We start from the raw sequence: 46,063 nt of genomic DNA, 5'->3' as shown, positions 1-46,063 counted from the left end.
ATAGATAATTCAATTTTTCCAGATGGTGGACCGTTTAAAACATGACATGCCGGATCTACTGTATTCCAGTCTTGAATTGCGGGTTCTGACAATGTGTATAAATAAGCAAATTCTCCAGGCTGTGAAACTTGTAAGTCACAAAAATCACCCTCTTTTAGAACACGATTATTAAATGAAAAAGGCCGACCATCAATTTCTCCATGGCCTGTAAATGTGTCATCAGGGTCTGCATACTCATCAAACAGAGTTTCATCTGTATTATTTAAGGTGTAATCATTTGTTTCATCAAATACTAGTACTGGAACTGTTACATTGACCCATGGATTTAAGTATTGTTCGGAAACTGAGGGTAAAAAGCTAAATTGACCTTCAATTTCATCATTAATTACAAACTCTAAGCTTCCATCGCCTGCGTCAGGACAGCTTTCGTGTTTAATAATTATTTCTGAATTGATAGGTTCTGGTGGAGAAAAGTAAATTGTAATAGATCCGGCACAATTAAATGGGTTACCTGGGTCGTAGTCTAATACATTATCCGAGTTTAAGAAGTAATTATCAACAGCCCATATTGTGACACTATACTCCTCTTCCTCATATATATTGTTATCGTTAAGGTCAAAAAAATTAATACTTTCTTCAATATTCGGGTCAATTTCGTTTGCAGGGTTAGGGGTTGTTCCCACATACCATGTAAAATCAGTTGAAAATATTGATGCTGGACTCCCTCCACTAACTGCATTGGGCCCCATTTTAAGAGTTCCTCTAGCTCCATCACAGAGAGGGTCAATAATGATTTCCGGATTATCAGTTATAGTAATTTCTTCAAAAACAGGTGGGTTTGTTTGTATGTCAAATGGCATAGTGAACTCCCAATCTCCACCACCTATCATTTCAACCTCAATATTCCATTCTCCAGGAAATGGAATTGAAATAATTGCTGTTCCAGAATTTTGACTACCATTAATTGGATCAGATGTTGAAAAACTCCCAGCCTTAAATTTCATAAAATCATATAAAGTAGGATCCCAGTTACCCGTTATTTCCCAATCAACAAATACCTCCGCTCCAGTGCCTGCGCATTCTGCTTGTTGTATGTTTACACATGATATTGTTACGTCAAATGGGGTTTCATTTTCTGGTATCATATTAATTATACAACCATCAATACATTCAGTAACATAATCACATGATCCATCATCTTCAGTTGCAGCAGAATCAAAGTTACAAGCAATTGTATCTGTGCATCCAGTGTTTTGCCCAACACTGCAAAAGGAAATTAGAAATAATGTATATACTAACCATTTTAAATAAGTGTTAGTGCTAAAATTTAAAGAATATTTTTTAACTAAATTTTTCAAGAAAATCATTTTTAATATAATCTATTAAAAATAACTAAAAATATTTAAATAACAGAGAGCCTTTTTGATATTCTATGTAGGAAAAATGGTTAATCCAGTCGCCAAGATTTATATATTTTGCTGAAGGGGTTAATTCTATCTCTATTGGCTCATGTATGTGTCCAAAAACGAAGTAGTTAATATCTTTGTTGGTAAGTATTTCTTTGGAATATTCAATTAGAGACTCTCTTAAAGCTTCTTTATTAAATTGTCCACCTTTTTTTCTGCTAAGACCTGACCAAGTATGTGCTAATTTAATACCTAAATTAGGATTTAGCTTTGAAAAAAGCCATTGACAAGCTGAACTGGAGAAAATAGATTTTAAAATTTTATACTTTGCACTACTGTTACCCAAACCATCGCCATGGCAGATGTAAAATGTTTTATCTTCAATTTTTGTTACTAATGGTTTATAATGCACTATTAGTCCAAGCTCTTTCTCTAAATATCCAAATGTCCAAAGATCATGGTTACCAGGAAAGAAATGAATTTTTATACCTTGATCCGTGAAATGTGCTAGTTTACCTTTTAGTCTCTCAAAGCCCTTTGGAATCACCCTTTTATATTCAAACCAAAAATCAAAAATGTCTCCAACTAAATAAATTTCTTTTGCATTCTCTGCAATATTATCTAGCCAGTTACATATTTTTTTTTCTCTCTCTTTACTTTCTGCATGATTGGGACTGCCAAGATGGAAGTCAGAAGCAAAATAAACTTTTTCTCTTTTAGCCATCAATTAATTTTTTGATTCTAAGTTCTAGGTCCAACCCTCTTAAATTTTTTGCAACTATTTTACCTTCTTTATCTACCAAAACAGTATATGGGATAGAATTAAAATTATAGAGTTCTCTGACATATGTTTCCCAGCCTTTTAATTCACTTAAATGAATCCATGGAGATAGATTGTCATCTTTGATAGCCTTTAGCCATGCTGATTTGGAGTCTTTTTGTCTTGCAGTTCCATCTAATGAAACACTTATAATCTCAAAGTCCTTTTTGGAGTATTTTGTATATAATTTTACAAGTTTAGGATTTTCCATTCTACAGGGCTTACACCAAGATGCCCAAAAATCAATTAATACAACTTTATTTTTAAAGTCAGAAAGTGATACGGATTTATTATTTTGATCAGGTAGTGTAAAATCTGGTGCTGGTTGTCCGTAGGCTAGGGGTCTAAAAAGTTCTATTTGATCTTCTAAAAGGGTAACGTGATTGGAGTTGGGAAAGTTTGTTTTTAAATTTTCTAGTACCATTTCAAAAACCTCTAGGTGTTCATCTACAGTCATTACAGGGGACGATTGTCCATATTCCTGAAATAGAGCTATCAAACATACCTTGGAATTTTTATTATCATTAATAAAAGTCTTTAAGTATTCTTGATGAATGGCAAGTTTGTCAAAAAAAGCTTCTCTATACATCGCAACTTTTTCTTCATAGTCTTCACTGTCTGAAAGATCTTGTAATTCTTGAGTAATTGAGTCTCTAAAATTTAATAAGTTTAAAAGATTATTGTCTAGCTCCATAATCTTTTTTGTACCACTCGAACCTTTAATACTCAATTGGTCTTCTTGAAAATTAATAACAATATTTTCTCCTAAATCTACAAGTATATCAAATGATGATCCATCATGGAATTTTAATCGATATAATTCTTCTTCCAAAATAGTTTTTTTAAAAGAAAATTTTCCATTTTTAATATTAGTAGTATCAATTAAACTTTCAACAGGATCTATCTTTAGAAGGATAGCATCGCCAACTCTATCAGTATCTGCCGTTATTATAAAACTATTTTTATTTGTATTACAAGCCATNAGAAGGATTATAATTAAAATCTTTAAAGTACTTTTCATCATTTACTTAATTTATTTTTTAATACTTCATTAATCTTTTTGGGNTNTAATTTTCCTTTTGATTCTCGCATAATTTCACCCATAAACATACCAATTAAATTGGNNTTTCCGTTTTGATACGCAACTACNTTATCNGGATATTTTNTNANAGCNTTCTCTANTANCTCTTCGATTAATTNTGTGTTGTCTTCTTGAATCCAACCNTTTTTNTCAGCTANATTAATNGGGGACTCATTNCNNTTAATCATCTCTGGAAATATTTTTTTAGAAACAATAAGATTATTNACTTTATTNTCANTAATCATATCTGCTAGTTCAGCTAAATNTTCTGCAGNGATTTTAAGATCAGAAATTTCAATTGTCCTTTCATTAATGTAAGATTTAATTACTCCCATTAATAAATTTGCTGCAGATTTGTAATTATTAGTGTGTAAAATAATTCTATTGAAAAAATCAGATAGCGACTTGTCTTCAGAAAGTATTTTAGAATCGTATTCGCTTAACTTAAATTCATCTTTATATTTTAGAAATCTTTCTTTGGGTAGAGTAGGCATGTCTTTTTTAACATCTTCAATATACTCATCTGTAATTACGATAGGCGGTATGTCAGGTTCTGTGAAATATCTATAATCATGAGCATCTTCTTTGCTTCTTAGTATTGTTGTAGTATTTGAAACTGCATTATAATTTCTAGTTTCTTGATTTACAACACTATTATTGTTATAGCAGTTAATTTGTCGTTCTGCTTCTAAATTAATTGCTTTCATTACATTTTTAAATGAATTAATATTTTTGACTTCAACCCGGTTGCGTAACTCTTTTGTTCCTTTTGGTCTTACAGAAATGTTTGCATCACACCTAAGACTCCCCTCTTCCATGTTTCCGTTGGATATTTCTAGATATCTTACTAATTTACGTATCTCTTGAAGATATAAGTATGCTTCTTCCGGTGATCTAATTTCTGGTTCTGACACAATTTCCAGTAAAGCTACTCCCGCTCTATTAAAATCGATAAGTGAGTGGTCTGGGTCTAAATCATGTATACTTTTACCAGCATCTTCTTCCATATGAATTCTTGTAAGTTGAATTTTTTTATTGTTATTCAATTCTACATAGCCTCCAGTGCAAATTGGGGTTTTGTCCTGCGTGATTTGGTATCCCTTAGGAAGATCTGGATAGAAGTAATTTTTTCTAGAGTATAAATTGTACTCAGTAATTTTACAATTTAGAGCCAGTCCTAGTTTTACCGCACTCTTAATTACCTCTTTATTCACTTTTGGAAGAGTTCCTGGATAGCCAAGTGATATTGGACTTATACATGAATTTGGGGGCTCTCCAAATTTATTTAAATCACTACAATATGCTTTTGATTTNGTAGANAGTTGAACGTGAACTTCTAGTCCAACNATGGTCTCATATTTTATTGTATTTACATTCATCAATATTTAATGATTCTGTGTTTATCAATATTTATATTATCATTAATTTTCAGAACATAAATGCCTTTAGGAAAAGCATCACTTAATGAAATTGGTATTGTAGTTTTATCACTTTCTTTTGATAAAATTATTTTCCCATACATGTCATATAGTTCTATTGTTTTTAGATTTTGAGATACTGTATTAACAGTTACATGCTTAGTGCATGGGTTAGGGTATACCATAGAATTATTTATTTCATCAAGTTGAGTATTTAAGCTTGGAGGAGCAAATACAAATAATCCATATTGCATGTCTGAAACAAGTATGTTTCCTGAAGGAAGTAGAGGGTAAACTCCCCATGCTCCTTTGTAACTATCTCCATCCTCAAGAGGATATGTGTCATANCTTGCTACATATGTTGGATTTGATGGATCTGAAATATCCCATATCCACAATCCATCATAGTAATGAGATNCAAACAGTAAGTTGTCTTTAATAATTAAATTATGAGCTATGGAAGTAGATGTTACATCACTTAAAATAGTTGTAATGACATTGATGTCAGAAGGGTTAGAAACATCACATATTTTCATTTTATAACCATGATTTTCATCTGCAAAAACATATGTGTTGCCATCTTCTGTTAGCCATCCAGAGTGATTATACCCAGCGTATGGATAATCTGTTAAAGATCCTAGTATTTGAGGGTTGTTAAAATCTGAAAAATCTACTATATGTAGTCCATTGTTTCCTGCATTTAAATATCCTATATGGTCTTTAACATAGATGTCGTGTACATAGCCAACATCATCAAATTTTTTTAAAAAAGTAGGATTTTGAGGTTCTTCTAATGAAAAAAGGGAAAGTTCATTCGATTCCTCCATAACTCTTCCACCACAAACGTACATTATAGCATTTTCTTCATCTATAAAAATATTGTGTGATCGTGTAATTATATCATTTGTATCATAAACTACACTAATTTCACTTGGTAAATTACTTATATCCATAATTTGTAATGTGCTCGAGTTCATTTCATCAGCAACTGCATATAAATAGCCATTATAAGTGTGAAAATCTCTATGAACAACCTGTGAACTTGTTGAGCCACCATTTACAGATGCTACTAGATAACTATTTTCTGGATCTGTAACATCAAAAATATGTGTTCCTTGTGTTGAACCAATTACTGCAAATTCGTGATCATTTTGAACAAATCCCCAGATTTCATTATAAATGTTTCCAACCCAGTTGTCTCCTGGATCATCTTCAACATTCAGAACAGTTCCATCATCAGTCCATTGATATAGTAATTCTAAGCTATTTTGTTGGCCCATGAACACAAGACTGATTAGTAAGAAGGTAAAGAGTAAATAATTTTTTTCCATATTAAATGATTTTAGATTCTACAAAGTTACATAATTGATGATTAAAATTAGATTTATCTACATCAATAAAATCAATTTCTATTTGAATACATATTAATGTAAAGTGTTTTTCTAATTTTTGTTTATCTGTTTTTAATAGACGATAGAAGTCTTTTTCAGTAAATAACAGTTCTTTTGCATATTTTTTTGATTTACCAAGTTGTATGATTTTATTAATATCTGATTGACTAAAATTATGATGATCATTAAATTTTATATGATTATACGAGATTTTCTCCTTTTCAAGGAAACTTAATAATGTCCTTGGGTTTTCTATTCCTGTTACTAATAAATGATTTAGTTTTTTATTTAAGTTACCAATTTTAGAATTTTGCATATTTAAAAAATGATATTTACTTATATAAGAGAAATAAATTTTCTGATTAAAATCTAAATGGATTTTTTCTTTTATATATTTTTGTTGTTGTTTAGAAATATCATGTGGACACTTAGTAACAATAATGATATTTGCTCTTTTCTTTTCAAATATAGGTTCTCTTAATTTCCCTCTAGGTAATAATGAGTCATTGGTAAATAAATCATTAAATTCAGTAAGTAGAATATTCATATCTCTCTTTAATGATCTGTGCTGATATCCATCATCCAATATTATAGTCTCAATTTTCGGATCAATTTTTAATAATTTTTTAACACCTTGAACTCTGTCAGAATCGCAAGCGATTAATATATCATTGAATTTGTTATATAGTTGACAGTTTTCATCTCCAATTTGAAGCGCACTATTTATTTTATTGTTTGCTAATAAAAATCCTTTTGTTTTCCTTTTATATCCTCTACTTAGGACAGCTATCTTATAGTTTTTCAATACTTTTATTAGGTACTCAACATGAGGTGTTTTACCAGTTCCACCCACTTTTAAATTCCCAATTGAAATTACTAACGTAGATGCTTTGTATTCACTGATTACATTTAAATCAAACAATAGATTACGAAATCTCACAATCAAATAATATATCAATTGAATGGGTATTAATAGGAATTTAATCAAAGTCATATTATTATAATCGCTTATTTTTGTGTTAATATAAAACTAAATAAACATGAAATTATTTGAAATATCAAATTATTTAGACACGAGGGTTCCATTAGCACTACAAGAAGAATATGATAATTGTGGTTTGTTAATTGGAGATAAAAATAAAGAAATTAATTCAGTTTTGATTTCTTTGGATTGCACAGAGGAACTAGTCGATGAAGCAATTAATAATAATCACAATTTAATTGTAAGTCACCATCCTTTAATATTTAGTGGTGTGAAAAAAATTATTGGCTCAAATAATGTTGAAAAAATAATTGCAAAGGCCATAAAATATGATATTGCAATTTATGCTATGCATACTAACCTAGATAATATTCATGGAGGTGTTTCTTTTCAAATTGCTGAAAAAATTAATTTAATTAATAGCAAAATACTCAAGCCTAAGTCCAATATTATAACCAAGATAACTGTATATTGCCCAACTACTCATACTGAGCAAGTTAAAAATGCATTATTTGATAGTGGTGCTGGGACAATCAGTGAATTTTACGATAGATGTGCTTTCGTTTCAAATGGTCAAGGTTTTTTTAGACCCTTAGAAGGGGCTAGTCCATTTTCTGGAAATATAGGAAAAGACTCATCATCTAAAGAGGATAAAATAGAAATGATTTTTTATTCTTATTTGAAATCAAAAATTCTATCTGCTTTAAAAGAATCACACCCATACCAAGAAATTGCTTATTTTTTAGATGATATCCAAAACGATTCTCAAGCAGGATCCGGTGTAATAGGTGAGTTGCAAAAGCCAATGTCATTAAATAATTTTCTATCCCATGTTAAACAAAAAATGAATACTTCTGTAATTCGATATAATAATAATAAAAGGTCTGCTCAAAATATTAAAAAAGTTGCTGTTTGCGGAGGTTCTGGTAGATTTTTATTAGAGGATGCAATTAGAAGTGAAGCTGATGTTTTCATTACTTCTGACTTTAAGTATCACGATTTTTTTGATACAAATAATCAAATTATTGTATTTGATATAGGCCATTATGAAAGTGAATTTTACACTCAGCAGTTAATTTTTAGTATAATTAAAGAAAAATTTTCTAAATTAGCGCTCCATTTAACAGACATATGTACTAATCCAATTTTATATTATTAAAAAGATGGCTAAGACAAACATAAAAGAAAGCAGTTATTCAGCTTCAGCAATAAGTGCTAAATTAGAATCTCTTTATCAACTACAAATAATTGATTCAAAAATAGATAAACTAAAAATTTTAAGAGGCGAATTACCACTAGAGGTGTCTGATCTAGAATCAGAAATTGATAAATTAAATGATCGTTTAAATAAACAATTGGAAGTAGAAGAAGAGTTTAATAATGCAATTAGCACACAGGAGCAAAAAATCAAAGATTCTACTGCATTAATTGAAAAGTATGAGTCTCAACAAATGAAAGTTAGGAATAATCGTGAATTTAATGCAATCAATAAAGAGTTAGAATTTCAAGCTTTAGAAATTGAATTAGCAAATAAAAAAATAAAAAGCTCAGATATTTCAATAAATGAAAATGCTGATAAAATTAAATTAATAAAGGCAAAAATCAGAGAAAGAAAAAAGCACTTGAAAAATAAAAAATCACAACTTTCAGAAATAATTAAATCAACTGAGAAGGAAGAAGACCAATTATTATCCAAAAAGAAAAAAGCAGAAAAAAGCATCGATGTATCTTTAGTTGAAGCATATTCTTCTATACGAAATTCTTCTAAAAATGGATTAAGCGTAGTAAAAATTGATCGCGATGCTTGTGGTGGATGTTTTAGTAGCATAACAGCCCAACATTCATTAAATATTAGAATGCGAAAAGAAATTTATTTCTGCGAAAATTGTGGTCGTATATTAGTCCCAGAAGATATTGATGCTTAGCATTAAAACTTGTAATTGCAACTTATAATTAGTGATTTTTTAGATTGGATTATATCAGCACTCTGAACGGAGTTTGTTAAATTCTGGTCATTATAAACAATATACTCTCCCTCAGATAAACGATTAATTAAAGCAATATCGAAAAAATAGGCTCCTTTTTGAAATCCAATACCAGTTGAAATATATTCTTTTTCTAAGTTATTTAAATTATTATTAAAAGGATTTCCAAATATAGCATATCCAGTTCTAAAAGAAATATCTTTTACTTTCCATTCAAAACCAATTTTTTTATTATTAGTTTTTTGGTAGAAGTTAGCTATGTTATTATTAGCTGTTTGAAATCCGCTATGATATACACTTGATATATTAGAGGATGAATAGTCAATCGCTTCATAGTCAAATGTAATCAGCCCTTTTTTAGCAATAATAAGTGCTAGGCTAGCAATTGATTTCGAAGGAGTTTGAACTCTATATGGATCAGTTATATGGAGATTGTCTGCATAATTTTCCCCCCAAGTTTCGGTTATGGTTGACATGCTAGTTTCGTAGGATTCTTCAATCTCAAAATATGTTTTAGAATGGTATGCCCATCCTAATCTTAAGAAATGCCAAGGTTTTGCTACAGCACCAATTTTAAAATTTAAGCCAAAGCCGGTTACATATAAATTCTCATTAAAGTTCCATGCTTGAACTTCATTTGTTTTATTATCAAAGCCATCTTCAAGATAACGACTTTGGTATGTATAGTTTATGCTGCTCATTGTCATACTAGCTCCTAAAAAAAGAAAATCTTTATATGCACCTGATGCAGATATGTCAAAGTCATCAATCGATCCAGACTCACTAATTTCTACATATTGATTTTGTCCAATTTGATTTACATTTGAATAGTAGGTGCTAACATCACCAATTGTATCAATTAAATATGTCCAGTACGCAAGGTAATCATTCGAACTATTCAAATTTTCCCATGGTGTACCTTGAGCATTATCTAAAAAAGTGTTTGCCATTGTACTCTCGTTATTGTAACCTCCAATACTTATTCTTCTATTTAGATCAGTTCTTCGGTTATAGATTAATGCATAATTAAATCTATTCCATCCGTCAGCATTTTCAAGAGGAATTGTTTGAATATATCCAATATTTTGAAAATTCAATTTACGTCTATCGGTGCTATTTTTGTTATCTAAATAATCGCTTTCAACATTTTCATTAGAACTCATGAGACTTGCTGAGAATTCATTTGTTCTATATGTTGCTAAAGTAGCAGGGTTTGATAGAATTGAGCCAGTATTTCCTCCAAGAGCACTAAATGAGCCACCCAATGAGGATACTCTGGCAGTACTATAATTATCAAACAATGAATAACGTAGTACATCAATTTCATTTTGTGCAGAAATATTTAAAAATATAAAGTAAATGAATAGAGATAGTTTAATTTTTGACATAATGTAATTTTTAGTTTCTTTTGCTTCTATTAGAGTTGGATCTGTTTACTCTGTTAGAGTTAGGTCTAGAGTTGTTATTAATAGATCTATTGTTATTAAAATTATTGTTTCTTTTATTTGAATTGTAGCTATTATTTTTGTTTGAGTTATTTTCTCTTTTATTTGAATTGTAGCTATTGTTGTTTTTATCTTGATTGTATTTTTTGGATGGAGAAACTCTATCTTGAAGATTGTTTGTTCTTTTCTTTATTGGATTTCTCTCTTCGTTGTTAATTTTTTTATTTTGCGAATTTTCTTTTTTGATAAGATTTATTGGGCTTCTTGGTTGAGAGCTCAGATTATGATTAACATTTGTATTATTAGTTGATCTTGGTCCATGTGATACATTTTGATAGCCTGATGAAATAACATAATTATTTAATCCACCATAAAAGTAATTATAGTGTCCGGGATAGTAGTAGTTGTGCCAATGATTGTATCCATAATTCCATGGCGAATGCCATCCATAATTCAAATAATTATATGGTGAGTGCCATCCAGAACTGTAATGCAGCCCAAGACCCCAGCCGTAGTTACTATAATTTAAGCTCCAACCCCATGATGGTTGGTGCCAATTGTACCATGAAGGAGAATTCCATCCATAATCCCAATAATAATCGTGGTGATAATAGTTGTTGAATCTACGTATTCTATTTTCATAACTTATATCTTCGTCCCAATCAAGATTATCATCAATACTATCATTTGTTATTCTTTCTAAATTAGTTTCGTTTGATTTATACAAAAAATCATAGTTTACTTCTGAGTCATTGTAATATATGTCATCAAAAAAATTCTGACTATAAGCTAACGGTGTTAGAAGAAACATGATTAAAAGAAGATATTTATTATTAGTATTAATCATATAATTGGTATTTATTATTGTTAAACGTAAAATTACAAGTTTATTTTTTAATTTTAAAAAAAATATTAATCAATGATTGTACAACAATAATTATACCAAAGTTTAAAATTTATGTCAAAAAAATTAACAAAACGATCCGAGGACTTTTCAAAATGGTATAATGATATTGTTTTACATGCTGATTTGGCTGAAAATTCTGGTGTCAGAGGTTGTATGGTTATTAAACCATATGGATTTGCAATTTGGGAAGAAATGAAGGCAATTCTTGATCGTAAGTTTAAAGAAACTGGTCATGTTAATGCCTATTTCCCACTTTTTATTCCTAAATCCTTTTTTACTAAAGAAGCTAGTCATGTTGATGGTTTTGCAAAGGAGTGTGCTGTAGTTACACATTATCGCTTAAAAAGTAGTGATTCTGGTGATATTGTTGTTGATCAGGATGCAAAATTAGAAGAAGAGTTAATTGTTAGGCCCACATCTGAAACTATTATTTGGGATACTTATAAGAGATGGATTAAGTCATATCGAGATTTACCATTATTAATTAACCAATGGGCAAATGTTGTTAGGTGGGAAATGCGTACACGACTTTTTTTAAGGACTTCGGAATTTTTATGGCAAGAGGGACATACTGCTCATTCAACTGAACAAGAAGCTATCGATGAAACAAAGAAGATATTATCAATTTATAAAGAATTTATTGAACAAACTTTATGTATACCTGTTTTAGATGGTTTAAAAACTGATTCAGAAAAATTTGCAGGCGCAGAACAAACTTATTGTGTCGAGGCATTAATGCAAGATGGAAAGGCTCTTCAAGCTGGTACTTCACATTTTTTAGGACAAAATTTCGCAAAAGCTTTCGATGTCAAGTTTGCTAATAAAGAAGGAAAGCTCGAACATGTTTGGGCAAGTTCTTGGGGAGTTTCAACAAGATTGATGGGTGCTTTAGTTATGACTCATTCAGATGATAATGGATTAGTTTTACCACCTAGTTTAGCTCCGTTTCAGGTAGTTTTAATTCCGATATATCACAATAAAGAAGAATATAACGAGGTTACTTCTTGTTTAAAAGATATCAGTCATAGTCTACGACAAAAAAATATTAGAGTTAAGGAAGATTTTAGAGATACTCATAAGCCAGGTTGGAAGTTTTCAGAATATGAACTTAAGGGTGTGCCAATTAGGATCGCTTTAGGCCCAAGAGATTTACAAAATAAAACAGTTGAAGTATGTAGGCGAGATACGCTAAGCAAATACAATGTGTCATTGAATGATATTGTAGATTCTGTTTTAGATACTTTATCCCAAATTCAAGAATCAATATTTGAAAATGCAAAGGAATTTAGAAAAAAAAATACGTTCATCGTAGATAATTTTGATGACTTTGAAGATAAAATTAGTTTAGGGGGGTTTGTATTAGCCCATTGGGATGGATCCTCAGAGACTGAGGACGAAATAAAAAAGAGAACTAAAGCTACTATTAGATGCATACCTACTAATTTAGAAAGTGAAGAAGGCAAATGTGTTTTGACAGGTAATCCATCTCTTAAGAGAGTAGTTTTTGCTAAATCATATTAGATTTTTTTTTTTTTTAAACAGAAAAGTTATTAATTTTGCTCCCTTATATTTTAAATGAGATAAAAATAAGGTCCCTTCGTCTAATGGTTAGGACATCAGGTTTTCATCCTGAAAATAGGGGTTCGATCCCCCTAGGGACTACTAAAAAAAAAATAAGAAAATGGCAAATCATAAATCAACAAAAAAAAGAATTCGTTCAAATCAGACTAAAAATGAAGGTAATAAATATTTTCATAAAACTGTTAGAAATGCATTGAGGTCAGCTTTTTCTGATTCACCTAAGGAGGGTCTTGAAAAAAATAAGATTGTTTCAATGATTGATAAGTTAGAGAAAAAGAATATAATTCATAAAAATAAGGCTGCTCGTTTAAAATCTAAATTAATGAAAAAAAGTAGTTAATAATACTTTTTAATTTATGGTTTTATTAATTTTTGCAGATGCCATAAGTCCAAGAGTAGAGTATGTATTTAATCATGTTTTTGTTAAGCAACTTGGCCTAAAATATAAAATTACCACTCAAATCAATGCTTTTATTGCTTCAGATAAGCCGAAGCTTTTATATTCAAAAAAAAAAATCACAAACGGCATTTTTTTACAAGCCCATACGATATTATTTGAAACAGAGATTGTTGAACAGGATATTAATATATCTGTATATAAAAACAAACCTATTTTTTTTACTTCTACAAACGTCGAATCTATATTACCTTTTGACCCATTTGCGACAATTTTTTATATGCTTAGCAGATATGAGGAGTATCTAGATAATAAACTTGATCGGTTTGGAAGATTCCCTGCTAGTGAAAGTTTAGCTTTTAAAAATCAATTTTTGCAAATACCAGTTGTTGATAAATGGATAATTTTTATCAAAGATTTTTTGCTTTTAGAATATCCATATTTAAAATTTAAAGAACATAATTTTAGTTATTTAAATACAATTGATATAGATAATGCTTTTGCATATTTGGAAAAAGGTTTTTTTAGGACCGTCGGTTCCCTTATGCGGAGCATTATTAAGTTAGGTTTTAATGATTTTTTTTGTAGGTTAAATGTTTTGTTAGGTTATAAAAGAGATCCGTATGATACTTATGATAAATTATTGTCAATACATAATAAATATAATCTTAAAACAATCATTTTCTTTTTATTAGCAAACTATGGTAGATTGGATAGAAATGTATCCTATAAAAGTAAAAAATATCAATCTCTCATTAATTACTTTAAACAGTTTTTTGATATTGGTATACATGCATCATACTCATCTATTTCTAATCCTAAAAATTTACATCTAGAAATAGAAAGGTTAAATAGTATTTCTGGATTAAGTATAACAAAAAACCGTCAACATTATTTAGTTTTGAATTTACCATCTAATTATAAAAATTTGATTAAAAATAATATTTTAGAAGATTATAGTATGGGATTTCCAGATGATATTGGATTCAGAGCAGGAACATCACACAGTTTTAATTTTTTTAATTTAAAAGAAAATACTGCAACAGATTTATTGTTAAGACCGTTTTGTATTATGGATATAACTTTAAAAAATTATTTAAAACTTACCCCCCATGAAGCTGTCTCTAAAATAAAGTTACTTATAGACGAAGTTAAAAATGTACATGGTTGTTTTATTTCTATTTGGCATAATGAGTCTTTTAAAAATTCTCCTCAATTAGATGAATGGTATATCACTTATGAAAATATGATTAGATACTCTTTGCATGAAAAAAATTAGTTTCGTTTCACATAGTCAAATAAATAAGTCTAAGTGGGACTATTGTATGAATAAATCCATAAATAGAAGTGTTTATGGCATCTCGTGGTATTTAGATATTGTCTCTGAAAACTGGGATGCTTTAATATATGGTGATTATGAATTAATAATACCAGTTACTTCCAAAAAATATACATGTTTTTTTCCATTTATAAAACATTTATCTCAACCGCTTTTCTGTCAGCAATTAGGTGCATTTTCTAGCAATGAAAATTTATTAACAGATTCAAAATTAATCATGAGTATTCTATCTTTTTTTAAAAAAAGATATTATAATTTAGGATATTCATTTAATCACCATACTTCTATTGTTTATAAAAATTGCATTATAAATAATCAGCTTACATTTAAATATATTGATCGTATAAATTTAGAGTTAGACCTTCAGTTGGATTATGATAAGATATTTAAAGAATATCATAAAAATACAAAACGAAATATCAATAAAAATTTTAGTCATAAAATTAAGTCAATTAAGAATGTATCTTTTTTTGTTAATTTCTTAAAGAAAAACCTTCCCAAAAATGTTTTATTAAAGACAAAAGATTATAAGACAATTTATAACATAATTAGTATTTCTATTTCAAAATGTTGCGGAAAATGTCTAGGGCTATACAATGATAAAGACGAATTATTAGCTGGTGTTTTTTTTCTCACCTTATATGATAGACATATACTCCTTTTTAATGCATCTTTTAAGGACAACTCCCAGTATAACTACATGGCCTTTTTAATTGATTTTTTCATTAAGCAACATGCTTTTAAAAATGAATTTTTAGATTTCGAAGGTTCAAATATTAAAGGAGTGAAAAGGTTTTATAAGAGTTTTGGAGCAGTTGAGAAGAATTACCTTCATATTAAATGATGAAATTTAAAAAATTATTTTTAGAAATAAAGTCATTTGAAGTTATTTTGATTTATTGTCTTGAAAATCCTCTATTAGTATAACACTAATTTTTTTAATATTTCCTTCAATATTGTCGTTTTTTTCCATTTGTTGACTTTTAATGGTTGTTATAGTTGATGGAAGATTGTCAATATATCTTTTATTAAGTCCTGACATTCCTTCATTTAAACTTTTAACAATTTGTGATGTATAAGCAATAACTATATGCTCCTTAGGGAGATTCTTAATATTATTAGATCCTAATTGCTTTGATGATAACATAATTTTACCATGTTGTGCAATTAGAAATTCACAAGACGAAACTATACCATCACATTGTGTATGGTATTTGTCATTATAATTTATAGAAGATTTATTTAATAGTTCTTTAATAATTGGTTCTATACAATATATAGACTCGATTTCTAGTTTATTAGTTAGTGCTTGAATTGTTGTTACTAAGTCATTTTTTTTATCACAATAAAAAAAATTACCATTGTTTTTTATAAGATTTTTTGCAAAAATGATATCGATTGTATCATCTTTTGAAATTGAATACTGTGTATTTTCAATCTCAGTATTTTTTTTGTCAGATGCAATTCCAGTTACGAGTTTTAATTTATTAAGTAGATTCATTATTTTCTTAACTTATTAATATTGATTTTCTCAACAGCTTGCCATTTTCTTTTGCCAAGGATTTTTTCTAGATCTTCTTTGAAGATGACTTCTTTATTTAAAAGTAATTCTGCTAATTCTGTTAGAGATTTTTTATACTTTTTAAGAATTTTTTTTGCTCGATCATATTCCTTTTCAATAATTTTTTTAATTTCTGCATCAATCTTCTTTGCTGTATCTTCACTGTAGGGTTTGCTAAATGTTTGTTCACCAGTAGAGTCATAATATGTAACGTTCCCAATTGTTTTGTTAAATCCATAAATTAATACCATTGCTTTAGCTTGTTTAGAAACCTTCTCTAAGTCACTTAAGGCACCTGTCGATATTTTATTATATATGATTTCTTCTGCAGCCCTCCCGCCAAGTGTTGCACACATTTCATCTAGTATTTGTTCTGTTCTAGTTATTTGTCTTTCCTCTGGTAAGTACCATGCAGCACCTAAGGATTTTCCTCTTGGTACTATTGTTACTTTTACTAACGGAGCTGCATGTTTTAGCATCCAACTAACAATAGCATGTCCTGATTCATGATATGCAATAATTTCCCTCTCCTCTAATGTCATTAATTTATTTTTTCTTTCTACCCCGCCTACAATTCTATCAACAGCATCAAGAAAATCTTCTTTGGATATTTGCTTTTTATTTTTTCGTGCTGCAATTAATGCAGATTCATTACATAAATTGGCAATATCAGCGCCACTAAATCCTGGAGTTTGTTTTGCAAGAAAATCTAAATCTAAATTTTTGGTGATTTTCAAGTTTTTAGTGTGTACTTTGAAAATCTCCTTTCTTTCAGATATTTCTGGTAGGTCAACATATATTTGACGGTCAAATCTACCAGCACGAACAAGAGCTTTGTCAAGTACATCAGCCCTATTTGTTGCTGCAATTACGATGACATGATGGTTTGTGCCAAAACCATCCATTTCTGTTAAAAGTTGATTTAATGTATTTTCTCTTTCATCATTGGCGCCAGTGATTTGATTTTTTCCTCTGCTTCTTCCAATGGCATCAATTTCATCAATAAATACAATAGAAGGTGATTTACTTTTTGCAGTTTTAAATAGATCTCTTACTCTAGATGCACCGACTCCAACAAACATTTCTACGAAATCAGATCCGCTGAGGGAGAAAAATGGAACCTTTGCTTCTCCTGCAACTGCTTTTGCTAGTAGTGTTTTTCCTGTTCCTGGAGGGCCAACTAATAGGACTCCTTTAGGTATTTTGCCTCCTAATGACGTGTATTTTTTTGGGTTTTTTAAAAAATCAACTACTTCTTTTACTTCTTCTTTTGCACCTTCAAGACCAGCTACATCATTGAAGTTGGTTTTTTCATTTGTATCTTTGTCAAATAATTCAGCTTTTGATTTACCAATGTTAAAAATTGTTCCACCTGTAGAACCTCCTCCACTCATTCTTCTCATAATATATATCCAAATTCCTAGCATGATAATTAAAGGAATTATCCAGCCAATGATATCTCCAAAAATATCTTTTCGAGTATCAACGTCTGGTACGATTTGTTCATTCACAGCAATTTGATTATTTTCTTTGTAAAAATCTTTTAAGTCATCTTCAAATTGTTCACCACTAGTGATATTAAAAAAATAATGAGGTCCATTATTTATTCTGCTTGGATTTTTTATGATTTCCTGGTGTTTGCCTTGATCTAGTTTGTTTTGTTTGATAAATACTTCAACAAATTCATTATTGACAATTGTAACTTTTTCAACTTCACCCTCAATTAAAAACTCTGTTAGAAATTTTTGTTTATTAATTTTTTTTAGAGGAGCAGATATTGTATTAAATAATTGTAATACAATAAATAATAATGCTATAGCTGCATAAATCCAATAGAAATTGAAATTTTGAACGCTTTTCTTTTTTTTACTCACTTTAATTTATTTTTTGAATTAGACCATCTGCCCATAATTCTTCTAATTGGTATTTTTTTCTTGTTTCTTTTTGAAATATATGAATTATTATATCAAAATAATCTAAAATTCTCCAATTAGATTCTCTTCCTTCTTGTCTCCATATTTTTAGATTCAATTTCTTTAGTAATAACTTTTCAATATTGTTTGCTATTGCATTAATTTTTGTAATTGAGTTTGCACTACATATAATAAAATAAGAACAAGGCGCATTATTAATTTCATCTAGACTGATAATAGTGACATCTTCTCCTTTTATTTCTTTGATTCCCTCAACTATCAAAGTTATGTTTTTATTTTTTTGTATTATCTTAATTGTTAATTTATTTTAGTTGTAAAATATTATTTTACTAAAATATATATTTTCCTTTTATTATGTTTAAAAAATATGCATACATGTTTTGATCATATTAGTTATTTTGAAAGTTTAGATTCTTCTAATGATTATTTAATTGAATTATATAAAAGCTCTTCTGTACTTAGCCCTTTGACTATCTATGTTGATCATCAGATAAAAGGCCGTGGAAATATGAGTAAAACATGGTTTTCAGGAAAATTTGGTTTAACCTTTAGTTTTTCAATCAATATTCTAAACCAACAGTTTGCCTTTGATTATAACATGATAACTACTATTGCAATAATTAAATTATTACATAATTTAGATATTCAAGCATACATTAAGTATCCCAATGACATAGTAGTCAGTGGTAGAAAAATAGCGGGTGTATTGACAGAAGTTATTAATGTTGAATCCAAGAAATATGCAATTATAGGCGTTGGATTAAATGTAAATAATAAATTATTTCCTAATTCAATTCAAAATGCTACATCTCTTCATCAGTTATTGTTGCAAACTAGCAATAAGCATGACATATTTAAGTCTTTAATATTTAATATAAAGAATTTAATGATTAGTTATTGTAATCAGGAATTTGACTTAACTAAGTTGTTTTTGTCACATCTTAAAGCAAGTCACACTTATGTAAGTGCTTTCTTAAAGGGTAAAAAGGGGTTTTTTAAGATTTTACATTTGACTAGACAGGGGATATTAACAATTGAGGAGAGTGGTGCTAAATGTAAATATACTGTATCGTCAAATGATATAAGTTTTGTCTTGTCTTAATTGAAATTTTTTTGCCAATTATTAAGAACATGGCTTTCCTTTTCTGTAATTAATTTTTGTTGTTTCGCTACATTTATTAAAGTAGGATAGTTACATAATGAATAATAAGGAATTGTAAGATTTTGAATATCAAAAAAGTCATATGTGAAAATTGACAATAAGCCTTGAACATGAGATTTGTTCTCTTCAATTGTTTGAATCGCATTTAAACTACTTTGGCCAGTGCTTATTAAATCCTCAATCACGATTACATTACTATTGAGCTTTAAATCACCTTCAATTTGATTTTGTCTCCCATGTGATTTAGCTTGCCCTCTTACATAAATAAAAGGAAGGTTCAGTTTGTCAGCAATCATCATACCGTGTGGAATTGCTCCAGTAGCTACCCCTGCGATATAGTCAACTGAGTCAAATTTTTCTTTTATTATGTCACAAAATAAGTTAATTACTATTGTTCTTTCTTTTACATGTGATAATAATATTCTATTATCACAATAAATGGGTGATTTTTTTCCTGATGACCAGGTAAAGAAATCAGAAGGTTGTAACTTTATTGCATTAATGTGTAATAATATGTCGGCAATTTGTTCGGATTTTATTTGATTCGTTATCATGGTGCAAATTTATAAAGTTTTTATTAAAAATTTCTTTATTCTGATTAGGGATTGTCCAAATAAAACTAGTCTTGAGGATTTTTCATTATTGTCATCTAGTTTTTTAGATTCAAAATTTTTTAAGAATCAAAATGACATAAAAAGAATATCTAGTATTGAACTGTTGATGGAGCATTTAAATTACAACTCTTATAGTCTCACACATAATGTATTTTTGAGTTCTAAAAATTCGCACATTAATTTTAATAATTTTAAGAAAAATTTCTCATTTATTATTTCAGCTGGAGGTGTTGTTTTAAATGAAAAGGATGAAATTTTAATGATTTACAAAAATAATATTTGGGACTTACCTAAAGGCAAAAAGGATAATTTTGAATCTGATGTAATAGCAGCTATTAGAGAGGTGCAAGAAGAGACTAATGTAAGGATTCATGATGTTAAAGATGTTTCATTTAGTACCTATCATATTTATTCTTGTGCTAATAAACTCTATAAAAAAAATATGATTTTAAAGGAAACTAGATGGTTTTTGATGTATGCTTCCTCACAAGAAAAACTAATACCTCAATTTGAAGAGTCTATACAAAATGTTGCTTGGTTTAGTAGGAGTCAATTGAAAGGCTTAAATATTTATAGTTCTTTAAAATCAGTTTTTAATCATTTTTTGAATTAAATTGTGTTTTCAATTGATTTAATTGTGCTTTCGTGTAAAAATGGTGCTAAGTTTCCTTTGTTATTAATAATGTCTTTTACTAAACTAGATGAAATCATTATATGTTCTTGATTAGTTAGGAAAAATACAGTTTCAATGGAATCATGTAACTTTTTATTCGTTAATGCAATATCTTTTTCATAATCAAAATCTGAATCATTGCGGAGTCCTCTAATGATGAATTTAATTTTTTGTTCATAACAAAAATTAACTGTTAAACCTTGATACTCTTGGATTATTATTTTTTTTTCTTTTTGAAAGATGGATGAAATAAATTCTTTTCTTTTTTTTAATGAGAATTTATATTTTTTATCATGATTAATTCCTATAGCTATAATAACATTATCAAATAATTTTAATGATCTAATTATAATGTCAATATGTCCTAATGTGATTGGGTCAAAACTACCCGGAAAAACAGCTGTTTTCATAATAAAATTATATATTTTTAAAAAAACTAAAATTCACACTGCCATATTTTTTTGTGTCAAATATATTCGTGTGATTTGCAAATTTAACAAATTTAGAGTGTTCAATAATTAGCGTGCCATTTTCTTTGACACGTTTTTTTTTAAAAATAAGTTCTATTAACTTTTCGTATTGTTTATCGTTGTAACTATAAGGGGGGTCAGCAAATATTACGTCATATTCTTTTTTATTTCTTCCTATGTATTGCATTGAATTAGAAAAGACTATATCTAGCTGACCAATTTTAAGGGATAATTTTATTTTTCTGATAAAATCAATACATTTTTTATTATTATCAACCGCGGTTATATTCGTTACTCCCCTTGAACAGAATTCGTAACTTATATTGCCAGTACCGGCAAATAAATCTAATACAGATATGTTATTAAATTCATCATACATATTATTTAATAAATTAAATAAACTCTCTTTTGCAAAATCAGTTGTTGGTCTGGTTTGAAGATTGTTGAATTTAATTTTTCTATTTTTATATATCCCTGAAATTATTCGCATATTATTTGACTAAAAATGTGATGATTTTGATATTCTTGAAAATCTAGTAATTGTTGGCTATATAAAAAATTATCAGGTTTATTGAGGAAAATAATATTTTGTATATAATCATTCATTAGATCAAAATATGAATGTTTTTTGACTAGGTTGCTAATAATATTGACACTGGTTTTTTGTTGATCAATATTTAACACATGTAAACAATTGCTAAAAAAATACAAAAAGTCATTTTGACACTCAAATAAGAATTGATTGTGAAAAATAAATTGCTTATCCTGTAGGTATACAATATTGAACCTGTCTTTTTCAAGATATATAAATACTTCATTTTTATTTTTTTTACCTCTGTAAATAGAATAGTCTACTAATACTGATGGAAATGATTTTATATTTATTGTTTTAAATTTTTTTTTCAAAAATTTTTCTATTTTTTGATCTATTGATGAAATTGCATAACAATTTGTAAATTTTTGTTTTGTGATGAGATAATTCTCAAAAGATTTATTTAGGTTAATGTAATTGCTGATATTTTTTTCATCATATAATTGTTCAGGAACAAATATAGATTGTGTTTGGTTTATTGCGACTAATGTATTTGAGTATTGATGGCTAATTGTATTTGCAGGTAATAATTGATCAATTAGAGATATTAGTTTTTGTGAATCGTTTTTAAGAGAATGCCTTTCTATACTTTCAAAACATTTTTTAGATAGATTGAAAGTTGAACATGTAAGTGAAAAATTATCAATGTAAAGTATAAACTTTATATGATGATCTTTATTTATTTGACTATTGCCAGTTACCATTTAAATGCGCTTCAAACATAGATCCTATAACTAATGGGTCATTTGGATCATAGGGTTTAGGGTCTTTTGCTTCAAAAACAGGAACAGTTATTTTAGATTTATTGATTGTTCCAGCTGATAATTCAAATGTTACGCCATTGCCAAATGGAACATAAGCAAGTGAATCAATTGCATAATTATCAGAAAATAAAGAGTCGAGTATATTAACTTTGCCTAATGTGTCAATTAGTAAAGTGTCTTTAAATTGATATTCTCTATAAGTATTATTGTAATATTCAATTAATGTATCAGTTTTTTCAACAATGATAAATGAATCCATTTTTACAAATGGAATAAGTTTGTCAAAATCATTAGTGAAAAAGCCATTTTTTTCTTTAAAAGCTAATTCTGCACTTCTAATATCCATTAATTTTTGTTTGATAAAATTATATCTATAATTTTTTTCTTTTTCAAATTTTATCGGATCTAAGATTATTTTAGTTAGAAAACCGCCTAAACAAATAATTAATAAGGGGAGTAGTATCTGAAGAGGTTTTTTATAATTATTATGTAATTTGACAGATGAATTGGCAGACATTGCTAGTAATGCAATAAGTAAAACAATAATAATAATAATAATAATCATGTTATATAAATTTTATTCTTTCAAATCTACAATTTTTTGATAATTCATACACTCTTTAATCATTAAAATATCAAAATCTTTTCATTAGTGAGCATTGTAATTTTTAACATTTAAAATTTTGTTTTAAATTCGCTCAATTAAAATTTAAATTTTTTTTAAAATGGGTAAAGGAAAAATCAAAGTTCAAGCGGAAAATATTTTTCCGATTATAAAAAAATTCTTATACACAGATCAAGAAATTTTTTTAAGAGAGTTAGTTAGTAATGCGGTTGATGCTACTACTAAATTGAAAAAATTATCTTCTCTTGGGAAATTTAAAGGGGACTTAGGAGAATTACAAATTGAAGTGGTTGTCAACAAAAATGATAAAACAATTTCTATTATTGATCGTGGTATTGGTATGAGTACTGATGAAGTGAAACAATATATTAATCAGGTTGCATTTTCAGGTGCTGAAGACTTTTTAAAAAAATATGATGATAAAAATGATAAATCAGGAATTATAGGCCATTTTGGTTTAGGATTCTATTCGGCTTTTATGGTTGCTGACAAAGTTCAGATTAAAACAAAATCCCATATTTCTAAAGAAAAAGCTTGTTTTTGGGAATGTGATGGTAGCCCAGAATACACATTAAAAGAAATTGATAAAAATGACCGTGGTACTGAAATAATATTACATATATCTGATGATGCTAAGGATTATTTAGAAGATTCAAAAATATCCAATTTATTAACTAAATACTGTAAATTTTTACCTGTTGAAATCAAATTTGGTACAAAAACTACAAAAGAAAAAAATGATAAGGGTGATGATGTAGATGTTGTAGAAGATAATATTATTAATAATCCAAATCCAGCGTGGACTAAATCTCCAAAATCATTAAAGTCATCTGATTACAAGAGTTTTTATAAAGAGCTATATCCTTATAATTTCGATGATCCATTGTTTAACATACATCTAAATGTAGATTTTCCATTTGAATTAACTGGCATATTGTATTTTCCTAAAATCAATCCCGGTATGGATTTAAATAGGCAAAAAATTCAATTATACTGTAACCAAGTTTTTGTGACTGATTCATTAGAAGGTGTAGTTCCAGATTTTTTAGCTTTATTACAAGGAGTAATTGATTCACCTGATATCCCCTTAAATGTTTCTAGATCTGCACTCCAAACTGATTCTAATGTTAGAAAGATATCATCTCACATAAGTAAAAAGGTTTCAGATCGATTAAGTACTATGTTTAAAAAAGATAGACCGGATTTTGAGTTGAAGTGGAAGGACATGCAAATTATTGTTGAGTATGGAATGTTGTCTGATGAAAAATTTTATGATAGATCACAAGACTTTGCTCTCTACAGAACAGTTGATGATAAATTTCACACAATTAATGAATTTATTGATTTAATAAAGGATACTCAAAAAGACAAGGATGGAAAAACCATTTGTTTATATACTAATAATTTAGATGCTCAACATATTTATGTATCAAAAGCAACTGATAAAAACTATAATGTGTTAGTTCTAGATAGTCCAATTGTTGCTCATTTAATTCAAAAGCTTGAAACTAAATTAGATAAGGTTTCATTTGTCCGTGTCGATAGTGATAGTATTGATAACCTAATTAAAAAAGATGAAAAAATAGAATCAATACTCTCCGATTCAGATCAGAAAAAATTACAAAAGTCAATCGAAAAGTTACTTCCTGCTGAAGGTTTTTCTGTTTCATTTGATGCTTTAAGTCCCTCTTCGCCTCCCATAGTTATTACTCAGTCAGAATTTATGAGAAGAATGAAGGAAATGAGTATGACTGGTGGAGGACCCATGATGGGAATGGGTAATATGCCAGATTCTTATAATTTAATAGTAAATTCTAATCATAAATTAATTAATAAAATTACTTCACTTAAGGGAAAATCAAAAACAACATTGATTAAACAAATAATTGATTTAGGATTACTTGCAAATAACTTGTTGAAAGGCGAGGGGTTAACAAATTATATTAATAATTCATTTAAAAATTTATAATATCTTTTAGTAAATAGGTCCTGATCCAATTAATTCATTTTTGTGGTACCATGCAGCAAATTGACCTTTGCTAATACCTCTTTGTTCTTTTTGAAAAAAGATATATAAATAGTCATTTTTAAGAACTAGTTCTGCTTTTTGTAATTCTTGTCGATGCCTTATTCTAACTAGGTATTTTTTTTTTGAGTTGTTTTGCATTTTGTTTTTATTTGCAAGCCAGTGAATTTCAGTTAGTTTTATTTTTAAATTTTTTCTAAAGAGACCAGGGTGGTTTTTACCCATCCCAACAAATATGATATTTTCTTTCACATTAGTACTAAGAACAAATAGTGGCTTTTTTCTTCCACCAATTTCTAATCCTTTTCGTTGACCGATTGTATAAAAATGGCATCCATCATGTTCACCTATTTTGGTTCCACAACTCCTTTGGTATAGATATTCAGAGCCTATTAATGGTTCATTTAAATATATTTCAGAGTTTTGATAAACTTCTATAATATCACCTTTTTTCTTTTTTATTTGCTGTTGCAAAAAAACAGGTAGTTTAATTTTACCCACAAAACATAGGCCTTGAGAATCTTTTTTTTCGGCTGTAATTAAATTATTTTTTTTTGCAATCTCTCTTACTTCTTTTTTGTTCAAATGTCCAATTGGAAATAAGATTTTGTGTAATTGATTTTGATTCACTTGACATAAGAAATAGCTTTGGTCTTTGTGAAGGTCTTTTCCTCTTAATAATTTATAATTTTCACCATCATATTCTTTTTGGCAATAATGGCCTGTAGCAATATAATCTGCTTTTAAATTAATTGCATAATTGAGGAAAACATCAAATTTTATTTCTTTGTTGCAGAGAATGTCTGGATTTGGTGTTTTACCATTTTTATATTGACTAATCATATAATCTACAATACGTTCTTTATATTGAGTACTTAGGTCTATAATTTGAAATGGGATATCTAATTGGTGTGCAATTTGAAGTGCATCATTACTATCTTCTATCCAGGGACATTCATTATTTATAGTCAGCGAATTATCGTGCCAATTACGCATATATAATGCAATCAATTCATAGCCCTTTTTTTTTAATAAAAAAGCTGCTACACTTGAGTCTACTCCGCCCGACAGTGCAATTACAATTCTTTTTTTATTTGTCATTTGATTACTGATCTGTAACTAAATTATATATAATTTTAATTTATTCAAGTTTTCTATTGACAATAATAATAATTAAATTTGTCTTTCAATTATAATAATCCTCTAATGAAAAAGGTATCGTTTTTTTTAATTTTTTTACTTATTCTTTCTTGTAAAGAGACTGAGTTTTCTGCCGGTACAGAGAATCGTTTAACTGCTACGATTGACATGTCTCCTGAAACTAATTATAATAATGTTGATTTTACGTCGGATGATGATTTAGGTGGTGTTTGTGATGATCATGACTTGGTGTTTATTGATAAGCACGATGATGGGTCTCTTAATAATCAACATTATACAATTAGAATTGAGGCCAAAGATTATTTTAAATCAGAAAATAATTGCACACAAAATACTTGGTATAGTACAGAACAAGAATATGTAAGACATCAATTAATTATTAATGCATATGCAGAAGAAATAAGTAGCTATATGTATTTAAATAGTAGTAGGTACATTAATCACCCTAATATGTCTACGAGTGGTATTACAGCTTATTATAAATTAGAAACTAGCCTTGATAGTTTAGATAATGATGGTTTAGGTATCGAATATTTTGGTAATGATGTAGAAATAGAAATTGTTGATTTAGATTTAGAAACAGGAGTTATGTCTGGTACATTAAATGCTACACTGTTCCGTGCTACCCCTGTTGTGGATCCTAGTGCTTATTTAGGAGTTGAGAATATTCCTAATTTAGATTTATATAATCCTTTGTTAAATGATTTTATAAGTGATAGTGATGGCGATGGGTATTCTGATTATTATTTAACAGACTCTATTAGAATCGAAAATTGTGTCTTTCAAAGGATAACAATTATCAATAATGTGCCTTAATCATCTTTGTGAAAGACTTTAATTATTCCATTAGAGTCAAAGTCAGATCTCATATTAAATTCTTTTTTAATACCGTTATCATATTCTAGTTGAACAGCTGCAGTATTTGGAGGCTCTTCTCCTAAATTTACTGCATGGAAAATGATTTCATTTTCTTGATTTTTCTTTAATGGTAGTAGAAGGGTCTTTTTATCCTTAGAAAGTAGATGGTTTTTTAAAATCCATTTGCCATTAAAATTAATTGATAAGGTGTCTCCATCTACTCTTTCATCGTCCCAAATATTAATCATTAAGTAGCTTGAAGAAACTTCGATAATCTTCTCGTCTTGAATTTTTCTTTCTTGAATTATCAAGGGAGTAAATTTCACCTCTTTTAATTTCATAAGTCTATGACGTTGATTGATGTCAGCACTTACAAGAAATTTTTGATCTAGGCTGGACATAAATGTGTTGACTACAATCATGTTTTCACTGTATTTTTTTTCAAGTTTGATTTCTTTTAAATTTATTACAAGAGGTCTGTCGTTGTAATACCCTGATAAAATTATTTCAGAAAAATCATTCATTAATAATTGGTTATATGCATTTCGAGCTCTTATTTCAGTAAGTACTTTATTAGTTTTTAAATCCCAGTAACTGATCATGCCATTTTGACTCCATGATATTAATGTGTCACCAGAGAATTGATCAATTTTAAGAAATTGACTGCTATAAGGATTTTTGATTTCACTTAATATTTCACCGGATTTAATAGAGATAGTTTTAATAGATGTATGATCACATGTTATGATATTTTGTTGATTACTTGATAACATAGCATCATAAATATGGTTATTTATATTAGCAATTTTTTCATAATTATTTTTATTGATGTGTTTTAAGATGATTTGTCCATTTTTTGTGCATACGAAGTATTGATTCCCTTTATCATTAAATAATGCTTTAGTAGGTATATCTTCTATTTTTAATGAATCTAATTGTCGATTTGAGTATAGTGACCATAATTTTATAGTTGAGTCCTCTGAGCAGGTTAAAAAATTATTTTTTTTGTTATGAAATGAAATACTAGTAATTATATTGTCATGCGATTGAATTGTTTTAATTAGTTTTTGTTTTTTTAAATCCCATAAATTTAGATTTCCACTATAGTCTCCACTCATGATTAATTGAGAATTGGGTGTAAATGAAATAATTTCAGATTTATTAGTGTAGCCAATGAATGATTCAATTAACTCTATTTTTTGTCCTTTTGAGTAAAGGGAAATGAATAATAACAGAATAATGTATTTTTTCATACTTGTCCAAAAATATATAATTATTTTATGATTAATGTAATAATCTTAATTTAAGATGTTAAAAATTAATACTTTGGTATAATATTTGTATTGATACCTGTAATTAATTTTATTATTTATAATGATTAACAAGTTGTTACTTCTTATTTACTGTTTTTTGTTTGTTATGCCTTTACAAGCTCAGTTAGATGTTAATAATTTTGATACAAATTCTTCTCAAATTCTAGAAGATTTTATTATTTCTGAATTACTGGGTTGTGATGTTCAAATTACAAACGTAGAATACACCGGCAACATTGATGCAATAGGGAGTTTTACTTATACTGAGAATTCGTCACTTTTATGTGAAGGTGATTTTGGTTTAGATAGGGGACTTTTAATGACTACTGGTGGTATTGACCATGCCGTAGGTCCAAATAATAATGGAGATGATGGAGAAGAGTGGAGTCTACAATATAATGATAGTTTTATACAAAATTATTTATTTAATTATGCAGACATTGACACATCTGTAGATTTATATGATGCAAGTGTATTAGAGTTTGATATCACATCCTCTGATGATACATCCCTGGCATTTGATTTAATTTTTGGTTCAGAAGAATATGTGGAGTGGATGAGTCCATTTTACGCAGATGCATTTTGTTTTTTTGTATCTGAAATTGACAATGATATTGATCCTAATTTTAATACAGTTCCACAAAATATTATGGAAACGGGTGATGTTCTTAATGTTAGTCCTAATGATTGTAATTCTCCTATAGAAAATAAGCCAATATCCGTTTGGACGATTAGACCATATTCACAGGTTTTCAATCTTCCAGGATTGAATGAATGTTTGTATCTTGATAATGAGAATGGTCAATTTTGTGATGCAATTGGATATGATGGTTATACAATTCCTATGTTATTTGGTTTAGAACTTTTAGCTAATGCAAAATATCATATTAAAATGATTATTGTTGATGGAGCAGGCCCTGCTTTAGATTCTGGTGTTTTTATCAAAAAGTCTAGTTCTGATGATATTTTAGATATTGATTTTTCTTGGGATAATCCAGAATATAATGAGGAAGGTGCGACTGTCTCATTTAATAATATTTTAGCCACAAATTTAAATGTTACTTATTTTTGGGACTTTAACAATGATGGAATTATAGATTCTAATGATGCTAATCCTACTTATACTTTTAATGAGTCGGGTAGTTATATGGTTACCTTAGAGATTTTAAATGATTGTTTAGGTATTTATGATTCAGTATCATATCCAATTCTCATTGAGCAAGTTAGTTTAAATGAGAACTTTAATAGAGTTACTATTTATCCAAATCCAACAATTGATTATCTAAATATTGAATTTGTAGATTGGACACTTTCATGCTCGTTAGATATAATTGATATGTCAGGTCGCAATATGCTTTCAAAAAAAATCAATATTAATAATTCACAGATAAAGTTAGAATTAGAAAAAGGTGTTTATTATGTTAAAATATATGATGAGTCTGATTTAATTCACGTTGAGAAAATTATTATTTTTTAGTTTTATGGTCCTGAATAGATATAAAGTTATTATTTTTATTAGAATGATTATTCTTAAAATAAGAATTTCTTAACCTTAAATAAATTATTATGCATAAATCATTAATTATTATATTTGTTTTTTGTAGTATGATGTTATCATCTCAAAACAATTTTTTAACAAAAAAAATGACTACAGAAGAAACTAAAAGGATGAATAATTATTTGTCCAGCATTGTGATTGCTGCTGATGTAATCACTACACCACCAAATTTTAATGTTAGGACAATGGCAGAATGGGAAGAAATTCAAGCACTAACAATTGCCTGGGAAGGCTTTGAACCTATATTGACTGAGATTGTTAGAAATTCGGTTGATCAATGTAAAGTTCTTATTGCTTGTGATGATCCAAACGAAGTTGAGAATTACCTTGATTATTATGGTGTTAATACATCCAATGTAGAGTACTTAGATGTTAGTACTAATAGTATATGGATGAGAGATTATGGTCAAAATACTATATATAAGGACGATGTTGATTCAATTTATTTAGTTGATTGGGTTTACAATAGACCGAGACCCCAAGATGATACATTTCCTGAGTTTTTAGCAAATTATATGGAAATTGATGTATATCAAACATCGCAAGACCCCAATTTATTGATTCATACTGGTGGTAATTTTATGAGTGATGGTTTTGGCACTGCATTTTCTTCAAATCTAGTTTTAGATGAGAATGATATTAACGAAAATTCAATTGATCAAATCATGAACAACTTTATGGGTATAGATACATATATCAAAATGGAAACTCTACAATTTGATGGTATCCACCATATAGATATGCATATGAAACTTTTAGATGAAGAAACATTATTAGTAGCAGAGTATCCTGAAGGTATGTCTGATGGACCTCAAATAGAAGAAAACTTACAATATATTTTAGATAATTTCACAACCAAATGGGGTACACCATTTAAAGTCATTCGTATACCTAGTCCACCGAGTACGAGTGGTTACTATCCAGGTGAACAACCAAATTTAAATAATGCAGTAGATGGATACTATCGTACCTATACTAACTCAGTATTTGTTAACAAAACAGTTTTGGTTCCATTTTATAGAGAGGAGTATGATACCATTGCTCAAAGAATATATGAGGAGGCATTGCCAGGTTATAATATCGTAGGTATTGATTGTGATGATAGTGGAAATAATATTATTTCTCAAGGTGGTGCAATTCATTGTATTACTCATTCTGTGGGTGTAAATGATCCTTTATTAATTTCATATAAGAAGTTAGAAGATTATTGTCCTAGTCCAGTTCCATATGTAGGTCTTCAAGCTTTAGTAAAGCATAAATCAGGTATTAGTGAGGTTTTTTTTAATTATAGATTTGCTGGTGATGTTGAATTTACATCTATTGCTATGCAAAATCAAGGTGATGACATTTGGGATATTGTTATTACCTTTGATGAATTAACAGAAGTAGAATATTATGTTCATGCAATCGCGAATAATGGTAAACAGCAGTTTAAACCAATGACTGCGTTAAATGGTGGAGTAAATTCTTTTTCTTATAGTTTTGACGAATGTGAAGGTGATGAATGTATTCCATCACTTATACCAGGTTGTTCTTTTGTAAGTGTATGGGATCCTGTGTGTGGCTGTGATGGAACTACATACAGTAATTCATCAGAAGCTAATTGTTATAATATTTTTGATTGGACTGAAGGACCGTGTGAATCTAGTATTGGTTTAGATAGTTATCTTGACAACCATGATAAAAATATTATAAATATTTTTGATGTTTCAGGTAGAATGATTAATCAGAAAAAGGAAGATAAAATTGTCATTATTTTATATGATGATGGTACTGTTGAAAAAAAATATATTAATTAAAACTGTAGATTATGAAAAAGAGTTTCTGTTTTTTTTGGTTAATATTTTTGTATAGTTTTTCCTTTGGTCAAACAAATTTATTTATAAAGACAGATCTAGAAGTCCCCTTGATTACACAACATGAAAATTTTCAAATCCCATTAATTATTAATAATAATTTTTTTCAAACAGTTAAAGAAAATAAATTGTGTGACTTTGTAGTGAGTATTCCATTTTTTGATCAATCGGAACTTATGTTAAATTTAGAATCATACAATGCTTTTACTAATGATTTTCAGTTACTTAGGAGTACTCAGTCCGGAATAGTTTATGATAATTATCAACCAGACATTCAGTCATATAGAATAATAGGTGATGATATATCCGGTTCTCTTTCATTTATGAAAAACGTTTTAGTTGGTGTAATTAAATTTAATAATAACGTATATGAGATTATTCATATTGAAAATGATTTATATATACTTTATGACGTAAATAAAAGTACTGTTGATTCAAATTTTACGTGTCAAACAGATACTGAGGATGTAAATTTTCAATTTGATAATCAACCTCAATCTATGGGAGGTGGAATGGAATGTGTTGAAATGGGGATTGAGATTGATTTTTATACATATAATGAATTTGGTCAAAATTGTTATGATGCAGTTGAATGGTCTTTAGCGTTGTTGGCAGGTGTTAGTGAAGTATATATGTCAGAATTACAAGATGAAAATGGTGTATCAATGGTTTTTCTGCAAGCAAGATATATTAATGTTTGGGAGATAGTTGATAATTATGAGCCTCTTAATGATTGTGGTGATATGCTTGATGAAATGCCTAATTATTGGACAGTTCCCCCCTTTAATGAGTTTTATGCTCAAACAGACCTAGTACATTTATTTAGCAGAAAAAATGCAAATGGGGGTATTGCTTGGGTAAGTGCCTTATGTCAAGGATCATTTAGTGGTGCTAATGGATTTGGAGTTACTTCTGGTCTCAATACAAACTTGACATATAGTTATCCTAGTAATACACCTTACAGTTATAATTTATCTTATTTAGGTCATGAAATTGGACACAATTTTGGTTCATCACATACCCATAATTGTAATTGGAATGCAGATGTGTCACTGAATTTTCCTGGTGGTGCAATTGATGGTTGTGCAGACGTTGAAGGTAACTGTAATTCTCCATTAAACCCTCCCAATGAAGTTTGGCAACAATCTGTAGGGACAATTATGAGTTATTGTGATTTCAATATAGGAATTTCTTTAGAATTCCATCCTATTGTTGAGAGTCAAGCTCTTATTCCTGGTATTTTAAATGCTAATTGTTTTACTAGTGGTTGTGATCCTTTAGAAACTAGTTGTGAGAGTTCAGTTTATGGTTGCACCGATGAAATTGCCGAAAATTTCAATCCACAAGCTAATATAGATGATAGTTCTTGTGAATATATTTTTGGTTGTACAAGTTTAAATGCTGATAATTTTAATCCAAATGCAACTCAAGATGATGGCTCTTGCATTTGTTCCGGTGAAATTGATTTATTTCTTGAAACAGATTATTATAGTAATGAAATTAATTGGGAATTATTAAATGGTGAGGATCAGGTTCTTTACGGTGGAGGTGATTATACTCAAGGAGGTGAAATTATATCAGAAACCTACTGTTTAGCAGAAGGTTGTTATGATTTTAATATTTATGATTCTTGGGGTGATGGTATTAGTTCTGATACAAATGCAGGGGACTTCGAGCCAAATTTCTACATCTTTTTTGATAATAATTATTTAGTTCAAATGACTGACCTAGATTTTGGTTCAGAGTCTTTAAATGAATTTTGTTTAGTTATTTGTAATGCTGATTTAGATAATGATGGAGTTTGTGATGAAGATGAAATTTTTGGATGTACGGATAATCTATATTTGGAGTTTAATATTAATGCTACTGAAGATGATGGTTCATGTTTAACTTTAATTATTGAAGGTTGTACAGATGTTAATGCTTGTAATTATGACGAAAATGCAAATATTGATAATGATAATTGTGAATACCCTTCTGAAGGTTTGGATTGCAACAATAATTGTTTAAGCGATATTAATAATGATAATATTTGTGACATATTTGGTTGTCTAAATAGCGACGCATGTAATTATAATTCTCTAGCAAATATAGAAGATGACAGCTGTGAATTTTCAGAATTAAATTATGATTGCAATGGAAATTGTATTGTTGAAACTGATTGTAATGGCAATTGTGGGGGTAATGCTGAATTAGATGATTGCGGAATTTGTAATGGTGATAATACTGTTTGTTTAGGTTGTATAGATATATTTGCTTGTAATTATGATTTAGAAGCTATAATTAATGACGATAGTTGTGAATATCCAATTACAAATTTTGATTGTGAAGGCAACTGTATTTTGGCTATTGATTGTTTCGGTGTTTGTGGTGGGATTAGTCTTTTAGATGAATGTGGTGAGTGTGGAGGAAGTGGGCCATTAGAATTCTATGATTGTGATGGCGTGTGTATTTCGGATATTGATAATGATGGAATTTGTGATCAAATTGATAATTGTTTTGAAGATTACAACCCAAATCAAATAGATATTGATAATGACGGATATGGTGATGAGTGTTCTTGTCAAAATGTTAATATTATTGGTGAATCTAATGCAGAATCTGTTGGATATGAAGTTTACACATTATCTAATAGTATTGATAATATGATTGCTTGGGAAGTTATTGGGGGTGATATAGTTTGGAATTCTGCTACTGAAACAAGTATTGGAGTACAATGGTTAGAAATTGGACAAGGTTCAATTATTATAACACAATTTTATGGAATAAATGAAACATGTGAAGTGACATTAGACATCAATGTCTTACCTTCTTCTACTAATTTATTAGAAAACTCTTATTCTGAAAAAAAACTCATTTTAATCACAGATCTTTTGGGACGTTCTATAAATACGAGTGACGAAAAAAAATATATTATCAGAGTATATGACGATGGTAGTGTGGAAAAAATATATAAATTCAATTACTAAAATTTAAAATACTATTTTATGAAAAACATTTTAATTATAACATTTTTATCTCTTGGCTTTATTAATGCTCAAGTACAGGTTGGTTCTACAGTTTTACAAGAGCGTGAAGTTGTTAATGGTCTTGATGTTCCTTGGGAAATTAAATGGGGTCCTGATTCAGGCAACGGAGAAAATTTCTTGTGGGTGACAGAAAGAAATGGAATTGTAAGCAGAATTAATGTTGACACTGGAGAAAAGCATATTATTTTAGATATTCAGGATGTTATTTATGATTCAAATGAAGCCGGACTTTTAGGAATGGAAATTCATCCAGAATTTAATAATGGATATCCCTATGTTTTTTTAGCATATACATATGTTTCACAAGGAGCACGTGAGAAGATTGTTTGTTACGAATATGATGTTAATATCGATCAATTAATTAATGAGATTGTTTTGGTTGATGGGATTGATGGAAATAGTACTCATGTTGGATGTAGAATGTTAGCTATGGATGACTTAACTATGCTTATAACGACAGGTGATGCTCAAGAATGGATGTTGTCAGAGGATGTAAATGAATTAACAGGTAAAACATTAAGAATGAGTATTGATATCGGAGGCGGTACTTTGGGTGATGCTCCTGAAGATAATCCAATTCCAGGAAGTTTAGTTTGGAGTTGGGGACATAGAAATGCCCAAGGCTTAACTATGGGGCCTAATGGAATTATTTATAGTTCTGAACATGGGCCTAGTAATGATGATGAGCTTAATGTTCTTATTTCCGGACAAAATTTTGGTTGGCCTAATGTTCAGGGTTATTGTGATGATTTATGGGTTGATTATGGTTATGCCGAAAGTCTTAGTTCTTCTTATTCAGAAACAGACTATTGTAATGATAATAATATTATTGATGCTATATGGAGTAGTGGTTCAACAACTATTGCTCCCTCAGATATTACCTGGTATGATCATCCTTCTATACCCGAATTTGAAAATACCTTGCTAATGACCGTTTTAAAAAATAAAATGCTAGTTCGATTTGAAATGTCGGAAGATGGTCAAGAAATTACTTCTTATACAGAATTTTTTAATAATGAGTGGGGTAGATTAAGAGATATTTGCGTTAGTCCTGATGGAAAAATTTATCTTGCTACAAATGGATATTCTTGGCCTAGTCAAGGTCCTAATGAAATAATAGAATTATATAATGCAGATTATAATAATACAAATATTTTAGAATTTGATTCGGAATCTTTAATTAAGTATTCATTTGATTTATTTGGAAGAACAGTCAATGATGATGCAAAAGGTATTAGAATTGAATTTGATCAAAATGGAGTGTCTCAAAAATATTTAAAAATCAATTAATAGTTTATTTTAATTGTGGAGATGCAGGGAATCGAACCCTGGTCCAAACAAGAAATAAAATAAATTTCTACATGTTTAGTGTTATTTGATTTTCGTGTACATTCTGCTATAACACAACCAAAATGCACCTTATCCTGTAATTTTTACTTTAAAGTCCAGGTTACTTTAAGGCTAGTTCAACTTTATGATGTTCGTTTTTTAGGTGTTGAACATACCTAAAAAGGAACAAAAGCTATTTAATATATTATTAAGCAGCTAAAGCGTAATTATTTTCGCCATTTAAAAATTTTATATACTTTATTTCGAGCAAGTATATGAAATCTCGACATGCTTAGTATTTTATTGGACTTGCTGTCAAATCCGGTCATCCCCATTTATTCAAAGAACATAAAGTACAAATTTACACACAATACTTCATAATTTTATAATTTTGTATAGATAAAAAAATAAAATGAATATAGGAATTATTAAAGAAGGAAAGAATCCCCCCGATAAGAGAGTGCCTTTATCACCTGAGCAGTGTAAATATATTTCACATAAGTATTCATCTGTTTCTCTTTATGTTCAATCAAGTGAAATAAGATGTTTTTCTGATGAAGAGTATATTAAAAATGGAATTGAAATTGTTAGTGATTTATCATTTTGTGACATTATTTTAGGTGTTAAAGAGGTACCTATTGAAATGTTATTAGACAATAAAGTTTTTTTCTTTTTCTCCCACACAATTAAAAAACAACCATATAATCAGGAGCTGTTAAAGCAAATCATAGCAAAAAATATTCAGCTAATTGATTATGAAACACTAGTGTATAATAATCTTAAGCGAGTAATAGGATTTGGAAGATATGCGGGTATAGTTGGAGCTTATAATACTTTTTTAACTCATGGACGAAAAACAAAAAAATATACATTACCCTATGCACATACATTAGATAGTAAAATTCAATTAGATGCTCAGTTACTTAATGTTAAATTACCATCTAATTTTAAAATTTTATTAACGGGTGACGGTCGTGTCTCACAAGGTGTACAAGAAATTTTAGAAATTTTGAATATTAAAAAAGTCTCTAAAAATGATTTCATTAATATGGACTTCAATTGTCCAGTATATACTCAGTTGTTGCCATCTGACTATTATAAGAAAAAGGGTCAAATGGTATTTGAAAAGAGTAATTTTTATAAATATCCTGATAAATATAAATCCTGTCTTAATGATTTTGCTATTCATTCTAATATGTTAATTACAGGTCATTATCATGCACCTAACAATCCTTTTTTGTTATCTAAAAAAGAATTAGAAGAAAATAAAAAGCTTAGGATAATTGGAGATATTAGTTGTGATATTAGTGGTCCAATTGCTTCTACAATTCGTCCATCTACAATAAATCAACCTGTGTATGGATATAATAGTATTACAGGTCTGGAGGATGATATATATAATAATGATGTAATTGCTGTTATGGCTGTTGATAATTTACCATGTTCTTTGCCGAAAGATGCATCTATTGATTTCGGATCTGTCTTTGTGGAAAAGGTTCTGCCTGATTTACTTTCAAATGGAGAAATAATTTCACGAGGGACGATTGCAAAAGATGGTAATTTATCTGAAAGATTTAATTATTTATCAGATTACATAGTTTGATCTTTCATTAATTGTATTGTATGTTTTGGGTCTTTAGACTTAAAGATACTACTTCCTGCAACTAAAACATCTGCTCCATATTGAGTCAGCTTTTTTGAATTTTCATTGTTTACGCCTCCGTCTATTTCAATTAAAAAATTTGCCTTTTCAGATTGTTTAATATTTACTAGTTGACGAAGTTTTTTGTATGTTCCTTCAATGAATTTTTGCCCGCCAAATCCAGGATTGACACTCATTATACATATTAAATCTACTTCATGAATGATATTTGTTAAAAGGTTAACTGGTGTGTGAGGGTTGATAGCTACTCCAGCTTTCATGTTGTTAGATTTAATTTCTTGTATAGTCCTATGTAAATGATTACATGCTTCATAATGGACTGTCAAAATATTTGCTCCTGCCTTTTGAAAGTCATCTATGTATTTTTCAGGATTTATAATCATGAGGTGAACATCTAGCGGTTTTTGAGCATGTTTAGCAATAGATTTGATTATTGGCAGCCCAAATGATATATTAGGAACAAATACTCCATCCATTACATCAAGATGGAACCAATCAGCAGAACTTTGGTTTACCATCATTACATCTGATTTTAAATTTCCAAAATCAGAGGCAAGCATTGATGGTGCAATCAAATGATTCATAATCTTAGCCAAGATATGTTTTTAAAATTTTACTTCTAGATGTATGTTTTAATCTTCGTATTCCTTTTTCTTTTATTTGTCTAACACGTTCTCTAGTTAAATCAAATTTTTCTCCAATTTCTTCTAGTGTCATTGCGTGTTTACTTCCTAATCCAAAATAAAGTCTAATAACATCAGCCTCTCTGTCTGTAAGAGTAGTTAGTGATCTTTCAATTTCTGTGCGTAATGAATCATTAATCAGACTGTCATCTGGATTTGGACTTTCTCCGCTCATTATTACGTCATATAAGTTACTATCCTCTCCATCAACTAACGGTGCGTCCATAGAGATATGTCTACCTGAGTTTCTTTGTGATTCTCTAACATCATTAGCACTAATTTCTAAAACATTAGCAATTTCATCTGCGGAAGGTTCTCTCTCATATCTTTGTTCTAGTGATGCATATGTTTTATTTATTTTGTTAATAGACCCAATTTTATTTAATGGAAGTCTGACAATTCTTGATTGTTCTGCTAGTGCTTGTAAGATTGATTGTCTTATCCACCAAACAGCATATGAAATGAATTTAAAACCACGTGTTTCATCAAACCTTTTTGCTGCTTTAATTAGACCTAAATTACCTTCATTAATTAAGTCTGGTAGTGATAGTCCTTGATTTTGATATTGTTTAGCAACAGATACAACAAATCTTAAATTAGCTTTTGTTAGTTTTTCAAGGGCTATTTCATCACCCTCTTTTATTTTTTTTGCCAATGTAACTTCTTCATCAGCTGAAATTAAATCTACTTTACCAATTTCTTGTAAATATTTATCCAGTGATGCAGTTTCTCTGTTTGTTACCTGTTTTGTTATTTTTAATTGTCTCATATTTCAAAAAATTATTAAAGTAAGATTTATTCTGGCTTTTCTAATAATACTTTTCTCGATAATTTCATTTTTCCGTTTTTAGGATCGATACTGACCAATTTAACGTCTATCGCATCTCCTTCTTTTAACACCTCTTCAACTTTTTCAAGTCTTTTCCAGGCAATTTCAGATATATGTAATAGACCATCTGTACCCTTTTTAATTTCAACGAATGCGCCATATGGTTGAATAGACTTTACAATTCCTTTATACACAGTACCAACTTCAGGAATAAAACAAATTTCTTTAATTTTTTCTTGTGCATTTTTTATCCCTTCAGAATTAACTCCAAGTATTTCTACGATACCAACATTATCTTCCTCATTTATTGTGATTGTTGTCTCTGTAGTTTCTTGCATCTTTTGTATAACTTTTCCGCCAGGCCCAATTACACCTCCAATCATATCTTTTGGTATTGTCATTGTAACCATTTTTGGAGAATGTTCTTTAGGAGTTTCTCTACTAGTTGAAAGTGTTTTTAACATTTCTTCTAATATATGTAATCTTCCTGCTTTTGATTGATTAAGTGCTTCCTCTAAAATATTATATGGCAGACCTTTTACTTTCATGTCCATTTGACAGGCTGTGATTCCCTCAGTTGTACCCGTAACTTTAAAGTCCATGTCTCCTAAAAAATCTTCATCACCCAATATATCAGAAAGTATTGCATATTTTGAGTTATCCTCATTGGTAATAAGTCCCATCGCAATACCCGAAACCGGTCTAGTAATATTGACACCTGCATCCATTAAAGCCAATGTTCCAGCACAAACAGTTGCCATTGATGAAGATCCGTTAGACTCAAGTATTTCAGAGACGACTCTAATTGTATAAGGGTTTGAATCATTAATCATATCTTTTAATGCTCTTTGTGCTAAATTTCCATGGCCAATCTCTCTTCTACTGACATTGAATTTCATTCTTGCCTCTCCTGTAGAAAATGGTGGAAAATTATAATGTAAATAAAATTTTTCAGCACCTTGCCGGGTAACCGTATCAAGTCTGTTCTCGTCAAGCGATGTTCCTAATGTGACAGTTGTCAGTGATTGTGTCTCTCCTCTTGTAAAAACTGCTGACCCATGAGTTTTTGGTAAATAGTCCACTTCACACCAGATGGGTCTAATTTCATCAGTTTTTCTTCCATCTAACCTGTTGTGTGTATCAAGAATAAAATTTCTTATAGCATCTTTTTGAGTTGTGTAAAATTCTTTTGAAATATCTGAACTGTGTTCTTCAAGTTCTTCTTCAGAAAAATTTGACATTAATTTTTCTTTTAGTTGTTCAATTAAATTTGAACGTTCTTTTTTTGTGGTTTTTTTGCTAGCAATCCCATAGATTTCTTCATAACATAAGTCGCTTACTTTTTTAGCAATTGGAGTTGATTCTACTGTTTCGACTGCTCTTTTTTCATTTGTTCCCAAAAGATTAGAAAGTTCAAGTTGCGAATTACACTGAATTTTGATTGCTTCATGTCCAAATTTTATAGCTTCAATCATTTCATTTTCTGAAATCTCTTTCATTTCTCCTTCTACCATAACAACAGAGTCTACCGATGCTCCTATCATTAAGTCAATATCCGACTCTTCAAGTTGCTCAGGTGATGGGTTGGCAATAAAGTTTCCGTTAATTCTTCCAACACGTGTTTCAGATATAGGCCCTTCAAACGGGATATCCGATAATGTCAATGCAGTTGATGCAGCTAAACCTAATAAGGCATATGGGTCAACATTTTTATCATGAGACATAAGTTGAATCATGATTTGAGTTTCAAAGTGGTAATTTTTAGGAAACAATGGGCGTAGAACTCTATCTACCAATCTCATGCCTAAAATTTCTTGATCTGACGGTCTTGCTTCTCTTTTTAGAAATCCACCGGGAAATCTACCGTCAGCAGCAAATTTTTCTCTATAATCAACACTTAGCGGAAGAAAATCTACATCTTTTTCTTTTTTATCAGATACTACTGTTGCAAGTATCATTGTATCACCCATTCTAACTACACATGATCCATGTGCTTGTTTTGCTAATAAGCCTGTTTCGATAGTAATATCTCGATCATTATCTAGTGAGATAGTTACTTTTTTAAGTTCTGGTTTCATTAATTTTTCAGTATTTATTTATAAGTAGTATATAGCTGAATTATTTTCTTAATTTCAGCATTTTAACGATTGATCGATATCTTTCGATATCTTTTTTCTTTAAATATTCTAGCATTCGTCGTCTTTTTCCTACTAATAATACTAAAGATCTTTTAGTGTTGTTATCTTTTTTGTTGTCTTTTAAATAATCAGTTAGATGATTGATACGTTCAGTAAAAATGGCAATTTGACTCTCAGATTTGCCAGTGTCCTTTTCAGATGAACCATGTTTTTTAAAAATAGCTTGTTTCTTTTTAGAATCTAAATACATATTTATGTTTTCTTTTTTTGAAGTGCAAATATAGTATTTATTTTTCTTGAATAAATGGTTTTCATCAATAATATACTAGATTAATAAAGTTTGAGATTTTATTCTGTAATTCTTTTCGATGAACAATAAAGTCTAAAAATCCTTTTTCTAGTAAAAATTCAGACTTTTGAAAACCATCTGGGAGGTCTTTTCCAATTGTTTCTTTAATTACTCTTGGACCAGCAAAACCAATTAGTGCATTAGGTTCTGCAATATTAATGTCACCTAGCATGGAAAATGATGCAGTTGCTCCTCCAAAAGTAGGATCAGTAAGCAATGATATATAAGGAATTTTTTCTTGACTTAATAAACTTAAATGTCCTGATGTTTTAGCTAATTGCATGAGAGAGAAGGCAGCTTCCATCATTCTTGCTCCACCAGATTTAGAGATGATTAAAAGTGGCATTTTTTTCTTAATAGCTAATTGTATAAGACGACATATTTTTTCCCCAACAGCTGAACTAATAGAGCCTCCAATAAATTCAAAATTCATTGATGCAATTGCAATATTCTTACCCTCTATTTTTCCATATGCAGTACTGATTGCTTCTTTAAAGTTTGTTGTTTCGTATGCTTTATCTAACCTGTCAGTATAGCTTTTAGTATCTTTGAATGCAAGAGGGTCGAGAGCAGTTAGGTTTGTATTGATTTCTTTATATTTTTGATTATCAAAAAGTATTCCGAAATATTGATGGCTATTTATTCTCGAGTGATAATCACAATTAGTACATACCCAGTAATTCTTTTTATGCTCTTCTTTTGGAGTAAGTTTTTTACACTGGGGACATTTATACCATAGACCTTTTGGAATGTCCTTTTTATCTTTACTTTCTGTAAAAATTCCTTGATTTTTTCTTTTAAACCAACCCATATTATTTAATTAAATAATTGCCCTATTGAAGCAAGATGATTCATTTTAGCTCGTTTTAAAAGTGCTTTTTGCAGGCCTAAAACATCACCTTTTGAAAAGCAAAATAATGCATCTTGTTGTAAGGCTCTTCCGTAAGAAAATGTTAAATTCCAGTCTTTATTGGGGTACAGTTGATTTAGTAAATTTAATCTTTCTGCAGCTTTATCACTGTTTTGGCCTCCAGATAGAAAAGCAATACCAGGTACTTCTTTAGGAACATTTTTTTTAAGTGCATCAAATGTCATTTTTACAATTTGACTATCTTCTATCCTTTCATTCGATGAATTACCAGGAAGCACCATGTTTGGTTTAAGTACAATTGCTTCCAAGTCAACATTTAGCAGTTTTAATGCATTAAAAACCTCTTTTAAAGCTTTTTCAGTTGTATGAAAGCATTTTTCTATTCCATGTGCTCCATCCATTAATACTTCAGGTTCAACTATTGGTACAATATCATTTTCTTGGCAAAGCGAAGCATATCTAGCAAGTGCATGAGCATTTGAATGTAGGCATGCTTCAGACGGAATATTTTCACCAATTGTTATTACTGCTCTCCACTTTGCAAAATCAGCACCATTTAACTTATAGTTTGTTAATCTATCTCTTAGGTCATCTAATCCCTCAGTTATTTTTTCAGGGTTATGATTAGATAGTGTTTTTGCACCAGTATCAACTTTTATACCAGTTAAAATATTTTTTTGTTTTAGATACTTAGGAATTGGTGTGTTAGTACCTTGGATATTTTGATGAAATGTTTCATCAAATAGTATTACACCACTTATATAGTTTTCAATGTTTTCTGAAAGTAGTAGTTTACTTCTATATTCATTTCTTGTTAAATCAGTGCTCTCAATGCCTAATGCCTCAAATCTTTTTGAGCATGTTGGTGTACTTTCATCTGCAGCAAGAATACCTTTGCCTCTAGCTGTCATTTGTTGTGCAATTAATTTTAAATCTTTCATAGTTTTCAAATTTAAATTAAAATGGATAACCAATGGCTAAATTATATCTAAAATTTCCATTTAATGGATTTTCTATCCATCTATCATTTATCATTAACATGGGGTCTCTAACAGGTGTTGCAACGTCTAGGCGTATAACAAAAAAATCAAAATCATATCTAAAACCTACACCTATTCCAATTGCAATTTGATTTGGAAATGAATTAAAATAAAATCTACTTCCTTCTCTGGGGTCATTTTTTATTGACCAAATATTTCCACCATCAATAAATACAGCTGATTTTAATGAATTATATAGAGGGAAACGATATTCAATATTAAATTCTAATTTAATATCACCAGTAGAGTAGTTATTTAAATCTGTACTGGAACCCGGTCCAAGGCCAAATGCTTCCCATGCCCTTATACTATTTACTCCGCCTGAAAAAAACTGTTTTTGAATAGGAAGTTCTTCGGAATTTCCATAAGAGTACCCTAGCCCATAGAAACCTCTTAAAACAAGTACATTTTCCTTATTTAGTATAATATATCTTCTAATATCCAGATCCATTCTTGCATACTGAGAAAAAGAGTTGTTAAAAATAATATATTGATTTTTTTCATTTTTTTTAAAATTTACGATTGGTGCAATTGCAGTCAGTAAATTACCACTTAGTTCAGCTTTAGCTTTAATATATGTATGGTTAATAGGTTTGTATATTTTTTGATTATTAAAAGAAAAAATATAGTTTGTAGCTGGAATAAACTTATCTTCAAATTGTTCACTTAAATAAGGGTTTTCTATTAATTCATTTTCAATAAAAGAATTAATTTCACCAATATCAGAAAAACTTAATTCAATTAAATTTAATTGATGTTCAATATTTTTAGAGCTTTTCCAATTGTATCCCAATTTTTGAGTAATTATTTCACTTGAAAAATCTGGGCGTTGTCTTTGTGCTAATGAAAAAACAAAGTTTGTGTTCATTTGGTAGCTAGAAGTTAATTTATCTACTATTATTTTGGGTAAAATTAACTTTGGAACACGTAAACTCATTTCGTAAAATATCTCTCTAGTATTAAATAGTTTTTCGTTTTTATTAATTGTTGATTGACGATTTTCTAGAGATAGTTTTATTTTACCGTTTAAATTTTCAGCCCCTTTTAATAGATTTCTATTCCCAAATTGAAGATAACCTGAAATTCCTAGGTTACCCTCATCAGCAGATCGTTTTGTTTCAGCTTCAACTGAGTAATACATTTTAACAGGGCTTTTGAGTTGAATATTACAATGAAGTTTGTTGTTTTGTTTTTCATTAAATTCGATAACAATTTTCTTAAAAAATAAAAGATTAGATAAGTTGCTATATGTTTTTTCAATTTCCTCTTTGGAGTATTTTTTATTTTTCTTAATATCTATTAATTCACAAATAGTATTTAGTTTTATTTCTGATTTAGTATTTTTTGGTATAATGAAAAAATAATCATCTTTAATTATGGTGTCATTATTTGTGTTTGCACTATTTAGATGAATAAAGATGTTGTCAATATAAAATTTTTCATATGAAGATGAATCTATGTTAATTTCTTTGAGACGAAAATTTAAATTAATTTTTTTATTATCTGTGCTGTCTGCTTCTACATAGATTAGTTCTTTTGAAAACTTATAATAACCGTTATTTTGTAGTAATTTTTCTATTTCAATACGTTCATTGTTAACTTTATTATAAGTGAAAATGTCACCTTTTTGGATAATATATTTTTGGTGTTTTTTTTGAATTAAGCTATATATTTCACTGTCGAAAATTGTATTATATTTTACATTATTGATTGTGTATGAGTCACCGGTATGTATGTTGTAAAAAACATTTACTTTGTTTCCTTTATATTGTAACTCATTATTTATTGATGCAGTAAAATAGCCATTATTTTCTAAATACGATTTAATTTGATTGATGCTCTTTTCTGTTAACGAATTATCAAATAATACAGGATGTTCTCCTATTTTACGTAAATATGAATTAAACCAGTTGTTTTTTTTAGGATTACTGATGTTGTATAAACATAAATGAAAAGGAAGGAAACCAATTATTTTCTTATTTGGCTGTTGTTTTATAATTAAATTAATTTCTTTTTTTGTTATATTTTTAATGCGTGCTTGATCTGCATGATTAATGTTTATTTTATTACTTTTAAGAATATAATCGTCTTGTGTAGCATGCTTTATACTATAGCATGAAGTAATAATTAAGATGGGTAATAATAATAGAATTTTTTTAATCAATGCGAATAAAGTTTTATTTTGTTTGTAAAAATATGTTTTTTCATGATTT

40 protein-coding genes, 1 tRNA gene and 1 other RNA gene are annotated in these 46,063 nt (G+C 29.0%); 16 read left to right on the top strand and 26 right to left on the bottom strand.

Annotated features, from left to right (window positions below; all coding sequences use genetic code 11):
• The 6 genes from CBD51_007085 to lpxK form a co-directional block, all read right to left on the bottom strand.
• A partial coding sequence (locus tag CBD51_007085; protein RPG57692.1) for a hypothetical protein occupies positions 1–1,358 on the bottom strand: 1,358 nt, incomplete at its 3' end.
• A gap of 34 nt (positions 1,359–1,392) precedes the next feature.
• Positions 1,393–2,130 carry a UDP-2,3-diacylglucosamine diphosphatase gene (locus tag CBD51_007080; GenBank protein ID RPG57691.1) on the bottom strand — a complete coding sequence of 246 codons (738 nt, stop codon included), beginning with the start codon at positions 2,128–2,130 and terminating at the stop codon, positions 1,393–1,395.
• Positions 2,123–3,250, bottom strand: a complete 1,128-nt coding sequence (locus tag CBD51_007075; GenBank protein RPG57690.1) for an AhpC/TSA family protein — start codon at positions 3,248–3,250, stop codon at positions 2,123–2,125. Before CBD51_007075 ends, CBD51_007080 begins: the two co-directional genes overlap by 8 nt.
• Positions 3,247–4,686, bottom strand: a complete 1,440-nt coding sequence (gene gatB, locus CBD51_007070) for an Asp-tRNA(Asn)/Glu-tRNA(Gln) amidotransferase subunit GatB (GenBank protein RPG57689.1) — start codon at positions 4,684–4,686, stop codon at positions 3,247–3,249. Before gatB ends, CBD51_007075 begins: the two co-directional genes overlap by 4 nt.
• Entirely contained in the window at positions 4,686–6,056 is a 1,371-nt protein-coding gene (locus CBD51_007065; GenBank protein ID RPG57688.1) for a choice-of-anchor B family protein, read from the bottom strand. The genes gatB and CBD51_007065 overlap by 1 nt, the downstream gene beginning before the upstream one ends.
• A 1-nt stretch (position 6,057) precedes the next feature.
• Positions 6,058–7,110, bottom strand: coding sequence for a tetraacyldisaccharide 4'-kinase (lpxK, locus tag CBD51_007060; protein ID RPG57687.1), 1,053 nt, complete (start codon positions 7,108–7,110; stop codon positions 6,058–6,060).
• Between the two features lie 46 nt (positions 7,111–7,156).
• Between lpxK and CBD51_007055 the strand changes: the two genes are divergently transcribed.
• Complete coding sequence (locus CBD51_007055; GenBank protein RPG57686.1) at positions 7,157–8,257, top strand: Nif3-like dinuclear metal center hexameric protein; 1,101 nt, start codon at positions 7,157–7,159, stop codon at positions 8,255–8,257.
• A 4-nt stretch (positions 8,258–8,261) separates the two neighbouring features.
• Positions 8,262–9,023, top strand: coding sequence for a hypothetical protein (locus CBD51_007050; GenBank protein RPG57685.1), 762 nt, complete (start codon positions 8,262–8,264; stop codon positions 9,021–9,023).
• A gap of 2 nt (positions 9,024–9,025) precedes the next feature.
• Here CBD51_007050 and CBD51_007045 read toward each other — a convergent pair whose 3' ends face one another.
• Together CBD51_007045 and CBD51_007040 are read right to left on the bottom strand one after the other, a co-directional pair.
• Positions 9,026–10,471, bottom strand: a complete 1,446-nt coding sequence (locus tag CBD51_007045; protein ID RPG57684.1) for a hypothetical protein — start codon at positions 10,469–10,471, stop codon at positions 9,026–9,028.
• 10 nt (positions 10,472–10,481) lie between these two features.
• Complete coding sequence (locus CBD51_007040; protein ID RPG57683.1) at positions 10,482–11,375, bottom strand: hypothetical protein; 894 nt, start codon at positions 11,373–11,375, stop codon at positions 10,482–10,484.
• A 111-nt stretch (positions 11,376–11,486) separates the two neighbouring features.
• Here CBD51_007040 and CBD51_007035 point away from each other — a divergent pair, with 111 nt between their 5' ends.
• From CBD51_007035 to CBD51_007015, 5 genes are all read left to right on the top strand, one after another.
• Positions 11,487–12,956 (top strand): proline--tRNA ligase, encoded by a 1,470-nt coding sequence (locus tag CBD51_007035; GenBank protein ID RPG57682.1) that lies wholly within the window; start codon positions 11,487–11,489, stop codon positions 12,954–12,956.
• A gap of 69 nt (positions 12,957–13,025) precedes the next feature.
• Positions 13,026–13,100, top strand: a tRNA-Glu gene (locus tag CBD51_007030).
• 16 nt (positions 13,101–13,116) lie between these two features.
• Positions 13,117–13,356, top strand: coding sequence for a 30S ribosomal protein S20 (locus tag CBD51_007025; GenBank protein RPG57681.1), 240 nt, complete (start codon positions 13,117–13,119; stop codon positions 13,354–13,356).
• Between the two features lie 16 nt (positions 13,357–13,372).
• Entirely contained in the window at positions 13,373–14,692 is a 1,320-nt protein-coding gene (locus CBD51_007020) for a hypothetical protein (GenBank protein ID RPG57680.1), read from the top strand.
• Positions 14,679–15,596, top strand: coding sequence for a hypothetical protein (locus CBD51_007015; protein ID RPG57679.1), 918 nt, complete (start codon positions 14,679–14,681; stop codon positions 15,594–15,596). Before CBD51_007020 ends, CBD51_007015 begins: the two co-directional genes overlap by 14 nt.
• A gap of 42 nt (positions 15,597–15,638) precedes the next feature.
• Here the strand turns inward: CBD51_007015 and CBD51_007010 are convergent, their stop codons facing one another.
• The 3 genes from CBD51_007010 to rsfS are packed head-to-tail and all read right to left on the bottom strand — an operon-like array spanning position 15,639 to position 18,542.
• A complete protein-coding gene (locus CBD51_007010) occupies positions 15,639–16,253 on the bottom strand; it encodes a hypothetical protein (GenBank protein ID RPG57678.1) in 615 nt (204 codons plus the stop codon).
• Positions 16,253–18,187, bottom strand: coding sequence for an ATP-dependent metallopeptidase FtsH/Yme1/Tma family protein (locus CBD51_007005; protein ID RPG57677.1), 1,935 nt, complete (start codon positions 18,185–18,187; stop codon positions 16,253–16,255). Before CBD51_007005 ends, CBD51_007010 begins: the two co-directional genes overlap by 1 nt.
• A gap of 1 nt (position 18,188) precedes the next feature.
• A complete protein-coding gene (rsfS, locus tag CBD51_007000; GenBank protein RPG57676.1) occupies positions 18,189–18,542 on the bottom strand; it encodes a ribosome silencing factor in 354 nt (117 codons plus the stop codon).
• Positions 18,543–18,614: 72 nt separating this feature from the next.
• On the opposite strand from rsfS, the gene CBD51_006995 reads away from it, so the two are divergent.
• Positions 18,615–19,349 (top strand): biotin--[acetyl-CoA-carboxylase] ligase, encoded by a 735-nt coding sequence (locus CBD51_006995; protein RPG57675.1) that lies wholly within the window; start codon positions 18,615–18,617, stop codon positions 19,347–19,349.
• Here CBD51_006995 and CBD51_006990 read toward each other — a convergent pair.
• A complete protein-coding gene (locus tag CBD51_006990) occupies positions 19,346–19,963 on the bottom strand; it encodes an orotate phosphoribosyltransferase (protein RPG57674.1) in 618 nt (205 codons plus the stop codon). The two genes, CBD51_006995 and CBD51_006990, sit on opposite strands and share 4 nt — an antisense overlap.
• On the opposite strand from CBD51_006990, the gene CBD51_006985 reads away from it, so the two are divergent.
• Complete coding sequence (locus tag CBD51_006985) at positions 19,962–20,636, top strand: NUDIX domain-containing protein (protein RPG57673.1); 675 nt, start codon at positions 19,962–19,964, stop codon at positions 20,634–20,636. The genes CBD51_006990 and CBD51_006985 overlap by 2 nt on opposite strands.
• On the opposite strand, the gene CBD51_006980 is transcribed toward CBD51_006985, so the two are convergent.
• From CBD51_006980 to CBD51_006965, 4 genes are read right to left on the bottom strand one after another with little or no spacing between them, the layout of a single operon-like run.
• Positions 20,633–21,106, bottom strand: a complete 474-nt coding sequence (locus tag CBD51_006980) for a pantetheine-phosphate adenylyltransferase (GenBank protein RPG57672.1) — start codon at positions 21,104–21,106, stop codon at positions 20,633–20,635. The genes CBD51_006985 and CBD51_006980 overlap by 4 nt on opposite strands.
• 7 nt (positions 21,107–21,113) lie before the next feature.
• Positions 21,114–21,656 (bottom strand): 16S rRNA (guanine(966)-N(2))-methyltransferase RsmD, encoded by a 543-nt coding sequence (gene rsmD / locus CBD51_006975; protein ID RPG57671.1) that lies wholly within the window; start codon positions 21,654–21,656, stop codon positions 21,114–21,116.
• Complete coding sequence (locus CBD51_006970) at positions 21,647–22,462, bottom strand: DUF3822 family protein (protein ID RPG57670.1); 816 nt, start codon at positions 22,460–22,462, stop codon at positions 21,647–21,649. The genes rsmD and CBD51_006970 overlap by 10 nt, the downstream gene beginning before the upstream one ends.
• Positions 22,446–23,087 (bottom strand): hypothetical protein, encoded by a 642-nt coding sequence (locus CBD51_006965; GenBank protein ID RPG57669.1) that lies wholly within the window; start codon positions 23,085–23,087, stop codon positions 22,446–22,448. Before CBD51_006965 ends, CBD51_006970 begins: the two co-directional genes overlap by 17 nt.
• Positions 23,088–23,247: 160 nt before the next feature.
• Between CBD51_006965 and htpG the strand changes: the two genes are divergently transcribed.
• On the top strand, positions 23,248–25,116 hold the full coding sequence (gene htpG / locus CBD51_006960) for a molecular chaperone HtpG (GenBank protein ID RPG57668.1): 1,869 nt from the start codon (positions 23,248–23,250) through the stop codon (positions 25,114–25,116).
• Positions 25,117–25,122: 6 nt separating this feature from the next.
• Here the strand turns inward: htpG and mnmA are convergent, their stop codons facing one another.
• Positions 25,123–26,274, bottom strand: a complete 1,152-nt coding sequence (gene mnmA, locus CBD51_006955; GenBank protein ID RPG57667.1) for a tRNA 2-thiouridine(34) synthase MnmA — start codon at positions 26,272–26,274, stop codon at positions 25,123–25,125.
• A gap of 105 nt (positions 26,275–26,379) precedes the next feature.
• Here mnmA and CBD51_006950 point away from each other — a divergent pair, with 105 nt between their 5' ends.
• Complete coding sequence (locus CBD51_006950; protein RPG57666.1) at positions 26,380–27,150, top strand: hypothetical protein; 771 nt, start codon at positions 26,380–26,382, stop codon at positions 27,148–27,150.
• Here CBD51_006950 and CBD51_006945 read toward each other — a convergent pair.
• Positions 27,147–28,445, bottom strand: coding sequence for a hypothetical protein (locus CBD51_006945; protein ID RPG57665.1), 1,299 nt, complete (start codon positions 28,443–28,445; stop codon positions 27,147–27,149). The genes CBD51_006950 and CBD51_006945 overlap by 4 nt on opposite strands.
• Before the next feature lie 121 nt (positions 28,446–28,566).
• On the opposite strand from CBD51_006945, the gene CBD51_006940 reads away from it, so the two are divergent.
• From CBD51_006940 to CBD51_006925, 4 genes are all read left to right on the top strand, one after another.
• Positions 28,567–29,982, top strand: coding sequence for a T9SS C-terminal target domain-containing protein (locus CBD51_006940; GenBank protein RPG57664.1), 1,416 nt, complete (start codon positions 28,567–28,569; stop codon positions 29,980–29,982).
• An 89-nt stretch (positions 29,983–30,071) separates the two neighbouring features.
• On the top strand, positions 30,072–31,862 hold the full coding sequence (locus tag CBD51_006935) for a hypothetical protein (GenBank protein ID RPG57663.1): 1,791 nt from the start codon (positions 30,072–30,074) through the stop codon (positions 31,860–31,862).
• An 11-nt stretch (positions 31,863–31,873) separates the two neighbouring features.
• On the top strand, positions 31,874–34,888 hold the full coding sequence (locus CBD51_006930; GenBank protein ID RPG57662.1) for a hypothetical protein: 3,015 nt from the start codon (positions 31,874–31,876) through the stop codon (positions 34,886–34,888).
• 18 nt (positions 34,889–34,906) lie between these two features.
• Positions 34,907–36,238: a PQQ-dependent sugar dehydrogenase gene (locus CBD51_006925; protein RPG57661.1), complete on the top strand. Its 1,332-nt coding sequence runs from the start codon at positions 34,907–34,909 to the stop codon at positions 36,236–36,238.
• Positions 36,239–36,251: 13 nt separating this feature from the next.
• Here CBD51_006925 and ssrA read toward each other — a convergent pair.
• Positions 36,252–36,610: a transfer-messenger RNA gene (gene ssrA / locus CBD51_006920) on the bottom strand.
• A 79-nt stretch (positions 36,611–36,689) separates the two neighbouring features.
• Between ssrA and CBD51_006915 the strand changes: the two genes are divergently transcribed.
• Entirely contained in the window at positions 36,690–37,880 is a 1,191-nt protein-coding gene (locus tag CBD51_006915) for an alanine dehydrogenase (protein ID RPG57660.1), read from the top strand.
• Here CBD51_006915 and CBD51_006910 read toward each other — a convergent pair.
• The 7 genes from CBD51_006910 to CBD51_006880 form a co-directional block, all read right to left on the bottom strand.
• Positions 37,868–38,524 (bottom strand): ribulose-phosphate 3-epimerase, encoded by a 657-nt coding sequence (locus CBD51_006910; protein ID RPG57659.1) that lies wholly within the window; start codon positions 38,522–38,524, stop codon positions 37,868–37,870. The genes CBD51_006915 and CBD51_006910 overlap by 13 nt on opposite strands.
• Before the next feature lie 4 nt (positions 38,525–38,528).
• On the bottom strand, positions 38,529–39,392 hold the full coding sequence (locus tag CBD51_006905) for a sigma-70 family RNA polymerase sigma factor (GenBank protein RPG57658.1): 864 nt from the start codon (positions 39,390–39,392) through the stop codon (positions 38,529–38,531).
• A 26-nt stretch (positions 39,393–39,418) separates the two neighbouring features.
• Positions 39,419–41,530: a polyribonucleotide nucleotidyltransferase gene (locus tag CBD51_006900; GenBank protein ID RPG57657.1), complete on the bottom strand. Its 2,112-nt coding sequence runs from the start codon at positions 41,528–41,530 to the stop codon at positions 39,419–39,421.
• Positions 41,531–41,570: 40 nt separating this feature from the next.
• Positions 41,571–41,840, bottom strand: a complete 270-nt coding sequence (locus CBD51_006895; protein ID RPG57656.1) for a 30S ribosomal protein S15 — start codon at positions 41,838–41,840, stop codon at positions 41,571–41,573.
• Positions 41,841–41,904: 64 nt separating this feature from the next.
• On the bottom strand, positions 41,905–42,750 hold the full coding sequence (locus CBD51_006890) for an acetyl-CoA carboxylase carboxyltransferase subunit beta (GenBank protein RPG57655.1): 846 nt from the start codon (positions 42,748–42,750) through the stop codon (positions 41,905–41,907).
• A gap of 5 nt (positions 42,751–42,755) precedes the next feature.
• Positions 42,756–43,751, bottom strand: coding sequence for a fructose-bisphosphate aldolase class I (locus tag CBD51_006885; GenBank protein ID RPG57654.1), 996 nt, complete (start codon positions 43,749–43,751; stop codon positions 42,756–42,758).
• A gap of 16 nt (positions 43,752–43,767) precedes the next feature.
• Positions 43,768–46,014, bottom strand: a complete 2,247-nt coding sequence (locus CBD51_006880) for a hypothetical protein (GenBank protein RPG57653.1) — start codon at positions 46,012–46,014, stop codon at positions 43,768–43,770.
• Positions 46,015–46,063: the final 49 nt, after the last annotated feature.

The organism is Flavobacteriales bacterium TMED191 (assembly GCA_002171975.2).
GTDB lineage: Bacteria > Bacteroidota > Bacteroidia > Flavobacteriales > TMED113.
This window is presented reverse-complemented; position numbering and strand designations above follow the sequence as displayed.

Coding starts and splice junctions, on each gene's coding strand:
- CBD51_007080 (RPG57691.1), bottom strand. CDS start 2,130: ATGGCTAAAAGAGAAAAAGTTTATTTTGCTTCTGACTTCCATCTTGGC.
- lpxK (RPG57687.1), bottom strand. CDS start 7,110: ATGACTTTGATTAAATTCCTATTAATACCCATTCAATTGATATATTAT.
- CBD51_007055 (RPG57686.1), top strand. CDS start 7,157: ATGAAATTATTTGAAATATCAAATTATTTAGACACGAGGGTTCCATTA.
- CBD51_007050 (RPG57685.1), top strand. CDS start 8,262: ATGGCTAAGACAAACATAAAAGAAAGCAGTTATTCAGCTTCAGCAATA.
- CBD51_007045 (RPG57684.1), bottom strand. CDS start 10,471: ATGTCAAAAATTAAACTATCTCTATTCATTTACTTTATATTTTTAAAT.
- CBD51_007040 (RPG57683.1), bottom strand. CDS start 11,375: ATGATTAATACTAATAATAAATATCTTCTTTTAATCATGTTTCTTCTA.
- CBD51_007035 (RPG57682.1), top strand. CDS start 11,487: ATGTCAAAAAAATTAACAAAACGATCCGAGGACTTTTCAAAATGGTAT.
- CBD51_007025 (RPG57681.1), top strand. CDS start 13,117: ATGGCAAATCATAAATCAACAAAAAAAAGAATTCGTTCAAATCAGACT.
- CBD51_007020 (RPG57680.1), top strand. CDS start 13,373: ATGGTTTTATTAATTTTTGCAGATGCCATAAGTCCAAGAGTAGAGTAT.
- CBD51_007015 (RPG57679.1), top strand. CDS start 14,679: ATGAAAAAAATTAGTTTCGTTTCACATAGTCAAATAAATAAGTCTAAG.
- CBD51_007010 (RPG57678.1), bottom strand. CDS start 16,253: ATGAATCTACTTAATAAATTAAAACTCGTAACTGGAATTGCATCTGAC.
- CBD51_006995 (RPG57675.1), top strand. CDS start 18,615: ATGCATACATGTTTTGATCATATTAGTTATTTTGAAAGTTTAGATTCT.
- CBD51_006985 (RPG57673.1), top strand. CDS start 19,962: ATGGTGCAAATTTATAAAGTTTTTATTAAAAATTTCTTTATTCTGATT.
- CBD51_006990 (RPG57674.1), bottom strand. CDS start 19,963: ATGATAACGAATCAAATAAAATCCGAACAAATTGCCGACATATTATTA.
- CBD51_006980 (RPG57672.1), bottom strand. CDS start 21,106: ATGAAAACAGCTGTTTTTCCGGGTAGTTTTGACCCAATCACATTAGGA.
- rsmD (RPG57671.1), bottom strand. CDS start 21,656: ATGCGAATAATTTCAGGGATATATAAAAATAGAAAAATTAAATTCAAC.
- CBD51_006970 (RPG57670.1), bottom strand. CDS start 22,462: ATGGTAACTGGCAATAGTCAAATAAATAAAGATCATCATATAAAGTTT.
- CBD51_006965 (RPG57669.1), bottom strand. CDS start 23,087: ATGATTATTATTATTATTATTATTGTTTTACTTATTGCATTACTAGCA.
- htpG (RPG57668.1), top strand. CDS start 23,248: ATGGGTAAAGGAAAAATCAAAGTTCAAGCGGAAAATATTTTTCCGATT.
- mnmA (RPG57667.1), bottom strand. CDS start 26,274: ATGACAAATAAAAAAAGAATTGTAATTGCACTGTCGGGCGGAGTAGAC.
- CBD51_006950 (RPG57666.1), top strand. CDS start 26,380: ATGAAAAAGGTATCGTTTTTTTTAATTTTTTTACTTATTCTTTCTTGT.
- CBD51_006945 (RPG57665.1), bottom strand. CDS start 28,445: ATGAAAAAATACATTATTCTGTTATTATTCATTTCCCTTTACTCAAAA.
- CBD51_006940 (RPG57664.1), top strand. CDS start 28,567: ATGATTAACAAGTTGTTACTTCTTATTTACTGTTTTTTGTTTGTTATG.
- CBD51_006935 (RPG57663.1), top strand. CDS start 30,072: ATGCATAAATCATTAATTATTATATTTGTTTTTTGTAGTATGATGTTA.
- CBD51_006930 (RPG57662.1), top strand. CDS start 31,874: ATGAAAAAGAGTTTCTGTTTTTTTTGGTTAATATTTTTGTATAGTTTT.
- CBD51_006925 (RPG57661.1), top strand. CDS start 34,907: ATGAAAAACATTTTAATTATAACATTTTTATCTCTTGGCTTTATTAAT.
- CBD51_006915 (RPG57660.1), top strand. CDS start 36,690: ATGAATATAGGAATTATTAAAGAAGGAAAGAATCCCCCCGATAAGAGA.
- CBD51_006910 (RPG57659.1), bottom strand. CDS start 38,524: ATGAATCATTTGATTGCACCATCAATGCTTGCCTCTGATTTTGGAAAT.
- CBD51_006905 (RPG57658.1), bottom strand. CDS start 39,392: ATGAGACAATTAAAAATAACAAAACAGGTAACAAACAGAGAAACTGCA.
- CBD51_006900 (RPG57657.1), bottom strand. CDS start 41,530: ATGAAACCAGAACTTAAAAAAGTAACTATCTCACTAGATAATGATCGA.
- CBD51_006895 (RPG57656.1), bottom strand. CDS start 41,840: ATGTATTTAGATTCTAAAAAGAAACAAGCTATTTTTAAAAAACATGGT.
- CBD51_006890 (RPG57655.1), bottom strand. CDS start 42,750: ATGGGTTGGTTTAAAAGAAAAAATCAAGGAATTTTTACAGAAAGTAAA.
- CBD51_006885 (RPG57654.1), bottom strand. CDS start 43,751: ATGAAAGATTTAAAATTAATTGCACAACAAATGACAGCTAGAGGCAAA.